The sequence below is a fragment of the Anaeromonas gelatinilytica genome, from assembly GCF_016820635.1.
Taxonomy (GTDB): Bacteria; Bacillota; Clostridia; order Tissierellales; family SIT17; genus Anaeromonas; species Anaeromonas gelatinilytica.
In genome coordinates, this window is record NZ_WSFU01000045.1 from 1 (window position 1) to 44,291 (window position 44,291).

41 protein-coding genes are annotated in these 44,291 nt (G+C 28.6%); 39 read left to right on the forward strand and 2 right to left on the reverse strand.

Going from position 1 to position 44,291, the window contains the following annotated elements; all coding sequences use genetic code 11:
• The first annotated feature begins 240 nt into the window (after window positions 1-240).
• The 4 genes from nadA to GOQ29_RS03460 all read left to right on the forward strand — a co-directional run bounded on the left by nadA (window position 241) and on the right by GOQ29_RS03460 (window position 4,950).
• The gene (nadA, locus tag GOQ29_RS03445) at window positions 241-1,146 is read left to right on the forward strand and encodes a quinolinate synthase NadA (RefSeq protein ID WP_484477055.1); all 906 of its coding nucleotides are present in this window, start codon (window positions 241-243) and stop codon (window positions 1,144-1,146) included.
• A 17-nt stretch (window positions 1,147-1,163) separates the two neighbouring features.
• Window positions 1,164-2,657, forward strand: a complete 1,494-nt coding sequence (gene nadB, locus GOQ29_RS03450) for an L-aspartate oxidase (RefSeq protein ID WP_203371239.1) — start codon at window positions 1,164-1,166, stop codon at window positions 2,655-2,657.
• A gap of 19 nt (window positions 2,658-2,676) precedes the next feature.
• Entirely contained in the window at window positions 2,677-3,510 is an 834-nt protein-coding gene (gene nadC / locus GOQ29_RS03455; RefSeq protein ID WP_203371240.1) for a carboxylating nicotinate-nucleotide diphosphorylase, read from the forward strand.
• Between the two features lie 87 nt (window positions 3,511-3,597).
• The gene (locus tag GOQ29_RS03460; RefSeq protein WP_203371241.1) at window positions 3,598-4,950 is read left to right on the forward strand and encodes a glucose-6-phosphate isomerase; all 1,353 of its coding nucleotides are present in this window, start codon (window positions 3,598-3,600) and stop codon (window positions 4,948-4,950) included.
• 130 nt (window positions 4,951-5,080) lie between these two features.
• Here GOQ29_RS03460 and GOQ29_RS03465 read toward each other — a convergent pair whose 3' ends face one another.
• Window positions 5,081-5,719 carry a nitroreductase family protein gene (locus tag GOQ29_RS03465; RefSeq protein WP_203371242.1) on the reverse strand — a complete coding sequence of 213 codons (639 nt, stop codon included), beginning with the start codon at window positions 5,717-5,719 and terminating at the stop codon, window positions 5,081-5,083.
• Window positions 5,720-6,075: 356 nt separating this feature from the next.
• Here GOQ29_RS03465 and GOQ29_RS03470 point away from each other — a divergent pair, with 356 nt between their 5' ends.
• From GOQ29_RS03470 to GOQ29_RS03485, 4 genes are all read left to right on the forward strand, one after another.
• Window positions 6,076-6,855, forward strand: a complete 780-nt coding sequence (locus GOQ29_RS03470) for a short-chain-enoyl-CoA hydratase (protein ID WP_203371243.1) — start codon at window positions 6,076-6,078, stop codon at window positions 6,853-6,855.
• Window positions 6,856-6,879: 24 nt separating this feature from the next.
• The gene (locus GOQ29_RS03475) at window positions 6,880-7,725 is read left to right on the forward strand and encodes a 3-hydroxybutyryl-CoA dehydrogenase (protein ID WP_203371244.1); all 846 of its coding nucleotides are present in this window, start codon (window positions 6,880-6,882) and stop codon (window positions 7,723-7,725) included.
• 136 nt (window positions 7,726-7,861) lie between these two features.
• Entirely contained in the window at window positions 7,862-9,040 is a 1,179-nt protein-coding gene (locus GOQ29_RS03480; RefSeq protein ID WP_203371245.1) for an acetyl-CoA C-acetyltransferase, read from the forward strand.
• 367 nt (window positions 9,041-9,407) lie between these two features.
• Entirely contained in the window at window positions 9,408-10,394 is a 987-nt protein-coding gene (locus GOQ29_RS03485; protein ID WP_203371246.1) for an LCP family protein, read from the forward strand.
• 90 nt (window positions 10,395-10,484) lie between these two features.
• Here the strand turns inward: GOQ29_RS03485 and murC are convergent, their stop codons facing one another.
• A complete protein-coding gene (gene murC / locus GOQ29_RS03490) occupies window positions 10,485-11,879 on the reverse strand; it encodes a UDP-N-acetylmuramate--L-alanine ligase (RefSeq protein WP_203371247.1) in 1,395 nt (464 codons plus the stop codon).
• Window positions 11,880-12,130: 251 nt separating this feature from the next.
• Between murC and purR the strand changes: the two genes are divergently transcribed.
• The 31 genes from purR to GOQ29_RS03645 all read left to right on the forward strand — a co-directional run.
• Entirely contained in the window at window positions 12,131-12,946 is an 816-nt protein-coding gene (purR, locus tag GOQ29_RS03495) for a pur operon repressor (RefSeq protein WP_203371248.1), read from the forward strand.
• A 114-nt stretch (window positions 12,947-13,060) separates the two neighbouring features.
• The gene (gene spoVG, locus GOQ29_RS03500) at window positions 13,061-13,339 is read left to right on the forward strand and encodes a septation regulator SpoVG (RefSeq protein WP_203371249.1); all 279 of its coding nucleotides are present in this window, start codon (window positions 13,061-13,063) and stop codon (window positions 13,337-13,339) included.
• Between the two features lie 221 nt (window positions 13,340-13,560).
• A complete protein-coding gene (gene glmU, locus GOQ29_RS03505) occupies window positions 13,561-14,937 on the forward strand; it encodes a bifunctional UDP-N-acetylglucosamine diphosphorylase/glucosamine-1-phosphate N-acetyltransferase GlmU (RefSeq protein ID WP_203371250.1) in 1,377 nt (458 codons plus the stop codon).
• Window positions 14,938-14,958: 21 nt separating this feature from the next.
• Complete coding sequence (locus GOQ29_RS03510) at window positions 14,959-15,906, forward strand: ribose-phosphate pyrophosphokinase (protein WP_203371251.1); 948 nt, start codon at window positions 14,959-14,961, stop codon at window positions 15,904-15,906.
• A gap of 20 nt (window positions 15,907-15,926) precedes the next feature.
• Window positions 15,927-16,487, forward strand: a complete 561-nt coding sequence (gene pth, locus GOQ29_RS03515; protein WP_203371252.1) for an aminoacyl-tRNA hydrolase — start codon at window positions 15,927-15,929, stop codon at window positions 16,485-16,487.
• 78 nt (window positions 16,488-16,565) lie between these two features.
• Window positions 16,566-20,084 (forward strand): transcription-repair coupling factor, encoded by a 3,519-nt coding sequence (gene mfd / locus GOQ29_RS03520; protein ID WP_203371253.1) that lies wholly within the window; start codon window positions 16,566-16,568, stop codon window positions 20,082-20,084.
• Between the two features lie 57 nt (window positions 20,085-20,141).
• A complete protein-coding gene (locus GOQ29_RS03525; protein WP_203371254.1) occupies window positions 20,142-21,149 on the forward strand; it encodes a peptidylprolyl isomerase in 1,008 nt (335 codons plus the stop codon).
• A gap of 143 nt (window positions 21,150-21,292) precedes the next feature.
• A complete protein-coding gene (gene spoVT / locus GOQ29_RS03530) occupies window positions 21,293-21,844 on the forward strand; it encodes a stage V sporulation protein T (RefSeq protein WP_203371255.1) in 552 nt (183 codons plus the stop codon).
• A 156-nt stretch (window positions 21,845-22,000) separates the two neighbouring features.
• A complete protein-coding gene (locus GOQ29_RS03535) occupies window positions 22,001-23,617 on the forward strand; it encodes a putative polysaccharide biosynthesis protein (RefSeq protein ID WP_203371256.1) in 1,617 nt (538 codons plus the stop codon).
• 99 nt (window positions 23,618-23,716) lie between these two features.
• On the forward strand, window positions 23,717-25,171 hold the full coding sequence (gene yabN / locus GOQ29_RS03540; RefSeq protein ID WP_203371257.1) for a bifunctional methyltransferase/pyrophosphohydrolase YabN: 1,455 nt from the start codon (window positions 23,717-23,719) through the stop codon (window positions 25,169-25,171).
• Window positions 25,172-25,339: 168 nt separating this feature from the next.
• Window positions 25,340-25,618 (forward strand): HU family DNA-binding protein, encoded by a 279-nt coding sequence (locus tag GOQ29_RS03545; RefSeq protein WP_203371258.1) that lies wholly within the window; start codon window positions 25,340-25,342, stop codon window positions 25,616-25,618.
• 78 nt (window positions 25,619-25,696) lie between these two features.
• On the forward strand, window positions 25,697-25,939 hold the full coding sequence (locus GOQ29_RS03550) for an RNA-binding S4 domain-containing protein (protein ID WP_203371259.1): 243 nt from the start codon (window positions 25,697-25,699) through the stop codon (window positions 25,937-25,939).
• Window positions 25,940-26,039: 100 nt separating this feature from the next.
• Entirely contained in the window at window positions 26,040-26,318 is a 279-nt protein-coding gene (gene yabP / locus GOQ29_RS03555) for a sporulation protein YabP (protein ID WP_203371260.1), read from the forward strand.
• Between the two features lie 44 nt (window positions 26,319-26,362).
• Window positions 26,363-26,872 (forward strand): spore cortex biosynthesis protein YabQ, encoded by a 510-nt coding sequence (yabQ, locus tag GOQ29_RS03560; protein ID WP_203371261.1) that lies wholly within the window; start codon window positions 26,363-26,365, stop codon window positions 26,870-26,872.
• Between the two features lie 95 nt (window positions 26,873-26,967).
• A complete protein-coding gene (locus tag GOQ29_RS03565; RefSeq protein ID WP_203371262.1) occupies window positions 26,968-27,351 on the forward strand; it encodes an FtsB family cell division protein in 384 nt (127 codons plus the stop codon).
• 86 nt (window positions 27,352-27,437) lie between these two features.
• Window positions 27,438-27,839: a S1 RNA-binding domain-containing protein gene (locus GOQ29_RS03570; protein WP_203371263.1), complete on the forward strand. Its 402-nt coding sequence runs from the start codon at window positions 27,438-27,440 to the stop codon at window positions 27,837-27,839.
• Window positions 27,840-28,162: 323 nt separating this feature from the next.
• Entirely contained in the window at window positions 28,163-30,562 is a 2,400-nt protein-coding gene (gene spoIIE, locus GOQ29_RS03575; RefSeq protein WP_203371264.1) for a stage II sporulation protein E, read from the forward strand.
• Between the two features lie 66 nt (window positions 30,563-30,628).
• Entirely contained in the window at window positions 30,629-31,345 is a 717-nt protein-coding gene (locus tag GOQ29_RS03580; protein WP_203371265.1) for a vWA domain-containing protein, read from the forward strand.
• A gap of 47 nt (window positions 31,346-31,392) precedes the next feature.
• Window positions 31,393-32,256, forward strand: coding sequence for a protein kinase domain-containing protein (locus GOQ29_RS03585; RefSeq protein ID WP_203371266.1), 864 nt, complete (start codon window positions 31,393-31,395; stop codon window positions 32,254-32,256).
• Between the two features lie 23 nt (window positions 32,257-32,279).
• On the forward strand, window positions 32,280-33,662 hold the full coding sequence (gene tilS, locus GOQ29_RS03590; RefSeq protein WP_203371267.1) for a tRNA lysidine(34) synthetase TilS: 1,383 nt from the start codon (window positions 32,280-32,282) through the stop codon (window positions 33,660-33,662).
• Between the two features lie 10 nt (window positions 33,663-33,672).
• On the forward strand, window positions 33,673-34,212 hold the full coding sequence (gene hpt / locus GOQ29_RS03595) for a hypoxanthine phosphoribosyltransferase (RefSeq protein ID WP_203371268.1): 540 nt from the start codon (window positions 33,673-33,675) through the stop codon (window positions 34,210-34,212).
• A gap of 76 nt (window positions 34,213-34,288) precedes the next feature.
• The gene (gene ftsH, locus GOQ29_RS03600) at window positions 34,289-36,163 is read left to right on the forward strand and encodes an ATP-dependent zinc metalloprotease FtsH (RefSeq protein WP_203371269.1); all 1,875 of its coding nucleotides are present in this window, start codon (window positions 34,289-34,291) and stop codon (window positions 36,161-36,163) included.
• A 91-nt stretch (window positions 36,164-36,254) separates the two neighbouring features.
• Window positions 36,255-36,638 carry a thioesterase family protein gene (locus GOQ29_RS03605; RefSeq protein WP_203371270.1) on the forward strand — a complete coding sequence of 128 codons (384 nt, stop codon included), beginning with the start codon at window positions 36,255-36,257 and terminating at the stop codon, window positions 36,636-36,638.
• Window positions 36,639-36,968: 330 nt separating this feature from the next.
• Window positions 36,969-38,354: an aspartate-alanine antiporter-like transporter gene (locus GOQ29_RS03610; RefSeq protein ID WP_350445966.1), complete on the forward strand. Its 1,386-nt coding sequence runs from the start codon at window positions 36,969-36,971 to the stop codon at window positions 38,352-38,354.
• 51 nt (window positions 38,355-38,405) lie between these two features.
• Entirely contained in the window at window positions 38,406-38,726 is a 321-nt protein-coding gene (locus GOQ29_RS03615; protein ID WP_203371271.1) for a DUF3870 domain-containing protein, read from the forward strand.
• A 13-nt stretch (window positions 38,727-38,739) separates the two neighbouring features.
• Window positions 38,740-40,242, forward strand: a complete 1,503-nt coding sequence (gene scpC / locus GOQ29_RS03620) for a succinyl-CoA:acetate CoA-transferase ScpC (RefSeq protein WP_203371272.1) — start codon at window positions 38,740-38,742, stop codon at window positions 40,240-40,242.
• 214 nt (window positions 40,243-40,456) lie between these two features.
• Window positions 40,457-42,136, forward strand: coding sequence for an acyl-CoA mutase large subunit family protein (locus GOQ29_RS03625; RefSeq protein ID WP_425475065.1), 1,680 nt, complete (start codon window positions 40,457-40,459; stop codon window positions 42,134-42,136).
• Between the two features lie 27 nt (window positions 42,137-42,163).
• On the forward strand, window positions 42,164-42,559 hold the full coding sequence (locus GOQ29_RS03630; RefSeq protein WP_203371273.1) for a cobalamin B12-binding domain-containing protein: 396 nt from the start codon (window positions 42,164-42,166) through the stop codon (window positions 42,557-42,559).
• 10 nt (window positions 42,560-42,569) lie between these two features.
• A complete protein-coding gene (gene meaB, locus GOQ29_RS03635; RefSeq protein ID WP_350445967.1) occupies window positions 42,570-43,511 on the forward strand; it encodes a methylmalonyl Co-A mutase-associated GTPase MeaB in 942 nt (313 codons plus the stop codon).
• Between the two features lie 14 nt (window positions 43,512-43,525).
• On the forward strand, window positions 43,526-43,927 hold the full coding sequence (gene mce, locus GOQ29_RS03640; protein ID WP_203371274.1) for a methylmalonyl-CoA epimerase: 402 nt from the start codon (window positions 43,526-43,528) through the stop codon (window positions 43,925-43,927).
• Between the two features lie 34 nt (window positions 43,928-43,961).
• Window positions 43,962-44,291: carboxyl transferase domain-containing protein (locus GOQ29_RS03645; protein WP_286672860.1), on the forward strand; the 330-nt coding region annotated here is incomplete at its 3' end.

Genomic DNA, 44,291 nt, shown 5'->3' on the forward strand with positions numbered 1-44,291 from the left:
GCACCGTCGAAGGGAAACTAGGTTTCCTTGAGCTGTGCGGACACGTTTCTAGTCCGCCTTTTTTATATGAGAAATAAATTAAAAGTATTTATAAAGTTTGAGTAAATATGAAGGTTTAATATTATGAAGAATAGGTGTTTTACTTTTCATATTGATTAGTTATAAGTTAAATGTTATACTTTTAATATGTAAATGTAAAGACAGATGTAATGTCACGTATATTGAAAGGAGAATAAATTAGTGAAGGAATGGATGGTTAATGAAATAAAAAATTTAAAAAAGAAAAAGAAAGCATTGATTCTAGCCCATAATTATCAAATTCCTGAAATTCAAGAAATTGCAGATATGGTTGGAGATTCTTTAGCTCTTAGCAAAGCAGCAGTTGAAGTAGAAGAGAAAATAATAGTATTTTGTGGAGTTCATTTTATGGCAGAAAGTGCTAAGATATTATCACCAAGCAAAAAGATCTTACTTCCTGTTATGGAAGCAGGTTGTCCTATGGCAGATATGATAACAGAAGATAAGCTTAGAGAATACAAAATGAGAAATCCAGATACAGCAATAGTATGCTATGTTAATTCTTCTGCTAAAGTAAAATCAGAAAGTGATATTTGTTGTACATCTTCTAATTCATTAGATATTGTAAATAGTTTAGAGGAAGATAAAATAATGTTTGTTCCAGATAAAAATTTAGGAAATTTTGTCAAGGATAAAGTTAAAAATAAACGAGTTGAATTATGGCCAGGATTTTGTATAACTCATCATAAAATTGAAGGATTAGAAGTAGATAAAGTTAAAGAAATATATCCTTTTGCAGAGGTATTGGTTCATCCAGAATGTAATAGGGAGGTTGTAGGAAAAGCAGATTTTGTTGGTAGTACTTCTCAAATCATAAACTATGCAAAGGAGTCCCCTAAAGAAGAATTTATAATTGGAACAGAAATAGGTGTTCTTCATAAATTAAAAAAAGAAAATCCTAATAAAAAATTTTATTTATTATCTCATAGATTAATATGTGTTAATATGAAAAAAACTAGTTTAAAAGATGTATATTATGCTTTAAAAGACGAAAAACATGTTATTGAAATTCAAGAAGAAGTAAGACAAAAGGCCTTAGGACCTTTAAATAGAATGTTAAATCTATGAAAAAGGAAGGTTTAAAAATGATAGCTAATAATCAACCAGATGTAATAATTATAGGTGGTGGAATAGCTGGATTGTATACAGCTTTAAATATTGATAGTAGTTTAAATGTTTTAATTTTATCTAAGAAAGATATTGAAAATACTAGCTCTATTTTAGCTCAAGGAGGAGTTGCTGCTTGTCTAGATAAAGAAGATCTGAATTTATATATAGAAGATACATTAATAGCAGGTTCAGAAAAAAATAATATCAATTCATTAAATACTATGATATCTGAATCTAAAGATAATATAAAAAGACTTATGGAATTAGGAGTTGAATTTGATAGAGATATAAATGGTAATTTTAAAAAAGCTTTAGAAGGTGGACATAGTAGTCGTAGAATTTTTCGAGCAGGTGGGGATTCTACAGGGAAGGAAATCATATATTCTCTTAGAGATAAAGCAAATAATCAAGATAATATTCAAATATGGGATAATTCAATGGTTATGAATATAGATAAAAAAGATAATCATTTTTTAATTAAATTAATAAAAGAAGATAAATTAATAAAGATTGTATCAAATACTGTAGTGATTGCCACAGGTGGTATTGGAGGAATATATAAAAATAGTACTAATCCTATGATAGCAACAGGAGATGGAATAGTTTTAGCTTATAGATTAGGATGTGAATTAGATAATTTAGAATATATTCAATTTCATCCTACGGCTTTTTATAATAAAAAATCTGGTGAGAGATTCTTGATATCTGAAGCAGTTAGAGGTGAGGGAGCATATTTAAGAAATAGTAGTGGAGAAAGATTTATGTTGAATGCTCATCCTAAAGGAGAATTAGCCCCTCGAGATATAGTTGCTAGAAGTATTTTTAAAGAAATGAAAAAATCTAATATTCCTCATATGTTTTTGGATATTACACATAAAGAGAAGAATTATTTAATGAGTAGATTTCCAGTTATATATAATAAATGTCTATCCAAAGGAATAGATATGTCAGAGAATTTAGTTCCTATAGTTCCTGTAGAACATTATTTTATAGGAGGAATAAAAACAAATATAGAGGGGAGAACCAATATTGAAGGGATATACGCCTGTGGAGAATGTGCAAATACCGGAGTTCATGGAGCTAATAGATTGGCAAGTAATTCATTGTTGGAATGCATAGTTTTTGGTCGTAGAATTGCAAATAATATAAATAATGATATAAACAATCTTAAGATAAAGAAAAAAATCAGAATAGAGATTATAGATGATATTGAATATAATTTAGAAATAGAAGATATAAAAAAAGATATTAGAAATATTATGGATAAATACGTAGGAATAGTTAGAGAAAAGAAAGGGCTACATAAAGCTAAGTTTAAGATTAAAGATATATTACAACAAATAGATAAATTTAATTTGAATAATAAAGACTATGTAGAATTACAAAACATGGCTTTAATGGCTTATTTAATAATCAAGAGTTGTATATACAATAAAGAAAGTATAGGCTGTCATTATAGAATTGATTAATTTAAAGAGGTGAATTACAATGATTAATTATAAAATAGAATATATTATTAAGAATGCTTTATTAGAAGATATGAATAATGGAGATATAACTACAGATAATTTGGTAAAAGAGGAAAGTAAAATTAGAGCTGAAATAAAAGTGAAAGAAGATGGAGTTATTGCGGGATTAGACATAGCTAAAGAAATATTTAAATATTTAGATAATGATATATGCTTTGAAAGTTTTATAAGAGATGGAGAAAAGATAAAAAGAGGAACAATTATAGCTATAATGGATGGACATACTAGAGCTATATTATCAGCAGAGAGAATAGCTTTAAATATTTTACAGCGATTGTCAGGAATAGCTACTAAAACACATAAATATATAGAGAAGTTATCAGATTATAATTGTAGAATTGTAGATACTAGGAAGACTACTCCGGGGTTAAGAGTATTAGAAAAATATGCAGTAAGAGTTGGAGGGGGATTTAATCATAGATTTAATTTATCAGATATGGTTATGATTAAAGATAATCATATTAAGGTAGCCGGAGGAATTAATGAGGCAATAAATATAATTAAGTCTAAGGTTTCTCCTATTGTAAAAATTGAGGTTGAGGTAGAAAATTTAAGTCAATTTCAACAAGCTTTAGAATTAGGAGTAGATATTATAATGTTAGATAATATGAGTTATGAAGACATGAAAAAAGCTGTGGAAATGAATAATAAAAAGGTATTGATTGAAGCATCCGGAAATATAGATTTAGATACAATTGAAGAAGTTGCAAGAACAGGAGTAGATATTATTTCTTCTGGTGCTTTAACTCATTCTGTAAAGGCTTTAGATATAAGCCTAAATGTTGTATACTAAAAGATGATAGTTTTATCATCTTTTTTTATTTGCTAATAATTATATAATTATGATTGAATTATATAAAATAATTTTGAGGAGGAAAAAATGAAAAATATAATATTAGATTATTCTAATGCACTAATTAAAGAGGAAGAATTACAAGGAATAAAGCCTGTTGTTGAATTGGGTCATGAATTATTACATACTAAAGAAGGATTAGGGAACGAGTATTTAGGATGGATTGATTATCCTATTAATTATGATAAAGAAGAATTTAATAGAATAAAGGAAGCTTCTAAAAGAATAAAAGGAAATTCTGATGTTTTTATTGTGATAGGTATTGGTGGCTCTTATTTAGGAGCTAGGGCTGCTATAGAAGCTTTAAATCATACATTTTATAATAATTTAAATAAGGAAGAAAGAAAAGCACCAGAGATATATTATGTAGGCAACAATATAAGTGGAAGATATATTAAGGATTTATTGTGTGCAATTAAAGATAAAGATGTAAGTATAAATATTATATCTAAATCTGGTACTACTACTGAGCCAGCTTTGGCCTTTAGAATTTTAAGAAAATATTTAGAAGATAAGTATGGAGAAGAAGAAGCTAGAAATAGAATATATGCTACTACGGATTCCTCTAAGGGAGCTCTGAGACAATTAGCGGATGATGAAGGATATGAGTCTTTTGTTATTCCTGATGATATAGGGGGTAGATTTTCTATTTTTACTCCAGTAGGATTATTACCCATAGCAGTATCTGGATTAAATATAGATGAGATGATGAAAGGTGCTAAAGATGCTAGAGAAGAATACAGTAAAAGAAGGTTTAAAGATAATATAGCATATCAATATGCAGCCATAAGAAATGTTTTATATAATAAAGGAAAAGAAATTGAGATATTAGTAAACTATGAACCTTCATTACATTTTTTATCAGAGTGGTGGAAGCAATTATATGGAGAGAGCGAAGGGAAAGATGGAAAAGGTATTTTCCCTTCATCTGTTGATTTTTCAACTGATTTACATTCCATGGGACAATATATTCAAGAAGGGAAAAGGCATTTATTTGAAACTGTTATAAATATTGAGAAGCCTAATTTAGATATAAAAATAGAAAAGGATGATAAGAATCTAGATGGACTCAATTATTTAGTTGGAAAAACTATGGATTTTGTAAATAAAAAGGCTTTTGAAGGCACATTATTAGCCCATATAGATGGGGGAGTTCCAAATTTAGTTATTGGTGTACCAAAATTAAATGAATACTATTTTGCTAAATTAATATATTTCTTTGAAAAAGCTTGTGGAATAAGTGGATATATATTAGGAGTAAATCCATTTAATCAACCAGGAGTAGAAAGTTACAAAAAAAATATGTTTGCATTGTTAGGGAAAGAAGGATTTGAGGATTTGAGAAGAGGATTAAATAATAGAATAAATAGAAATGAATAATAATCTTGTATCATTGCATACAAGGAGAAGAGTAGATGATCATAAGAAAACTAATAAATAAATTTATATCAGATATTGCAATTGAAAATGTATTTAATAAAATATAGCTACCCTAGAGGGTAGCTATATTTTATTCGATTATAGTAAGAACTTCTTCTATTGGTTTTCTAGGAGGTTTTTTTATTTCTGTACTAGTAGGTATTCCTAGAGGAGTTATAGCTGCTAGGAAATAATCTTTTTTATTAAAGCCTATAAAATCAGTAATTTCTTTTTTAGCATAGAGAGGACCTGTCATCCAACAACTTCCATATCCCATAGAAGTAGCTGCCAAATGTAAATTTTCCATTGCTGCAGCAATATTTTGAATTCCTGGTGATGGTTTAAGAAGATCATGTATTTCTTCTTTAGAAGCTCCTTTAGCTTTTAAAGCTTTTAATCCTGCAGGGATATAAGGGCCTGCATATAATAATATTAAAATAGGAGCATTCTTAAATATAGTATGATATTTTAAGAATTTTGTTAGACTTTTCTTATCTTTTTCACTATCTAAATAAGAAGCTAATTTACTATTTTTCTTTTCTACTATTTCTGCAATAGCATTAATTTTTTCTTTATCTTTTATAACAACAAAGTGCCAATTTTGAAGGTTTTTTCCTGATGGAGCTTGAGTTGCTGCTTTGATTAATGTTTTAATGTCATCATTACTTATAGTTTCATCGGTGAATTTTCTTATACTTTTTCTTTTATAAATAAAGTCTAAATTTGCCAAAAATATACCTCCTTATTAGATTATAAATTATTAGATTATAAAGTTGAAATGTTGTAAACTTTATAATACTTCTTTTAAATATTATAATCCTCATTTTTTACTTCTGCAAGTTCTTTAGTGTGTGCATTTTAATATGCTATATCTAATGATATATTATTGAATATGAGGTTTTTAGTACAAATTAAATAATCATGTATGGATTTTAATACATATGTATTAAAATCCATACATGATTATTTAATGAAATAGTGGTATAATATAGCTGGAAGTCTTAAAATAGCAAATAATAATTTTCAAAGATCTTGGCATATTATTTGCATTTGTATATACATAATAGAAGTCAAAGGAGGGATAGTGTGGATTTTAATAGTCTAACACTACAAAGAGAGGGTAGCATAGCAATTCTTAAGATTAATCGACCTAAGGCTTTAAATGCACTAAATACTGAAGTATTATTGGAGCTTGATAAAGCAATAGAGGATTTAAAGTTTGATGAAGATGTAGATGTTATTGTTTTATCAGGAGAAGGAAAAGCATTCGTAGCAGGCGCAGACATCTTAGAGATGAAGGATAAGAATGCTAATGAAGCTAGAGTTTTTGCTGAAATAGGTATTAGTGTGTTTAGAAAGATCGAAACAATGGAAAAACCAGTAATTGCAGCAGTAAATGGATTTGCTTTAGGAGGAGGATGCGAACTTTCGATGGCATGTGATATGAGAATCGCATCTGAAAAAGCTAAATTTGGACAGCCAGAGGTAGGATTAGGAATAATACCTGGATTTTCAGGAACTCAAAGATTATCAAGATTAGTTGGTACAGCTAAAGCTAAGGAATTAATATTCACTGCTGATACAATAAATGCCAAAGAAGCAGAAAGAATTGGGTTAGTAAATAAAGTTGTAGCTCCTGAGGATTTAATGAATGAAGCTATTGATTTAGCTGAGAAGATTTCGTCTAAAGCTCAAATAGCTATTAGACATTCTAAGATGGCTATAAATAGAGGTATAGAAACAGATATTGAAACAGGAATGGAGATAGAAAAAGATTTATTTGCATTATGTTTTGCAAGTGAGGATCAAAAAGAAGGAATGACTGCCTTTACAGAAAAAAGAAAGGCAAATTTTAAAAATAAATAAATAGCAAAAATAGGGGGTATATTAATGAAAGTCAGTGTTATAGGTGCAGGTACAATGGGTTCAGGAATAGCTCAAGCTTTTGCTCAAGCGGGTCATGAAGTAATAATTAAAGATATTGCTCAAGAAGGTATTGATAAAGGAATTGGTGTAATATCTAAGAATTTAGATAGGTTGGTTAAGAAGGAAAAAATAACTAATGAAAAAAAAGAAGAAATTCTTTCAAGAGTAAGTGGAACATTGAAGAATGATGGTATAAAAGATTCTGATATTGTAGTAGAAGCTGCTTTAGAGAAAATGGAAGCAAAGAAAAGCATATTTAAAGAATTAGATGAGATATGTAAAGAGGATACTATATTAGCTTCTAACACTTCATCATTATCGATTACTGAAATTGCTAGTGCAACAAACAGACCAGATAAAGTAATAGGAATGCATTTCTTTAATCCAGTACCAGTTATGAAATTGGTAGAGATTATTAAAGGTATTGCAACATCACAAGAAACATACAATAAAGTATTTGAATTGTCTAAGGAATTAAGCAAAAAACCTGTAAAAGTTGAAGAGGCTCCAGGTTTTGTTGTTAATAGAATTCTTGTTCCGATGATTAATGAAGCTATAGGTATATTAGCTGATGGAGTTGCTTCAGCTGAAGATATAGATGAAGCAATGAAATTAGGTGCAAATCATCCTATAGGACCTTTAGCTTTAGGAGATTTAATTGGAAATGATGTTTGTCTAGCTATTATGGAAGTATTATATGAAGAGTTTGGGGATTCTAAGTATAGACCACATCCTTTACTGAGAAAAATGGTAAGAGGTGGACTTTTAGGAAGAAAAACAAAAAAGGGATTTTATGATTATAACAAATAATTATGAGTCGCTTAGGGAACCCTGTTTAGTACAGGGTTTCTATTGCATTTATACATTGTTAAATTATTAACCAAAATATATTTTTAAAAATAAAAGTATATATATTAGTAATATAATTTTAAAGGAGGAAATTAAGATGAGAGAAGTAGTAATTGTTGGTGCAGCAAGAACACCAGTTGGATCCTTTGGAGGATCATTATCAAAATTATCAGCTGTAGATTTAGGAGTTATGGCTACAAAAGAAGCAATAAAAAGAGCAGGTATTAAACCTGAAATTGTAGATGAAGTTATCATTGGGAATGTATTATCATCAGGATTAGGTCAAAATCCAGCAAGACAGATAGCTGTAAACACAGGATTACCTGAAACCATTCCAGCTATGACTGTAAATAAAGTTTGTGGTTCAGGACTTAGAACAGTAAGTATGGCAGCACAATTTATTATGCTTGGAGATGCTGATGTTATCGTTGCAGGAGGAACAGAAAGTATGAGTAATGCTCCATATCTTTTACCTAATACAAGATGGGGAAAGAGAATGGGAGATGGAAAGATTGTAGATAGTATGATTAAAGATGCATTATCTGATGCATTCCATAATATTCATATGGGAATTACAGCAGAAAATATTGCTGAACAATGGAATATAACTAGAGAAGAACAAGATGATTTTGCACTTATAAGTCAAAATAGAGCAGAAAAGGCCCAAAAAGAAGGAAGATTTAAAGATGAAATAGTTCCAGTGGAAGTTCCTCAAAGAAAAGGAGATCCTATATTAGTAGAAGATGATGAATTTATCAAACCTGGAATGACAATAGAAAAATTATCTAAACTTAGAACAGCTTTTAAGAAAGATGGTACTGTAACGGCAGGGAATGCTTCAGGAATTAATGATGGAGCAGCAATGTTAGTAATTATGTCAAAAGAGAAGGCTGAAGAATTAGGACTTAAACCATTAGCTACAATTAAATCTTATGGTTCATCAGGATTAGATCCAAGAATTATGGGATATGGTCCAGTACCAGCAACTAAAAAAGCACTAGAAAAAGCTAATATGAAGGCTGAAGATATTGAGTTAATAGAAGCAAATGAAGCTTTTGCAGCACAATCATTAGCAGTAGTTAAAGATTTAGGATTAAATCCTGAAATAGTAAACGTTAATGGTGGAGCAATATCAATTGGACATCCAGTTGGAGCAAGCGGTGCCAGAATTCTTATAACATTATTATATGAAATGATTAAAAGAGATGTTAAGACAGGTCTTGCAACACTTTGTATAGGTGGCGGTCAAGGTACTGCAGTAATACTTGAAAGATAAATAAATGATGAAAATTTAAATTGAATTATGATGTGAAAGATATAGAATAGATAGTTTAATATAACTATTTATTCTATTCTTTTGTGAAAATAATTTATTTTTAATTTTTATATTATGATTAATGTTTAAATTGAAAACTAGAGAAAATATTATAAAACAGTTGTTTGTTTTATAATTGTAATATTACAATTAAATTAACCCATATTGATATATTGATATAAATTTGATATAATTTGCAACTAAAGTGAATATTATGTTTGCTTTTTCATATATATGATATAATAGAAATATATTTTTGTTATTTAGAGTAAATATTATGTAGAAAAAATTTTATTCGATATATTGAATATTAAGGGGAAATGATAATATGAAGTATTTTTTTAAAGTATTTATCATAGCTTTTATAGGTTTTACTTTAGTGGCTGGAGTAGGTTTATATGCTTATTTTAGTTTTTTTCACACAGCAGAAGCTGAGGATAATATGGAAGATAGAAGAGAAGAGTTATCAAAAGAGGAAATTGAAAACTTACCACCATTTGAAAAGGCAATAGCTACTAGTAATAGAGTTAATGCTTTATTAATTGGATTAGAAAGAGAAGGTAGAAGTGATACTTTGATATTTGCAAGTTTTGATCCAGACACTAAGAGTGTAGATATGATTTCTATACCTAGGGATACTTATTACTATGTAAGAGGGTATGATGCTGCAGATAATAGGAAACTTAATGCAGTTTATATAAGAAACTTGAAAGATGGACATGATGTAGCTGCCAATAAAACTACGGATGTAGTTGAAGAAATACTAGGTGTTCCAATAGATTATTATGCAACTATCTCTTATGACGGAGTAAAGAATATAGTAGATTCTTTAGGAGGAGTAAAGATAGATGTCCCTCAAGACATGGAATACGATCACATTTATTCTAATGGAAAAGCAGAAAAGAAGGTTCTTAGGAAAGGAACTCAAACTTTAGATGGAGCACAGGCTGTAGGATTTTTAAGATTTAGAAAGGGATATTCTAATGGTGATATTGGAAGAGTTGAGGCTCAACAGAAATTTATTAAGGCCGCTATGAAAAAAGCTCTAGGTTTTAGTCTTCCCAAAGTAGCAACGACTGCTATAAAAGAAGTCGATACTAATATGGATATTCTTGATATTACTTCTAATGCTACAAAGGCAATTGGTATGAATATGGAAGATATAAATACTCATGTTTTACCTGGGGAAGCAGAATCAATGACATTTGATGGATGGACGTTATCTTATTTTGTTCACGATAGTGAAAAAATAAAGGAATTAATGAAGGAAATATATGATGTAAAAGAAGAATCTGAAGAAAATACAAATGAATAAAAAAAGACTCCCAATATTGGGAGTTCTTTTTTATGGGGGAGTGGGGACTAAGGTATATTATATTTATAACCAAATAAGAGACTTTTAAACCTATTTCTTAGAAATAATTTTTTCTTTAAACATATCACCAATTTTATACACATCTCCTGCTCCAATTGTAATGATAATATCACCGTTATCCACACTTTTTTCTAAATAATCTACTATTTCGTCAAAGTTTTTAATATACATGGCATTTACATTATTATTTTTAAGTTCTTGGACTAGATCTTTTGAGTGAACTAAGCCAGTATCTTGTTCTCTAGCTGCATATATATCTGTAATAATGACTTCATCAGCATTATTAAAGGATTCTCCAAATTCTTTTAGTAACGATTTAGTTCTAGTATAAGTATGAGGTTGAAATATACACCATCTTTTATTATACTTTTTTGATATGGAACTTAAATTAGCCTTTATTTCTGTAGGGTGATGAGCGTAATCATCTATTATTTGTATATTATTAATTATACCTTTATCTTCAAATCTTCTATGAGTTCCTTTATATAATTTTAAACCTGTTTTTATGTTTTTTATTTTAACGTTTGTAATTCTAGTAGAGGCAATTGCTGCTAAAGAATTATATATATTATGTTTTCCTAACACATTGAGGATGATTCTTTCTATAAATATTTTATTAATGTATAAATCATATGAAGGACATCCTTTATCGTCATATTTAATATTATCCGCATAATAATCATTAGAGGCGTCAAGTCCAAATGTTATTATGTTTTTTTGCTTATGAGGAATTATAGATTTGATATTTTCATCATCTCCGTTAAGAATAATATGACCAGAATCTGGAATTAAATCTATAAATTTTCTAAATGTTTCTTTAATATCTTCAATTCCTTTAAAGAAGTCCAAATGATCTTCCTCAATATTAAGTATTATTCCGATAGATGGATGGAATTTCAAAAAATTTTCTTTATATTCACAAGCCTCTGTAAGTAATAATTCAGTGCCATCTATTTTAACATTTCCACCTATACTGTCTAATTCTCCTCCTAATAGTATAGTTGATTTTAGTTCAGAATCATTTAATATAGAAGCAATCATTCCTGTAGTGGTAGTTTTACCATGAGTTCCAGACACAGCGATAGAATCTTGATACTCTTTCATTAATTCTCCTAAGAGAGTAGCTCTATCCATTATAGGTATATTATTATTTATTGCATACCTATATTCAGGATTTTGTTCATTTATGGCAGATGTATAAACGACTAAATCTGAACCTATAACATTTTTAGCTTCATGTCCTATATTTATAATAGCGCCTCTTTTCCTTAATTTACTTATTAATTTAGATTCATTAATATCAGAACCAGTGACATTGTAGTTGTTGTTTAATAGAATTTTAGCTAAACCGCTCATGCTAATTCCGCCTATTCCTATAAAATGAACATTTTTATATTTTGATTTATTAATATTAAAATTTAACATATCAGTTCCTCCTTGACTTATATAATTCATATTATTTCCAATTTATTTATTATTTATTTTATTCCAAAAAAATTTCTAAGTGACTATATTAAATATCATTGTTTTTAAAGAGTATTAGGATAAGTTACTGTGATGATTATACCACAATGTTAAAAGATATAAAATGAAAATTATAATATTATTGATAAATTATATAAAAACGAATAAAATGATATATAATAAGGGAATTATTCGTTCTAGGAGGGATATCTATGAAAAAATTTAATAGAAAAGAAAGAATTGCAGCTATAATGAATATATTAACTGAGAAAACAAATCATGTGTTTACTTATAATTATTTTACAAAAATGTTTGGAACGGCTAAATCTAGTATAAGTGAAGATATAATGATAGTAAAAGATTTAGTTAAAGATCTTGAATTAGGTAAGATCATAACTATATCAGGAGCTAGTGGTGGTGTTAAGTTTATCCCTACTATATCAAAGAAAGAGTCAGAAGAATTTTTAAAAGAAATTTCTTTGGAATTAGGGGATAATAATAGGATTATAACGGGCGGGTTTATGTATATGACAGATATACTTTATTCTCCGAATATTTCTTATAAGATAGGTAGAATATTTGTTACTAAATATTGGGCTGAAAATATTGATTATGTGGTAACCGTAGAAACGAAAGGAATACCTTTAGCTATGATGACTGCAAAGATATTAAATGTACCTTTGGTTATAATAAGAAGAAATCTGAAAGTTACTGAAGGTCCTACAGTAAGTATAAATTATGTTAGTGGTTCTACTAGAAAAATTCAAACTATGTCATTATCAAGAAAGGCCATTAGGGAGGGAGCAAGGGTCTTAATTATTGATGATTTTATGAAAGCTGGAGGTACAGCTAAAGGTATGAAGGATATGATGAAAGAATTTAAGGCGGAAGTAGTAGGAACTGGAGTATTAATATCTACACCTGAACCAAAGAAAAAACTTATAGAAGAGTATACAGCTCTTATTAATCTGAAAAGCATAAATGATGTTGATAATGAAATAATACTTACTCCCAACGATAAATATTAAAAAAAATTAATAAAATTTCATCAAAAAAGAAGGAATTTTTAAATATATAGAGAATAGTAGCAATAGGGTAGTTTTGAATGTAATCGATGATTCGTTGGGGAAGGTGGTGAAAGCATGAAAGTAACTGACGTAAGAATTAGAAAGATTAACGATGATGGAAAAATGAAAGCTATAGTATCTGTTACATTGGATAATGAGTTTGTAGTCCATGATATTAAAATAATCGAGGGGTTGAATGGTCTATTTATAGCTATGCCTAGTAGGAAAATGGCAGATGGCGAATTTAGAGATATTGCTCATCCAATTAATTCAGAAACTAGGACTAAAATTCAGAATGCAGTATTTGAAGAGTATGAAAATCAGATACAGATAGAGGCAGATGATCTTGTATAAATTCTTTCTTATAAAAACCACCAAAATACCTTTGATTATAATCAAAGGTATTTTTTGTTAGTTTGGTATAATTAATTTAATAAAATGTTATATTATTATCTTATTAAGACTATAAAATAGTATATCTTTCTGTTATAATGTAATGGGAATTGTATAAGCTTAAAGAGAATTATGATGAACATATGTTGTTTAAAAAAGAAATAAAAATTAGAGGTGTTAATATGATACTTTCTGTAATACTTGCAGCTGGCGAAGGTACTAGGATGAAGTCTAATATACCTAAGGCAGCTCATAAAGTATGTGGTAAATCCATGGTAAATCATGTTATAAATGCAGCAAGAGATGCTTCTTGTGAGAAGAATATTGTAATTGTAGGCCATGGAAAGGAAAAAGTAATATCTTCGGTGGAAGGTAATGATGTAGAATTTGTAACACAACCTGTAGGGGATGATATGCCTTATGGAACAGGGTATGCAGTTATGCAAGCTAAGGAATACATATCTGATGAAGATAAGGTATTAATACTAACAGGGGATACTCCTTTAATAGAAGGAGATACCTTAAAAGAATTAGTAGATTATGGTACAAATAATAATTTAGATGCTATAGTTTTAACGGCAAAGTTTAAAGATTCTACAGGATATGGAAGAATAAAGAGAAATGAGAAGGGGAATATACTAGGAATAATAGAGCATAAAGATGCATCAGAAAATGAGTTAGATATTAAGGAAATTAACTCTGGGATATTTCTTTTTAGTGGTAAAGCATTAAAGGAAGCTTTAGAAAATTTGACTAATGATAATTCTCAAAATGAGTATTATATAACAGATACAATAGAAATTTTGAATAGGAAAGGATATAATGTTGGGGGATATTTACTCAAAGATAATAAAGAAATATCTGGAGTAAATTCAAAGGTTCAATTAGCTGAAGCAGAAAAAATCATGAGAGATAAAATTAATATTGAACATATGCTTAAAGGAGTTACATTAATTAATCCAGAAAATACCTATATTGAAAAGGGTGTCATTATAGGAAGAGATACAATAATATATCCAGGTGCTATCATTAAAGGAAGTACAAAAATAGGTGATAATTGTATCATTGAAGGAAATTCGGATATTAAAGATTGTATTATTGGAGATAGAGTTAATATAAAGTCATCAACTTTAATAGAGAGTAAAGTTGATGATGATACAAAAGTAGGACCTAATGCTTATTTAAGACCTAATAGTGTTATAGGAAAATCGGTTAAAATAGGTGATTTTGTAGAAGTGAAAAATTCTAAGATAGGAAATGGTTCAAAAGCTTCACATCTTTCATATATTGGAGATGCAGAAATTGGTGAAAATGTAAATATAGGTTGTGGTGTAGTATTTGTTAATTATGATGGAGAGAAAAAGCATAGAACTATAGTAGGTGATAATGCTTTTATAGGTAGTAATTCTAATTTAGTAGCTCCAGTAATAATTAGAGATAATGGTTATATTGCAGCAGGTTCAACAATAACTCATGAGGTGAAAGAAGGAGATTTGTCAATAGGTAGGGCTAGACAAATTAATAAGCCAGGTTGGGTTTTTAGAAAGAATAACAAATAGAAAAAATGGGAGGCTATTGTAATGAAAATTATGGGGAGAGACATCAAGATTTTTTCCGGAAATGCTAATAAAAAATTAGCTCAAAAAATCTGTGATGAGATAGGAGTATCTTTAGGAGACTCTAATGTTACTACATTTAGTGATGGAGAGATATCAGTTGCATTTAATGAAACTGTAAGAGGAGCAGATGTGTTTGTAATTCAACCTACATGTCCTCCAGTTAATGAAAATTTGATGGAATTATTAATAATGATAGATGCATTAAAAAGAGCATCAGCAGGTAGAATAAATGCAGTTATTCCTTATTATGGATATGCTAGGCAAGATAGAAAAATAAAAGCAAGGGATCCAATTACATCTAAACTTATAGCAGATTTATTATCTATCGCAGGAGCAGATAGAATTGTTACTATGGATTTACATGCTACTCAAATTCAGGGTTATTTTGATATTCCAGTAGATCATTTATTAGGAGGACCTATTTTAGCAAAAGATGTAGTAAGTAGATTGAATAAAGATACTGTGGTTGTATCTCCTGATATTGGAGGAGTAAGAAGAGCTAGAAACTTTGGTAGTATATTAGATTTACCTATAGCTATAATAGAAAAGAGAAGACCTAAAGCTAATGTATCTGAAGTCATGAATATTATTGGTGATGTAAAGGATAAAGATGTAGTAATAGTTGATGACATCATAGATACTGCTGGTTCTATGACTAGAGCTGCCGAAGTATTAAAGGATTTTGGTGCTAAAGATGTATATGCTGCTTGTACTCATGCTGTATTATCTGGACCGGCGATAGAAAGATTAGAAAATTCTGTTATAAAGAAATTAATAGTAACAGATACATTACCATTATCAGAGAGAAAAGAAATAGATAAAATTGAGAGTGTATCGGTTTCATCATTATTTGGAGAAGCAATTAAAAGAATTCATGAAAATCAATCAGTGAGCAAGTTATTTGATTAATATTTGAGGAGCTGAATATTTTGTATGCAGTAATAGGATTGGGAAATCCAGGGAAAAAATACAATGGCACCAGACATAATGTAGGATTTGATGTTATTGACTATTTATCTCAAAGAAATAATGTTAAAATGACAAAACTAAAACATCAATCTGTGTATGGTGAATTTAATATTAATGGAGAAAAAGTAATATTGGTAAAACCTCAGACATATATGAATAATAGTGGTATTTCTGTAAGGTCAATAGTGGATTATTATAAGATAGATATTGAAGATGTAATTATAATATATGATGATATTGATATAGACGTAGGGGTTTTACGTATAAGAAAAAAAGGTAGTGCAGGAAGCCATAATGGAATGAAATCTATTATTTATCATTTACAAAGGGATGATTTTCCTAGAATTAGGATAGGCATAGGGAGACCTCAGGAAAATGAAGATTTAGTAGATTATGTTTTAAAAAAGTTTAGTAAAGACGATAGAGAAGAGATTGATGATACTATTGTTAGAGCAGCTAAAGCAGTAGAAGAAACCATAAAAACTGATATAGATAAAGCTATGAATCTATATAATGGTTAGTAATAAACAACAATTACTTAATAAGCCCAGGGCCATAATCCTGGGCTATAGGTGTTTCATAATCAAGGAGCTGATATTATGAATATATTTATAGATCAACTAAAAAATCTTCATTCATATAATCAAATAATTAAAGGAATTGAAGAAAAAATATCTCCTATATCACTTCATGGTCTTTCTAAAGAAAATATATCTCATATTGCTTATGCCGTAAAGGAAGACATAAATAATCAAATACTTATTATAACTTATGATGAATTAAGAGCTAAATCAATAATGGAAGATTTGACGTTATTTAGTCAGAATGATTCAGAATTATATCCTAGTAGACAATTGGTATTTTATGATTTTGATGCTGTTAGTCATACTATATCTAATCAACGACTTAGGGTATTAGATAGGCTTGTAAATGAGGAAAAGATTATAGTAGTGGCCTCTATTGAATCTATTTTAAATAAAGTTATGAAAAAGAATTTATTTGAAAAATATAGGAAGGTAATTAAGTTTGGAGAAGATATTAATTTAGAAGATGTAATAAGATCTTTAGTAATACAAGGCTATGAGAGTGTGGATATGATAGAGGGGCATGGTCAGTTTAGTGTAAGAGGTGGAATAATTGATTTTTTTCCTATAACTAATGATAATCCATATAGAATAGAACTTTTTGATAATGAGGTTGATTCTATAAGGACTTTTGATATAAAAGATCAGAGATCTATATCAAATTATGATACAGCGGAAATAACTCCTGCTAAGGAGATATTAATTGAAGAAAACTTAAGAGGATCTATGGTTGATAATATAAAGAAGGAATTAAAAAAGGTTATTGGAAATTTCAAGAAAAATAATGAAGAGAAATATGCTGAAAAAATAGAAGATAAATTTTCTAGTTATATAGATAGAATACAGAATGGTTTGAATATTGATAATATGGATATAATTTTACCATATATGAATAAAGAATTATCAAATATAATTGAATATATGACTAAAGATGCAGTAGTTTTGTTAGATGAACCTAATAGAATTGATGATAGTGTGACAAATTTGAACAATGAATTTATAAATAAATACAGTGAATTATATAGTACAGGAGAAGTGTTAAAATCTCATCAGAAAATATATATACCTTATGAAGATATGATTGAAGTTTTTAAAAGCAAAAACATATTAACAGTAACAGGATTATTAAAAAATAATGTAAATTTTAAACCTCAAAAAATAATTAATATTTTAACTAAAGGGGTTCAGGCTTTTCATAATAAAATTGATATACTTGAAAATGAATTAAAAGATTTAAAATATAAAGGTTACAAGATTATTATATTATCTGGAGTTGAAGACAGAGGAAGAAGACTTTCCAAAAATTTGATGGATAGAGGTATTGAATGTATATACTCAGAGACTTATGATACGAATATCAAGTCAAGTCAAGTCGTCATTTTACCTGGGACTATATCTGCTGGATTCGAGTATCCTAGGATTAAATATATTATAATTAGTGATAAAGAAATATTCGGGACTATTAAGAGAAAAAGAAAGGTAAAAAGCAAAAAAAACCAAAGAAAAATAATATCATTTAGAGATTTAAAAATAGGAGACTTTGTTGTACATGAAAATCATGGAATAGGTAAATATGTTGGAATGGAACAATTAAATGTGCAGGGAGTAAAGAAAGATTATTTGAGTGTAAAATACTCTGGACGGGACAGACTTTACATTCCAGTAGATCAAATAGATTTAATACAGAAATATATGGGTTCAGATGCTGGAAAACCAAAGGTAAGTAAATTAGGTAGTGGTGAGTGGTCTAGAACAAAAAAAAGAGTAAAAAAAGCTATAGAAGATATGGCAATGGATTTATTAGAACTGTATGCCAGAAGAAGTACAGTGAAAGGATATTCATTTTCAAAGGATCAACCATGGCAAAAACAGTTTGAAGATACATTTCCTTATGAGGAAACTGAAGATCAATTAAAATGTATAGAGGATATAAAAAAAGATATGGAAAAAATAAGGCCTATGGATAGGCTATTGTGTGGTGATGTGGGGTATGGAAAGACAGAAGTAGCATTAAGAGCTGCATTTAAGGCTTCTTTAGATGGTAAACAAGTGGCAATATTAGTTCCTACTACTATATTAGCTCAACAACATTATAATACGATAATAGAAAGATTTAGTGATTTTCCTATAAATGCAGAAATGTTGAGTAGATTTAGAACTCCTAATCATCAGAAAAAGATAATAAACGAACTTAAAAGTGGAAATATTGATATAATTGTAGGAACACATAGATTATTATCTAAGGATATTAAATTTAATAATTTAGGTTTATTGATAGTAGACGAGGAGCAAAGATTTGGAGTAAAGCATAAAGAGTCTATAAAACAGATTAAAGAATCTGTAGATGTACTTACATTAACAGCTACTCCAATACCTAGGACACTTCATATGTCTCTTATAGGTGCTAGAGATATGTCTACAATTGAAGAACCGCCTGAGGAACGGTATCCTATTCAAACCTATGTAGTTGAATATAATGAAAACATGGTTAGAGAGGCTATTATAAAAGAAATTAATAGAAATGGTCAGGTGTATTTTGTATATAATAGAGTCAAAGGTATCAAAAAAATGGCAACCCATATCAAGGAATTGATTCCAGAAGCAAGAATTGCAGTAGGACATGGACAGATGAGTGAAAGAGAATTGGAAAAAGTTATGCTGGATTTTATGAATGGCGAGTATGATGTATTAGTTTGTACTACTATAATAGAAACAGGATTAGATATATCTAATGTTAATACAATGATTATTCATGATGCAGATAAAATGGGACTTTCTCAATTATATCAATTGAGGGGAAGAGTTGGTAGGTCTAATAGAATAGCATTTGCTTATTTCACATATAAAAAAGATAAAGTATTATCGGAAGTGGCAGAAAAAAGATTAAAGGCTATAAAAGAGTTTACAGAGTTTGGTTCAGGATTTAAAATAGCTATGAGAGATTTAGAGATAAGAGGTGCAGGAAATTTACTAGGTTCAGAACAACACGGGCATATGACAGCCATAGGATATGATTTATATGTTAAATATTTAGAAGATGCAGTGAAGAAGTTAAAAGGTGAAACACAAGTAGAAAATGTAGAAACTATAATAGAAATAAATGTAGATGGTTATATTCCAGATAAATATATCTCTAATGAAGAACAAAAAATTCAAATGTATAAAAAGATATCTTCTGTAGAAAGTAAGGAAGAATATAGAGATTTATTAGAAGAAATAATTGACAGATATGGTGATGTACCTAAGCCTGTTGATAATTTATTAAGGATAGGATATATTAAATCATTAGCAAATAAATTAATGTTCACAAATATTTCACAAAAGAATGATACATTAGTACTTGAGTTTCACAAAATAAATAGTATAACTCCAGAGATAATAAATATATTATATGATAGCTTTGGAAGAAACATGACATTTGATCTTTCTAAGACCCCAGCCTTGAAATATAAACTTAATAATGCTAGTCAAGATAGAGTATTAGCAATATTAGAGGGAATACTTGAGAAGATCCATAGTTTAAATAAAGAATAAATTAATATATAATATTGTATTATACTTTAGATATAAAATTTAGAGGAGATGGTAAATTTGGGTAAGTGGAATAAAGGAATTATTTTAACAATGATATTATTATTAACGGTTACAATTTTTCTTTCTGGTTGTAATGGATCGGAGAAAGAAGTAGTAGCTAAAGTAAATGGTGCTGAAATTAGTCAAAGTCAATTAGACAAATATGTAGACTATAGAAAAAAAGAGTCTGAGTTAAGTGGATATATTTCCTCAGATATGTGGGAAGATAAAATAGAGGGTAGCAATAAAACATATGAAGATCAATTAATAGAAAGTTCTTTAGAAGATTTAATAAATCAAGAAGTATTGTTACAAAAAGCAGAAGAATTAGATATAAAAATAGATGATAAAGATGTAGAAAAAGAATTAGAGCAATTTAAAAGTACAGATGAAAATGCTAAAAGTTTTAATGAGTATTTAGATAGTATAGGTATATCTGAAGATTATTTTAAACAAATGTATAAAGAAAGTATGATAATTACTGCACTTATAGAGGAGACTGTAGATATAAGTGATAAAGAGGCAGAAAAATTTTATGAAGAGAATGTCGATACGTATGATAAGGTTGAAGCAAGTCATATATTGTTAGAATCTAAAGAAGAGGCTGAAAAGGTTAAGAAAAAATTAGATTCTGGAGAAGATTTTAGTGAATTAGCAAAGGAATATTCTCAAGATGGAAGTGCTGAAAATGGAGGTAACTTAGGATATTTTGCTAGACCTCAAATGGCTAGTGAGTTTTCAGATGTAGCTTTTGATCTAGAAAAAGAAGAAGTAAGTGATGTAGTGAAAACAAAATCTGGATATCATATAATCAAAGTTACTGATAAAAAATTAGGGTTTAAAAGTAATAAAGAGGAAATTATTTCAGAATTGCAAAATCAAAAATTTAATGAAAAAGCATTAGAATTAATAGAAAAAGCAGATATAGAAAGAATTTTAGAATTTGAAGATGATACAGAAGAAAAAGATGAAGATGATACAAAAAGCACAGATGATGCAGAAAATGCAGAAGAAGATAGTGAATAATATTTTTAAAAGATTACCATTAGGTAGTCTTTTTTATTATTAGTTAGATTAATATTATTAGATAAATTATCAATCGTGCATAAATTATGGTAAAAAGTAAAATAATAAAATTAACATAGACATAATATATTAGGAGGTAAAAAATGAAAGCTACAGGAATAGTTAGAAGAATAGATGATTTAGGAAGAGTTGTAATACCAAAAGAGATTAGAAGAACTTTAAGAATAAGAGAGGGGGATCCTTTGGAAATTTTTACCGATAGGGAAGGAGAGGTAATATTAAAAAAATATTCACCTATCGGAGAATTAAATGAATTCGCTACAGAATATGCAGAGTCATTAAACGAAAGTACAGGACATATTACTATAATATGTGATAGAGATAATGTAGTTGCTATAGCTGGAGGTCCAAAGAAAGAATATTTAAATAAAAGGATTAGTCCAGAGTTAGAAAAATTAATAGAAGGAAGAGATATTTATTTAACAGAAGGAAATACTAAACCTATAAGAATAACAGTTGAAGAATATAATCCCAAAGAATACATTACTCAGGTTATATCTCCTATAGTATCTCAAGGGGATCCTATAGGTGCTGTGATACTAACATCTAAAGATTCTGATATAGTTATGGAGGAATTGGAGATTAAATTAGCAGGTACAGCATCTAATTTCCTATCAAAACAAATGCAACAATAATTATAATACCTACCTATGGTAGGTTTATTTTTTTGTATTTAAAAAATAATATTTTTATAGAAATTAATATATATCTTTTAGTACTATAAAGTTTTTGATATAATCAAAGTATTAGTTTATTAAAGGTTGGATAATCTATTCAGGAGGTAAAAATAGATGAGTAAAGATAATTTTTTGAAAGGAGCTGCAATACTAGGTATAGCTGGCTTTTTAGTAAAAATATTAGGAGCAATATATAGAATACCTTTAGGTAATATGCTTGGTGATGTTGGTATGGGATATTATCAAACTGCATATCCTTTATATACATTAATGTATGCTATTTCAACAGCAGGATTACCAGTAGCAGTTGCCAAATTAGTGTCGGAAAAAAGGGCAATGGGAGATTATAGAGGCGCTCAGAGGATATTTAAAGTTGCATTTTTAGGACTTGTGATAGGAGGAGTATTAACATTTACTTTTGTATTTGTAGGAGCAAAATTTATAGTTGATAAATTAGGGAATTCAAATGCATATTATGCAATGATAGCTTTAGCTCCTGCTTTATTATTTACACCTATTATGTCAGCATTCAGAGGATATTTTCAAGGTAGACAGGATATGACTCCTACGGCTTTATCTCAGATAATAGAGCAATTTTTTAGAGTTTCAGTAGGATTAATGGTTGTAGGAATTATTATGAAACTTGATAAAGGGTTACCTATGGCAGCAGGAGGAGCGTCATTTGGAGCATCAGCAGGTGCATTATTAGGTACTATTATTATTATGTACATATATTCTAAGAGGAAGAAAAAAATAGGCAGAGAAATAAGAAAATCTTCTAGATTTAAAAGAGAAAGTACAAAGAGCATTATAAGAAATATATTAGCAATATCTATACCAATAACTATTGGTGCATGTATTATACCTTTATTTGGAACAATAGATGTTGCTATAGTAATGAAAAGACTTCAAAGTATAGGATATACAGAGGCAGAAGCATCTGGATTATATGGTCAACTTACCGGTATGGCTCAAACATTAATTAATTTTCCTCAGGTATTTTCTGTAGCAATAGCTGCTAGTTTAGTACCAGCTATATCTACAGCTTTTGCGAAAAAAGATTATAGAGAGATAAAAAAGACTGCAACATCCGGAATTAGAGTTACATTACTTGTTGGATTACCAGCTGCATTAGGACTTTTTATATTATCCACACCAATAATAAAATTATTATATTTTGGGAATCCTTTAGAAGTCCAAGAAAGTGCAGGTCAAATATTAGCAGTTTTATCTTTTAGTGTGATATTTTTAACTCTTGTTCAATCATTGACAGCAATATTGCAAGGTATAGGTAAACCATTTATACCTGTTAGAAATCTTTTAATAGGTGTATTGGTAAAAGTTGTTGTAGTATATGTGTTGACAGGAATCCCTCAGATAAATATAAAAGGAGCAGCTTTAAGTACCATAATTGCTTATACTATAGCAGCTATATTAAATTTTGCATCGGTTAAACATTATACAAATATTAAATTTAATATATTAAATTTAGTCATAAAACCAATGATTTCGGTTGCTATAATGGGTATTGTTGTATGGGTAACATATAATGGAGCTAATACAATGATTGGAAATAAATTGGCTACAGTTATATCTATTTCTTTAGGAGGTATAATTTATGGCCTAGCCCTTTTAAGAACAGGTACAATTACCAGTAGAGATTTTGATTTGATTCCTGGAGGAGTTAAATTAGCAATAAAATTAAAGAAAATAGGATTATTAAAAAAATAAATAAAGATTATAGTAGAAACCCTTGATTTTATTGTTATTCAACACTATACTAGTATAGTAGCTAATATACTTTTATATATAAGTCTATGGAGGTTAAAAATGATTAAAATAAATATTATAGGATTGGGATTTGGTGATATAGAAAAAATTACATTACATAGTATTGAAACTATAAAGAAATGGAAAGTTTTTCTAAGAACTGATAAGAGTCCCATTATAGATTATTTCAAGGATAATAACATAGACTATGAAAGTTATGATAATATATATGAAACACTAGATACTTTTGATGAAGTATATAACTATATTGTCGAGGATTTGGTTAAAAAAGCTAATGAAAATAATATTATTAATTATTGTGTGCCTGGAAGTCCTACTTTATCCGATAAAGTTACGGAGATATTATTAGATAATAAGGAAAAATTAGGGATTGACATTGAAGTTTTAGATAATTTTGGACTCTTGGAGGGAGTATATAATAGTCTAGATAAGACAATGAAAAAAAGTGTTAAGGTAATTGATGCTTTAGATATTAAATCTATAGACATAGATATAAATAGTGACTTAATAATAACTCAAGTTCATGATAAGATTATTGCATCAGAAGTGAAAATATTTTTAGAAGAAGTATATGCTGATGAGTACAATATAAAAGTAATAAATGATTTGTATGATAGAGAAAAAAATAAAAGTATTTTATTGTATAAATTAGATAGAATTGAAGACTATAATCATATGACAATTATATATATTCCAGCAGTTAAAGGTGAAGAAAATATTTATAATATGAATAATTTAATAGATATAATGGAAATATTAAGAAGTAAAGATGGTTGTTTATGGGATAATGAGCAGACTCATAAGTCTTTAAGGGAGTATGTAATTGAAGAAGCATACGAAGTAGTGGATGCAATAGATAATGATGATATGATATTATTAGAAGAAGAGTTAGGAGACATATTATTGCAAGTAGTATTTCATAGTCAGATAGCTAGAGAAGAAGGATATTTTAATATATGGGATGTTATTACATCAATATCTAAGAAATTAATATATAGACATCCTCATGTTTTTAAACATGATAGGGCTGAAAATATAAAACAAGCTAATGAAAATTGGGATAGTATGAAAGCTAAATCTAAAGATTATTTAAGTTATACAGAATCTATGATAGATACCTCTAAGGGTTTGCCATCACTAATGAAATCATATAAAGTTCAAAAGAAAGCTTCTAAAGTAGGATTTGATTGGGATAATAAAGAAGACGCTTATAAAAAAGTAGTAGAGGAAATACATGAACTTGAAGAAGCAGTTGAAAAGAATAATTTTAATGAAGTAGAAGAAGAATTTGGAGATTTATTATTTGCTTTAGTGAATTATGGTAGATTTTTAGATATAAATCCAGAGACAGCTTTGAACAAAACATTTAATAAATTTATTGAAAGATTTAAGTATATAGAATATATTAGCAAAAAAGAAGGTAAACATTTAGAAGAATTGACCTTAAATGATATGAATCAGTTGTGGAATAGGGCTAAAAGCCTAAATAAATAAAAAAACATAAAAAATGATAATAAAAAGAAGGAATTTAAGAAAAAACCTAGAATATGCTATTTAAAGCATTTTTTAATCCATGATTAGGAAAGGAGATAATTGAAATCTATTTTCCATAAGATGGATGTATAATTTAAAATATTAAAAATAAGTAGGGAGGAATAATTAATGAACAAAGCAGAATTAATTACAAGTATGGCAGAAAAGAGTGGTTTAACTAAAAAAGATGCAGAGAGTGCATTAAATGCATTTATGAATAGTGTTGAGGATGCTCTAGTTAAAGAAGAAAAGGTTCAATTAGTTGGTTTTGGAACTTTTGAAGTTAGAGAAAGAAAAGCTAGAGAAGGAAGAAATCCAAGAAATCCTAAAGAAAAAATTCAAATACCTGCATCAAAAGCACCAGTATTCAAATCAGGTAAGACTTTAAAAGAATCAGTTAATAAGTAATTAATATTTATTATGATGAAGAAATCAGGTCTATGACCTGATTTCTTCTTTGAATAGTGTAATTTAAGGTGGGATATTATGAGAATAGATAAATTTCTTAAAAATTCAAGAATAATAAAGCGTAGAACAGTAGCAAAAGAAGCTTGTGATACAGGAAGAGTATATATTAATGGAAGAGCAGTTAAAGCTGGTAGTGAAGTGAGTGTGGGGGATAAAATAAAAATAGATTTTGGTAATAATACTATGGAAGTAAAAGTATTAGAATTATTAGAACATGCTCCCAAGGATAAAGCTCAAGGTATGTATAAGATTATTAATTAAAGATACCCAATAAATCTTAAGATTTATTGGGTATTTTTTTGTAATAATCTTAGAAATATATTCATACATTTATACATAGGAATAGTAGGAGGTAATATATATGGAGGACAAAGTTAAATCACAAAATCTTATTTTAGAAGATAGAAAAAAGTTAAGTATCTCCGGAGTAGAACATGTTGAAAATTTTAATGAAGAACAAATTGTGCTTGATACAGTGGAGGGATCTCTAATGATTAAAGGAGAATCTTTAAATATAAGCAAATTAAATTTAGAAGATGGAAATGTAAAGATAGAAGGAATGCTACAATCTCTTGTATATAGTAATAAATCTACTTCTAATTCTAAAGAAAATGGGTTTTTAAGAAAAATTTTTAAATAAACCGATGGTTTTAGCCATTGGTTTAATTTTTGATTGGAGGCATTATGGAAAACTTAGTATCAAATCAATTTCATGTATTTCTCACATCTATTTATGGTGGTATATTAATAGCTTTTATTTATGATTTATATAGAATATTTAGATATTATGTTAAACCTAAAAGTGTTGCAACTATTATTCAAGATATAGTATTTTGGATAATCATTCTTATGACTACTTTAATACTATTATATTATAGTAATTGGGCAGAATTAAGGTGGTATATATTTTTAGGATTCATTATAGGTTTCTTTTTATATAATAGATTATTAAGTAAAATAGTAATAAAAATTCTAGTTTATATAGGAGAGAAGATAATTAATTTAATAAAGAAGATTATATATATTGTTACTTATCCTATAAGGATTATTATTAATATCTTGAAAATTCCTGGGAGAAAAATTTTAAAACAAGGAAAAATTGGAGGTAAAAAGATAAAAAAATATTGTAAAATACCTATTTTAACAACAAAAGAATATAAAAAACAGATTAAAAAGTTAATTAGGAAAAAATAGGTATAAATTACGACTTTAATAAATTATAGTTTTAACATATAATATAAATATATAGTATAAAGCCTTATGTTAATAAAAAATAGAGGATGAGGTATATGAAAAAGCGAAAAAAATTCAAAATAAAATATATCTTGATAATTGCTTTAATAATCTATTTGGTAAGTATGTTTATAAAACAAGAAATGAAAGCTAATGAACTTCAATCTCAAATTGAGAAAAAAGAACAAGAAAAAGAAAGTTTAAATAAATACATAGAAGATAATACTAAGAAGGCAGAATATTTAGATAAGATAGTATTAGCTGATGATCCTATGAAATATATTGAGTCACTGGATAATGATGAACAAATTAAGGAGTATAAAAATATATTAGAATATATAGAGAATATAGCTAGAGAAGAACTTTTTATGGTAAAACCTAATGAAATTATATATATAGATAAGAATAAATTAAATAATATATTCAAAGAAAATCCTTAAATTATTAGTGATATTGACATCTATTAAATCTTAATATATACTTTAGTAGATTATAGTTATATTTTAAAAGGAGGAGTATTGTATTTATGCCCGTTAAAGTAGGAAATGTAGTTGAAGGAACTGTTACTGGGATAACTAATTTTGGTGCATTTATTCAACTATCAGAAGGAGAAACAGGACTAGTGCATATTTCTGAGGTTTCTGATGATTATGTAAAGGATATTCATAATTATTTAAAGAAAAATCAGAAAGTTAAGGTTAAGGTATTATCTGTAGAAAAAGGTAAGATAAGTTTATCTGTCAGACAAGCTAAACCTAAAACAAATAATCCTGGAGAAATTGATTGGTCTAATAAAAGTGATCAAAAAATGAAAAAAATGTCTTTTGAGGATAAACTTTCAAAGTTCTTAAAAGAAAGTACTGAAAGACAAGACCAGATCAAATCAAGAGATTCAAAAAAAGGTATAAGTTCTAAAGGTATAAAATAATTTATATTGAATTAATAAGAGTATTTTTGTACTATGGAATAAATTGTATTAATTTTAAAATATGATGATAAAAGAACAACTAAAAACTAGTTGTTCTTTTATCATTTTTTTCGACAAATTTAAGTATTAATATATTAATAAATATAATTGGAATATTATAGTTAATTATTTGAAAGCTTTTATGACCAAAAAAATGAAAAATTTTATAATTATAAAGTGTTATATGTCAAAAATATTTTTTATTGGACAACCCTTATTGACAAATATTTCATTTGGAATTTGATACAATTGATACACATCATATAGAGGGTTGGTGGTTTCTAGTGATAAGTACTGAAGTAAGTAATTTAAGAGATAAAAAAGGATGGAGGTGGACATTAAGAATAATAATTGAAAATATTCAAAATAGAAGTATTGGGCGTAAGGATATAATAATATTTGTGATAGCTTTTTTTATATCAAGAGCATCTATAATGAATAATTTAACGCCTTTTGGTATAGCGTTTATTACGTCATATTATACTAAGAAAAGAGCAAGAATACATGTATTAATAGCAGGAATAATTGGAATGATAAGTATTCATGGATTATATAGTTATCAGTATATAATTCCAATGATTATTATATACGTTATTATGAATGCATTAGGAGATAAAAAATCTAATATAAAAGCCTCTTTATTAGGAGGATTAATTTTAACATTATTTAAAATTATTGTGTTGATAAGTACAGATTTTTATATGTATGATTTAATAATTTATTTATTTGAAGGAATTACGGTGTTTGCTTTAATATTTATATTCATTTATAGTATAAATCCATTAGAAACTAGTGGGGATAGATTATTAACTAATGAAGAAATGATATCAGCAGTTATTATGATATCGGTTGGAGTTGCTGGAATAGGAGGAATATCAATTTTTGGATTATCTATAATGGATGTTGTCGGAATATTCCTTATATTGTTTTTTTCCTATACTAGAGGTGTTACTATGGGAACTGTAATAGGCGTTAATATTGGTTTAATAAGTTCTATGTCTCAAGTGGACATGCCTTATATTATATCGATTTATGCTATAGCAGGTCTTTTATCAGGAGTATTTAAAGACATAGGAAAGATTGGGACGATAATAGGTTTTACTTTAGGAAATATAATTATGTCTTTTTATATAAATGGATTTGCTGAACAACTTGTAGGATTTAAAGAGATGATTTTAGCGTCGATAATTTTCCTTCTATTGTCAAATTATATATCTGAATTTGGAAATAGAATTATTGTGAGAACTAATAGAGGATATTTGATAGAAGATATCTATAGCAATAGAATAAAGGATATGACTTTTAGAAGACTTAAAGAATTTTCTACAGTATTTAAGGAATTATCAGAAATATTTAAAAAAGTATCAGAAAGAGAACGTATATTAGAAGAAAATGATATAAGCAAGTTTATGGATTCAGTTGCGTCAAAAACTTGCAAGAATTGTTCTATGAATAGGATTTGTTGGGAGCAAGATTTTTATAATACTTATCAAGAAATGTTTAAGTTGATTAATATATTAGAAAATAAGGGTCAAATAAATAAAGGAGATGTACCAGAGTTATTTAAAAAAAGATGTGTGAGATTTGAAAGACTTATAGAAGTGATTAATCAAGCGTTTAATATATATAAATTAAATTATAAATGGGAAGGAAAGATATTAGAAAGCAGACAATTGGTTTCTCAACAATTAGATGGAGTGAGTAATATTATTGAAGATTTATCAAATGAGATATATGCTGATATAAAATTTAAGGAAGAAGTAGAAAAAACAATATATAGTGAATTGAAAAAAGAGAATATATCCACTAATGAAATAACTGTAACAGAATCTCAAGATAATAAATTTGAGATATATGTAGATTTAAATGTTTTAAATAATAAAGAAAGGATGATAGAAAAAGTGACAAATATAGCATCTAAAGTAGTTGGATATCGATTAATAAGAGATAGATTTTCTACAAGTGATTTAGATTATGGTAAAGGAGTAAAATTTAAATTAATTAAATCTAATAGATATAATGCTGCTACTAGAATAGCATTATATCATGATAATAATGATTGTATTTCTGGAGATAGTTATACATTTGGAGAAAGACAGAATAATTATTATGCAGTTTTGAGTGATGGGATGGGAAGGGGAGAAAGAGCCAAAGAAGAAAGTAGTATAGCAATAAATTTATTAGAAAAATTTTTAGAGGTAGGTTATGATAAAGAATTAGCCTTAAAAACCATAAATTCAATATTAGTATTAAAATCTAGTGAAGAAGTATTTACAACAATAGATATGTCAATATTAGATTTATATAAAGGGAGTGTTCAATTTATAAAAATTGGATCGGCTCCTACATTTATAAAAAAGAAAGACAAAGTAGAAATAATCAATTCTACTACGCTACCTGTTGGCATTCTTAAGGAAGTAGAGTTTAATATTTATGAAAGTAATATGGAAGATGGGGACTTAATTATAATGATGTCTGATGGTATATTAGATGCCCATCAAGCTTGTGATGATAAAGAAAATTGGATGAAAGATATTATAAATAATATATCTAGTAGAAATCCTCAAACTGTAGCAGATAAAATATTAGATGAGGCGATAAATATATGTGAAGAAGCTAATAGAGATGATATGACTGTTTTAGTTACTAAAGTATGGAAAAAAGATAAGACTCGTAAGAGATAAAAAAGTTGTATATATAATACCCTATTGGCAATAATTAAATATAAATATCAATAGGGGGTATAATAAATGGAAAAAGAAGTTCTATTTAAGCAGATAATTTTAGTTACCGATGGAGAATCAAATGGAAAAGGAGATCCTATGGAATCTGCTAAAATAGTATCTGAAGCAGGTATAACTATAAGTACAATAGGTATTATTAACAGAGATAGTAGTGAGATGGCTAGATATGAAATAGAACAAATAGCTAGAATTGGAAAGGGAGTCTGGGAAATAACAGAACTAGATAAACTTCAACAGACGATGCAGATGGTAACTCAGAAATCAATATATCAAACTATACAAACTGCAGTTAATAAAGAGTTAAAATCAATTATTGATACAGAAATAAATGATTTAAAACCTGATTCAAGAGAAAAAATACTTGGTTTAATGGATAATTTATCAGATTCGATAAATTTAAAATGTATTATTTTATTAGATACAAGTAAAAGTATGGTATCTAAAATAGATATTGCTAAAAAAAGTATACTAAGTTTATTGAATATATTGAATTCTAGAGAAGGTAAAAGTGAAATAGCTGTATTATCTTTTCCATATATGAGAGGAGAAAATTATAATTTAACATGTGATTTTACTGAAGATATAAATATTTTAAAGAGAAGTTTAGAGAATATAAAAATTTCAGGAAATACACCTACAGCTGAAGCATTATATGGAGCTTTTCGTATATTAGAAGGGAAAGAGATTGAAGAGGATTTAGAAGAAGGATGTTTAATATTATAGGATTTAGGGTTTTCCTAGATCCTTATTTTATTATTGTGGGGTAAAAAATGGAAAAGAATGATATTATAAAAGGAAAATGGAATAAAAATATTTATTGGATTGAAAATTTTATAGAAAAAGGCGGTATAGGATATATATATAAGGTAGTGGATGATAAGGAAAGAGTATTTGTATTAAAAGCTTCTAAAGATTTAATGTCTTTAACTAAGGAATATAAAATACTTAAAGAGTTTTCTTATTTATCAGCTATACCCAGGGTTTATGAGTTAGATGATGGATACATTCAAGGAGAAGAAAATCATTTTATTATAATGGAGTATATAAAAGGGGAATCTTTAAAAAAATACTTATTAAGAACTATAAGTATAAAAGATATATTATCTGTAGCTATCATAATAGGAGAAATATTAAAGGAAATATATTCAAAAGGTTATATTTATTGGGATGTAAAGTTAGAAAATATCCTTATAGATAAAAAGAATATGATGATAAAAATTATTGATTTTGGAGGGGTTTCAAAAATAGGACAATCAATAAAAGAATATACTCCAACATATAATATGCATTGTTGGAGAGATAGGCCTCATTATGATGATAAGAGCTTAACTTTTTCTATTAATATGATTATAATATCTCTTTTATATAAGAAGGAATATAATCCATTGACAAATAGCATTGAAGATATATTATATAGAATAAAGGATTCAAATCTTGCTTCTAATATAAAAAAAGTATTGATTAATGGAATGATAGGTAATTATGATATAAGAGAATATACAGGTAGACTTAAAGATATTATTAGAGAAGGTAAGTTTGAAGAAAATAAACATTGTAGAAATTGGATAGATACTTTTTTTTGGGGTAGTATAGGTATATTCCTAATATTTATATTTTTTACATTCAACAAATAGATTTTTAAACATGAGGTGAAATAATGGAAGGGAGAGTATTAGATACTATAAAAATACATGACTTGATTGAAGAAGAAGATAATGTAGTAATTGGGGTTTCAGGTGGTCCAGATTCAATGTTTTTATTTTCTATTTTATATAAACTGAAAGAGGTATTAAATTTTAATATAATAGTTTGCCATATAAATCATGGTGTTAGGGGTATAGAATCTGATGAAGATGAAAAATTTGTAAAAGATGAATGCAAGAATTTAAATATTCCATATCATTTTATAAGAGTGAATATGGATGAATATGCTAATGAGAATAATCTCACTTCAGAAGAAGCAGGAAGAGAATTGAGATATAGATTTTTTAGAAAAACCTTATCTGATTATGGAAAAGGGGTTATTGCTGTAGCTCATAATAAAAATGATCAAGGAGAAACATTATTGATGAGGTTCTTTAGAGGTACAGGAATTGATGGACTTAAAGGAATGGATTATAAAAGTAATGATGTAATAAGGCCTATATTAGATATATCTAGAAATGAAATAGAAGAATATATTTTATGTAATAATATACCTGTGAGAATAGATAAAACAAATAAGATGGATATTTATAGGAGAAATAGTATTAGGCTTAATTTAATTCCCATGATAGAAGAAAATTATAATCCATCTATTATAGATACTCTTTTTAGAACTTCAAGAATCATAGAGAGGGATTTTGATTTTATAAATGTTTATACTAAAGATGTTTTTAAAAGAGTTGTAATGAGGATTGATGCAAATAAGATAGAAATAGATATCAATGAATTAATAAAAGAACATAAAGCTATTCAGTATAGAATTATTAGAGTAGCTATTGAAAAAATAATAGGACATTTAAAAGGAATTGAAGAGGTACATATAGAAGTAATAATAAATCTTGTTAAAAATAATATTACAGGGAAAAAGGTTGATATATCTAATGATATTGAGGGATATACAGAATATAATAAATTAATTTTACAGATAAAAAAGGATAATAAAACTTGTAATTTTAAGTCTAAGCTTTATTTAAATAGAATCAATTTCATACCAGAATTAAATATGAAAATTGATATTCAATTAGTCGATAAAAATATTAAGAATATTAAATCCAAAGATATGTTTATAAAATATTTTGATTATGATAAAATAGATAAAGACTTGTTTATTAGAAATAGAGAATCAGGAGATAAGTTTAAACCATTAGGAATGAATGGAACTAAAAAATTAAAAGATTTTTTTATAGATGAAAAAGTACCTAGAGATAAAAGGGACAAGACACCACTAATTTATGATGAAAAAGGTATAATATGGGTGGTAGGATATAGAATAAGTGAAGATTATAAGATAGATAGCAGTACAAAAAGAATATTAAAAATTTCAATAAATAAATAGGGGGACTTCTATGAAAAAAGATATAAGAGAAATTTTAATTACTGAGGAAGAATTGAAAAGCAAAATAAAAGAATTAGGTAAGAAAATATCAAAGCATTATAATGGAGAAGATCTTACAGTAATATGTATCTTAAAAGGTGCAATTGTATTCATGGCAGAATTAATAAAAAATATTGATATGCCTATAGAAATAGACTTTATGGATGTATCTAGTTATGGAAATCAAACTATATCCTCTGGAGTAGTTAAAATAATTAAAGATTTAGATTCTAGTATTGAGGGTAAAAATATATTAATTGTGGAAGATATTGTTGATAGTGGATTAACACTTAAATATTTAGGAGAGATATTAAAATCTAGGTCACCAAAGAGTATAGAGATATGTTCTTTATTAGATAAACCTGAAGGAAGAAAAGTAGAAATGAATGTAAAATATAGAGGTTTTGTTGTTCCAGATGTTTTTCTTGTAGGTTATGGTTTAGATTATGCTGAAAAATACAGGAATTTACCTTATATTGGTATTTTAAAGGAAGAAGTATACCTTGGATAAGGCTGTATTGTATTTTAGTTATATATATGGTAGAATAATTTATTGTTAATTTTAAAAAGCGGAAGGAGGAACACTTTTGAGGAAGTTTTTTAGAGGTATAAGCATTTATTTGCTTATATTTGTAGTTTTAATTCTCATAGTCCAATATTTTTTTACAAATGATGCAAAACCTGTTGAAATGGGATATGAAGAATTAAAGGTAGAAATTGAAAAGGATAATATAAAGAGCATAACTTTTGTAGATAATACGATAAAAGGTGAGCTTGATGATAAGGATAATACTAAATTTACATCATATGTACCAGATGTACAAAAAGATTATTATGATGAGTTAATTAAAGATAGTAATATAAAAAACGTAAGTGCTGAACCAGAGCCAGGAACTCCTTGGATAATTAGTGCATTACCTACTATATTGATTGTATTGATATTTGTAGTGTTTTGGTTTGTATTTATGCAACAATCTCAGGGTGGCGGAGGAAGAGTGATGTCATTTGGGAAAAGTAAAGCAAAAATGCATAAAGAAGATCCAAAGAATAAAATTACATTTGATGATGTAGCTGGTTTAGAAGAAGAAAAGGAAGAGTTAGTTGAAATTGTAGACTTTTTGAAGAATCCAAAGAAATTTACACATCTAGGAGCCAGAATACCAAAGGGAGTATTGATGGTAGGACCTCCAGGAACAGGTAAGACTTATTTATCAAAAGCAACAGCAGGAGAGGCAGAAGTACCATTTTTTAGTATAAGTGGTTCAGACTTTGTTGAAATGTTTGTAGGTGTTGGAGCATCAAGAGTCAGAGACTTGTTTGAACAAGCGAAGAAAACTTCACCATGTATTGTGTTTATTGATGAGATAGATGCTGTGGGAAGAAGAAGAGGAGCAGGATTAGGGGGAGGACATGATGAAAGAGAACAAACCCTAAATCAGTTGCTCGTAGAAATGGATGGATTTGGCATAAATGAAGGAATTATTATAATAGCGGCAACAAATAGACCTGATATATTGGATCCAGCTTTATTAAGACCTGGTAGATTTGATAGACAAGTACAAGTTGGAATACCTGATATTAAAGGTAGAGAAGCTATTCTTAAGATACATTCTAGAGGTAAGCCATTAGAAGGTGATGTAGATTTAAATGTTATTGCTAGAAGAACAATAGGATTTACACCAGCAGATTTAGAAAATTTAATGAATGAAGCAGCATTATTATCTGCTAGGGAGAACCTTAAAGAAATCCCAATGAGACTTTTAGAAGAAGCAATAACTAAAGTGATTGCAGGACCAGAAAAACGTAGTAGAGTAAGAAGTGATAAAGAGAATAATCTTACTGCATATCATGAGGCTGGTCATGCGGTAGTAGGGAAATTATTACCAACGACAGATCCTGTTCATATGGTTACAATTATGCCTAGAGGAAGAGCAGGAGGGTTCACTATGAGTCTTCCAACAGAAGATAGAAGTTATATGTCTAAGACAGAGATGCAGGAAAAAATAGTAGAACTACTTGGTGGTAGAGTAGCAGAAAAATTAGTACTAGAAGATATAAGTACTGGAGCGTCTAATGATATTGAAAGAGCAACTAAATTAGCTAGAGATATGGTGACTCATTATGGTATGAGTGACAAGCTTGGACCTATGACATATGGAAAAGATGACAGCAATGTATTCCTAGGAAAAGATATAGGAAGAAGTAAAGATTATAGTGAAGAAGTTGCATCAGAAATAGATCATGAAATGAGAAGAATAATAGAAATGGCATATAGTGAAGCAGAACGTCTTTTATCAGAGAATATAGATAAACTTCACGAAGTAGCTCATAAACTATTAGAACAAGAAACATTAAATGAAAAAGAATTTAATAGCATATTTGAAGAAGATAATGAAGTTCAAAATGATGATTTAGAAGATGATACAACTGAAAATGATTCAAATGATGAAGATATAGAATAAATATGATGGTCACAATTGTGGCCATTTTTTATTCGATTTTTATATTTTTTTGTTATAATATTATATAAATAAAATAAGTAGGAGTGATAATATGGAATTTAATCTAGAATTAAATATGAAAGGTAGAGCAGAAGATGTAGTGGTTGAAGAAAATACTGCTGCTAAATTTGGAAGTGGTACCATATATGTATATGCTACGCCTATGATGATTGGATTGATGGAAAATGCTGCATTAAATACTGTGGATGAAGCATTAGGAGAAGAATATTCCACAGTAGGCGTAAAAGTAGATGTAGATCATATTTCTGCAACTCCTTTAGGCAAAAAAGTATGGGCAAAAGCAGTACTTACAAAAATAGAAGGTAAAAGATTATATTTTAATGTCTCTGCTTATGATGAAAATAAAAAAATTGGAGAAGGAATTCATATAAGATATATTATAAATAAGAATAAATTTTTGGATAAATTAAAATAGATATGATTTTTTAGAGAAAAGCAAGTAAATGTAGAAAAATATATAATCATGTCATATAATAACGAAAATAATAATTTGTTCTTGCAAATGTTTTCATGATGTATTATAATAAAAAGTGAAAATAGTAAGAAAATTTAATAAAGATACCATATAATTATGGTGATGGAACAACTTTCTATCAATAAAAATAATTATAACACGGTAGTCTAAGTTTTATGCCTTAGTCTTGCTGTGTTTTTTTATTTTAAATTTTGATATAAATTTAACAATTGGAGGTGATAGACTAGTTTAAATATTTTAGGTTTCATTAAATTATAAGGGGGAATAAGTGTGAATTATCAGTTTTTCGACTTTGTAGGATGGATAACTAATCCTTTTATTTTAATGTTTTTAGCTGTATTTACTGGTTTGCTTTTTGGAAAAATTAAGTTTGGAAAATTTAATTTTGGAGTTTCTGGAGCATTATTTACAGGTATTGTTATAGGATGGGTTATAACAAAATATGCAAATGGTTTTTCAGAAGGTTCTACAGGTTATAGTTCAGCACAAAATATGTTATCAGTCGGAGTTATTCCTAAGGATTTCTTTAATTTATTTTTAATATTATTTGTAGCAGCTGTAGGTTTATTAGCTGCAAAAGACATGAATGTGGTTATTAAAAAGTATGGTACAAAATTTATTCTTTTAGGCCTTGTAATTACTTGTATAGCTGCAGGAGCCACATATGTAATGACAATTTTAAGTGAGGATTCAAATCCTTATGAAGTTGCTGGAGTATATACAGGAGCATTAACTAGTTCTCCTGGGTTAGCAGCGGCTATTGAAACTGCTACAGACCATGCAACTGATAAAATTGCAGAATTTGATGATATGAATGACAATGAAAAAATAAAGATAGCTAAAGAGTTAGATATAGACTCAGAAGAAATTACTAAAGAAGGATTTCAATTGACATCAGAACAAAAAAGTGAGTTTATTAATAATGCTGAGGCAGGAATTGGAGCTGGTCATGCTATTGGATATCCTTTTGGAGTTCTTGTGGTTATACTTGCGGTGAATTTTTTTCCTAATATATTTAAATTAGATGTGGAAAAAGAAAGAAAATTATATAGAGAAGAGATGGAGGCTGCAAGAAAAGCTGCAAATGTGAAAGAGATTAAGACTGTTAGTTTTGATTTGATAGCGTTTTCAGTAGCTTGTTTATTTGGTTATACTATAGGTCAGATCACTATTCCTCTTGGACCATTAGGAGATTTTAGTTTAGGAGCTACTGGAGGAGTACTTATAGGTTCTTTATTGTTAGGATATATAGGAAAGATAGGTCCTCTTTATTTTAGAATGGATAGCAATATCCTTAGTGTTGTAAGACAATTATCATTAGCATTCTTCCTTGCAATAGTTGGATTAAGATATGGATTTGTTGTTATAAATTCTGTGGTTAGTTCAACAGCGGGTGCATATTTAGCTTTAGTATCATTAGTTGTAGGTGTTGTGGGTATGTTAATTGGATTTTTAATTGGAAGATATGTATTTAAATTAAATTGGCTTATGTTGTCTGGAGCAATTTGTGGTGGAATGACATCTACGCCAGGGTTAGGTGCAGCCATTGAAGCAGCAGGAAGCGACGAACCAGCAGCTGGTTATGGAGCAACATATCCCTTTGCATTATTAGGAATGGTATTATTTACAATTATTCTTCATAAATTACCCATGTAGTTTTTATATTTGATAGAATATAGGTAAAAGCTTTTAAATGGAGTGGTTAATGTGAAGAATGATGAAGTGTTTTTGACTGGTTATGCAAAATTACCAGATGGAATTACTGCAAAAGAATTGTATGTAGTAGTAGCTTTAGGGTTAGTCGTTGATAGGGAAACAAGTGAAATATTAGAAGCTGAACCTACTTTATCTACACATGTAGCAAGAGATTTTGTTTCAAAATTATTGGTTGGAGAAAAATTAAATGACATAAATCATATTGAAAATAAATTTAGACATAACTATTTTGGTTCAGCTAAAAAGGCTGTTTTGACAGCTATTAGAACATGTCATAAAAATTACAAAAAAATTCATGGAGACTTAGAATGAAGGGGGAAATAAATTGTTGGAGAAAAGATTGCGTTGTGCAAAGCTTAAAGATAAAATCATGGAAGCAAAAGAAGCAGCTAAATTCTTTGAAAAAGACATGGTAGTTGGTACCAGTGGATTTACCCCAGCAGGATATCCAAAATCTGTCCCTTTAGCATTAGCTGAAAGGGGAGAAAAGGGAGAAGATTTAGGTCTAACTATTATTACTGGTGCATCTGTAGGAGATGAATTAGATGGTGCTTTATCAAGAACAGGAGTGCTAAAAAGAAGATATCCTTATCAGACTAATAAGGATTCAAGAAATAAAATCAATGACGGTAGTGTTCAATATTCTGATATGCATTTAAGTCATGTACCACAATGGGTTAAATATGGTTTTTTTGGTAATATAGATATAGCTTTAGTAGAAGCTGTAGCTATTAGAGAAGATGGGGGAATAGTACCTTCTACTTCAATAGGAAATTCTAATGTTTTTGTAGAAAAAGCAGATAAAGTTATAGTAGAGATAAATACTAGTCAACCATTGGCATTAGAAGGAATTCATGACATATATAGTCCTGAAAATCCACCAAATAGGAGACCAATTCCATTAACTAGAACTAATGAAAGAATTGGTACGGATTATATACCATGTGACCCGGATAAAATAGTAGCAATAGTAATATCTGATATAAAAGATAAAACTAGACCTGTAGCTTCAATAGATGACGTATCAAAGCAAATGGCAAAACATTTAATAGGATTTCTAGAGAAAGAAGTAAAGGAAGGAAGATTGCCTGAAAATTTATTACCATTACAGTCAGGAGTAGGAAGTGTAGCTAATGCAGTTTTGGGAGGACTTGTTGATTCTAAATTTGAGGATTTGACAATATATTCAGAGGTTATTCAGGATTCAGCATTAGATTTATTAGATTCAGGAAAAGTAACCTTTGCATCAGGTACTTCACTAACAGTATCTCCTGATAGACTAGATGATTTTTATGATAATTTTCATAAATATAAAGAAAAAGTAGTCTTAAGACCTCAAGAAATAAGTAATAATCCTGAGGTGATAAGAAGATTAGGTATTATAGCTATGAATACAGCTATTGAATTAGATATATATGGAAATGTAAATTCTACTAATATAATGGGAAGTAAAATGATGAATGGTATAGGTGGATCTGGAGATTTTGCTAGAAATGCATATTTATCTATATTTACTACTCAATCTATAGCAAAGAATGGAGATATTTCTAGTATTGTACCAATGGTATCTCATCATGATCATACAGAACATGATGTTCATGTTATTGTTACAGAACAGGGAGTTGCAGATTTAAGAGGATTGAGTCCAAAAGAAAGAGCTAAAACAATTATAGAAAATTGTGCACATCCAGATTATAAAGAACAGTTAATGGAATATTTATCCAGCTCTCTTGAAAAGTCTGCTTCTAAACATTTACCTCATGCCATGGATAAGTCTTTGTCTTGGCATAAAAGATTTTTAGAACAAGGTACAATGAAAATCAAGTAATATTAAAAAAAATTAACATTATAATATATTGAAGGTTTTATATAAATACATGTAGAAAATTGTAGCATAATATATGGGTTAAATTTTAGAGTTATAAAAAATACTCCTAATAATTTTAGTACTAGGTACTAGTATTTTGTCATAAAATAAGTTAGGATTAAGAAGAAAAGTATTTTATTGATAATCTTTAGCTCTTAATAAAGGAGGTCTAATTGTGATTAAAGATGAGAAAATGAAAGAAATTAAGGATTCAACTAAAAAATGGGAAGAAACAACTGTTGATAAAGCTATTTCAAGATTCCCAGAAAGAAAAAAAGAATTTAAAACTGGCTCAGGGTTAAAAGTAGATAGACTTTATACTCCTGAAAATGTTGAAGATTTAGATTATGAAAATGACTTAGGATATCCAGGACAATATCCATATACTAGAGGAGTCCAACCTACTATGTATAGAGGTAGATTATGGACTATGAGAATGTATGCGGGATTTGCAACTGCAGCAGAATCAAATAAAAGATATAAATATCTAGTAGAGCAGGGTTCAACAGGTCTTTCAGTAGCTTTTGATTTACCTACTCAGATCGGATATGATTCGGATCATTCATTAGCAGAAGGAGAAGTAGGAAAGGTTGGAGTTGCAATAGATTCATTAAAGGATATGGAATTACTTTTTGATGGTATACCATTAGATAAAGTAAGTACATCAATGACTATAAATGCTCCAGCATCTGTACTATTGGCTATGTATATAGCAGTAGCTGAAAAGCAAGGGGTATCTCAAGAAAAATTAAGGGGAACTATCCAAAATGATATCTTAAAAGAGTATATTGCTCGTGGAACTTATATATTCCCAACGGAAGAATCTATGAGATTAATAACTAATATATTTGAATATTGTTCAGAAAATGTACCAAAATGGAATACAATAAGTATTTCTGGTTATCACATTAGAGAGGCTGGATCTACAGCGGCTCAAGAAGTAGGATTTACATTAGCAGATGGTATAGCATATGTGGAAGCTGCAATTAAAGCAGGTCTTGATGTAGATTCATTTGCACCAAGACTATCATTCTTCTTTAATGCTCATAATGATTTATTAGAAGAAGTTGCTAAGTATAGAGCTGCTAGAAGATTATGGGCAAGAATAATGAAAGAAAGATTTGGAGCTAAAAATCCAAAATCAATGATGCTTAAATTTCATACACAAACTGGTGGTTCTACATTAACAGCTCAACAACCAGAAAATAATGTGGTTCGTGTGGCTATTCAAACATTAGCAGCTGTTCTTGGAGGAACTCAGTCATTGCATACAAATTCTAAAGATGAAGCATTGGCTTTACCTTCAGAAACATCTGTAAGAACTGCTCTAAGAACTCAGCAAATTGTCGCTCATGAAAGTGGAGTTACAGAAACAATAGATCCTTTAGCTGGATCATATTATGTGGAAGCTAAGACAGATGAAATTGAAGAAAAAGCTATGGAATATATTAAAAATATAGACGAAATGGGTGGAGCACCTAAGGCTATTGATGAGGGATACATCCAAAAAGAAATCATGGATGCTGCTTATAATTACCAAAAGGATATTGAGTCTGGAGAAAATATTGTGGTTGGAATGAATAAATTCCAGGCAGAAGAAGAAGCTCCAAAGGATCTATTAAAAGTTGATCCTGCAGTAGGAGAAATGCAAAAAGATAGAATAAAAGCTCTTAAAGAAGAAAGGGATAATGAAGCGGTTTCAGATAAATTAGAAAACTTAAGAAAAGCTTGTGAAAGTGATGAAAATGTAATGCCATATATAATAGATGCAGTTAAAGAATATGCCACTCTAGGAGAGATTTGTGGAGTAATGAGAGAAATATTTGGTGAATATGAACAAGCGGTAATGTTATAGAGATAAATGTATAAAGGAGGAGTTTAAATGGATAGACCAATTAGAGTATTAGTTGCTAAGCCAGGACTAGATGGTCATGATAGAGGAGCTAAAGTTATTGCAAGAGCTCTTAGAGATGCAAGTATGGAGGTAATATATACTGGTCTTAGACAAACTCCAGAACAAATAGTAGCAGCGGCTATACAGGAGGATGTAGATGTTGTTGCTATGAGTATATTATCTGGAGCTCATAATCATTTGTTTCCAAAGGTAGTAAAACTTTTTAAAGAAGAAGGAGTAGAAGATGTACTTGTTATAGGAGGAGGAGTTATACCAGATGATGATATACCAGGACTAAAAGAAGCTGGTATAGCAGAAGTATTCACACCAGGAACTCCTACTACTAAAACAATAGAATTTATAAAAAATAATTTGAAAAAGTAGAGGATATTAGGTGGTGCTAAATTTGGACTTAATAAATAAATTGCTTCGAGGAGATAAAAGAACTTGTGCAAGAATGATAACAAAAATTGAAAATAATGAAAAAGAAGCAGAAGATATTTTGAAGGGAATATATGAGCATACTGGTAATGCTCATATAATTGGGATAACAGGACCACCAGGTGGAGGAAAAAGTACTTTAACGTATAGATTGAGTAAGGAATTAAGTAATCAGGGCAAAAAAGTGGGGATTATTGCAATTGACCCCACTAGTCCCTTCACAGGAGGGTCTATACTTGGAGATAGAATAAGAATGAATAAATTGGCAACTGATCCTAATGTATTTATAAGAAGTATGGGTACTAGAGGACATTTGGGAGGATTATCAAAAGCAACCCATGGAGGAATAAAAGTTTTTGATGCATATGGATGTGATTATATATTTGTAGAAACAGTAGGAGTGGGGCAATCCGAGGTAGATATTGTAAAAACTGCTGATACTGTAGTAATGGTCATGGTACCTGGATTAGGAGATGATATTCAAGCTATTAAGGCGGGAATTATGGAAATAGCAGATATATTTGCTATAAATAAGAGTGATTTGGAAGGTTCTGAAAGAACTACAAGAGAAATAAGAATGATGGTTGAGATGGGAAATGAGGAGAAAAAACCGCCGATTCTTAATGTTATAGCAAATCAAAATGAGGGTATTAGAGAACTTATAGAAGAAATACACAAACATAAAGAATATTTAATTTCAACAGGTAAATTAGAAGAGAAAAGACTTGAAAGGATAAGATCAGAAATAATTACATTAATAGAAGATGAAATTAAATCAAGAATATTTAATGATAAAGATGTATATAAGTTATTAGACAATGTATTAAAAGATGTTTATAATAAAGAATTAGATCCTTATACTGCTAAGGATAAATTATTTAAAGCTATTATCTAAAGGAGGATATTATTATGGTAAAAAAAGTAGATCATATAGGTGTGGCTGTTAAAGATTTAGAAGAAACTATAAAATTTTATACTGATATTTTAGGTATGGATTTACAAGGAACAGAAGTTGTTGAGGAACAGAAGGTTAAAGTTGCATTTTTACCTATAGGCGATAGTGAAATGGAATTGTTAGAGTCTACAGAAAAAGATGGACCTATAGCTAAATTTATTGAGAAAAAAGGTCAAGGTATACAACATATTGCGTATAGGGTAGATGATATAGAGAAGAGTATAGAAGAATTGAAAGCAAAAGGAATAAAAATGATTGATGAAAAGCCAAGATATGGAGCAGGAGGAGCAAAAATAGCTTTCTTACATCCTAAAAGTACTCATGGTGTATTAGTGGAAATTTGTCAAAGAGATTAATTATTATTAATCAGCTAAGAAGGAGGATTAATAGATGTCCAATAACAGAGTAGAAGAATTACGCCAAAAAAAAGCAAGTGTTAAACTTGGAGGCGGAGAGAAAAGTATAGAGAAACAACATTCTAAAGGAAAGATGACAGCAAGGGAAAGAATAGAGCATTTATTAGACGAAGGAAGTTTCATTGAAATAGATACATTTGTGGAACATAGATGTACTAATTTTGGAATGGAAAAGAAAAAGGTTCCCGGGGAGGGCGTTGTTACAGGATATGGTACTGTTGATGGTAGACTAGTATATGTGTTTGCCCAAGACTTTACTGTAATAGGTGGATCTTTAGGAGAGATGCATGCGGCTAAGATTACT

What these genes read in the sequence shown, in the direction of transcription:
- murC (WP_203371247.1), bottom strand. Translation starts at nt 11,879, where the DNA reads ATGTTAAATTTTAATATTAATAAATCAAAATATAAAAATGTTCATTTT.
- GOQ29_RS03475 (WP_203371244.1), top strand. Translation starts at nt 6,880, where the DNA reads ATGAAAGTCAGTGTTATAGGTGCAGGTACAATGGGTTCAGGAATAGCT.
- GOQ29_RS03550 (WP_203371259.1), top strand. Translation starts at nt 25,697, where the DNA reads ATGAGAATAGATAAATTTCTTAAAAATTCAAGAATAATAAAGCGTAGA.
- GOQ29_RS03570 (WP_203371263.1), top strand. Translation starts at nt 27,438, where the DNA reads ATGCCCGTTAAAGTAGGAAATGTAGTTGAAGGAACTGTTACTGGGATA.
- spoVG (WP_203371249.1), top strand. Translation starts at nt 13,061, where the DNA reads ATGAAAGTAACTGACGTAAGAATTAGAAAGATTAACGATGATGGAAAA.
- hpt (WP_203371268.1), top strand. Translation starts at nt 33,673, where the DNA reads ATGAAAAAAGATATAAGAGAAATTTTAATTACTGAGGAAGAATTGAAA.
- yabP (WP_203371260.1), top strand. Translation starts at nt 26,040, where the DNA reads ATGGAGGACAAAGTTAAATCACAAAATCTTATTTTAGAAGATAGAAAA.
- GOQ29_RS03510 (WP_203371251.1), top strand. Translation starts at nt 14,959, where the DNA reads ATGAAAATTATGGGGAGAGACATCAAGATTTTTTCCGGAAATGCTAAT.
- tilS (WP_203371267.1), top strand. Translation starts at nt 32,280, where the DNA reads ATGGAAGGGAGAGTATTAGATACTATAAAAATACATGACTTGATTGAA.
- GOQ29_RS03565 (WP_203371262.1), top strand. Translation starts at nt 26,968, where the DNA reads ATGAAAAAGCGAAAAAAATTCAAAATAAAATATATCTTGATAATTGCT.
- mfd (WP_203371253.1), top strand. Translation starts at nt 16,566, where the DNA reads ATGAATATATTTATAGATCAACTAAAAAATCTTCATTCATATAATCAA.
- GOQ29_RS03605 (WP_203371270.1), top strand. Translation starts at nt 36,255, where the DNA reads ATGGAATTTAATCTAGAATTAAATATGAAAGGTAGAGCAGAAGATGTA.
- mce (WP_203371274.1), top strand. Translation starts at nt 43,526, where the DNA reads ATGGTAAAAAAAGTAGATCATATAGGTGTGGCTGTTAAAGATTTAGAA.
- GOQ29_RS03485 (WP_203371246.1), top strand. Translation starts at nt 9,408, where the DNA reads ATGAAGTATTTTTTTAAAGTATTTATCATAGCTTTTATAGGTTTTACT.
- nadB (WP_203371239.1), top strand. Translation starts at nt 1,164, where the DNA reads ATGATAGCTAATAATCAACCAGATGTAATAATTATAGGTGGTGGAATA.
- spoVT (WP_203371255.1), top strand. Translation starts at nt 21,293, where the DNA reads ATGAAAGCTACAGGAATAGTTAGAAGAATAGATGATTTAGGAAGAGTT.
- GOQ29_RS03535 (WP_203371256.1), top strand. Translation starts at nt 22,001, where the DNA reads ATGAGTAAAGATAATTTTTTGAAAGGAGCTGCAATACTAGGTATAGCT.
- glmU (WP_203371250.1), top strand. Translation starts at nt 13,561, where the DNA reads ATGATACTTTCTGTAATACTTGCAGCTGGCGAAGGTACTAGGATGAAG.
- GOQ29_RS03580 (WP_203371265.1), top strand. Translation starts at nt 30,629, where the DNA reads ATGGAAAAAGAAGTTCTATTTAAGCAGATAATTTTAGTTACCGATGGA.
- yabQ (WP_203371261.1), top strand. Translation starts at nt 26,363, where the DNA reads ATGGAAAACTTAGTATCAAATCAATTTCATGTATTTCTCACATCTATT.
- GOQ29_RS03460 (WP_203371241.1), top strand. Translation starts at nt 3,598, where the DNA reads ATGAAAAATATAATATTAGATTATTCTAATGCACTAATTAAAGAGGAA.
- purR (WP_203371248.1), top strand. Translation starts at nt 12,131, where the DNA reads ATGAAAAAATTTAATAGAAAAGAAAGAATTGCAGCTATAATGAATATA.
- nadC (WP_203371240.1), top strand. Translation starts at nt 2,677, where the DNA reads ATGATTAATTATAAAATAGAATATATTATTAAGAATGCTTTATTAGAA.
- GOQ29_RS03630 (WP_203371273.1), top strand. Translation starts at nt 42,164, where the DNA reads ATGGATAGACCAATTAGAGTATTAGTTGCTAAGCCAGGACTAGATGGT.
- GOQ29_RS03480 (WP_203371245.1), top strand. Translation starts at nt 7,862, where the DNA reads ATGAGAGAAGTAGTAATTGTTGGTGCAGCAAGAACACCAGTTGGATCC.
- GOQ29_RS03545 (WP_203371258.1), top strand. Translation starts at nt 25,340, where the DNA reads ATGAACAAAGCAGAATTAATTACAAGTATGGCAGAAAAGAGTGGTTTA.
- GOQ29_RS03585 (WP_203371266.1), top strand. Translation starts at nt 31,393, where the DNA reads ATGGAAAAGAATGATATTATAAAAGGAAAATGGAATAAAAATATTTAT.
- yabN (WP_203371257.1), top strand. Translation starts at nt 23,717, where the DNA reads ATGATTAAAATAAATATTATAGGATTGGGATTTGGTGATATAGAAAAA.